Origin of the sequence: Rhizobium sp. AB2/73 (genome assembly GCF_020871915.1) — a bacterium.
GTDB lineage: Bacteria > Pseudomonadota > Alphaproteobacteria > Rhizobiales > Rhizobiaceae > Rhizobium > Rhizobium dioscoreae.
In genome coordinates, this window is the sequence record NZ_CP067072.1 from 113,970 (window position 1) to 171,640 (window position 57,671).

The 57,671-nt window shown below is 59.2% G+C and carries 47 protein-coding genes (2 of these 47 cut by a window edge); 30 read left to right on the forward strand and 17 right to left on the reverse strand.

Going from position 1 to position 57,671, the window contains the following annotated elements; translation table 11 throughout:
• The 4 genes from I8E17_RS20230 to I8E17_RS20245 form a co-directional block, all read left to right on the forward strand.
• Window positions 1–389 carry the final stretch of a hydantoinase B/oxoprolinase family protein gene (locus I8E17_RS20230; protein WP_219511667.1) on the forward strand. 3,238 nt of this gene lie to the left of the window's left edge, so the window shows 389 of its 3,627 coding nt (coding positions 3,239–3,627); the start codon falls outside the window, past its left edge; the stop codon is at window positions 387–389.
• A gap of 83 nt (window positions 390–472) precedes the next feature.
• On the forward strand, window positions 473–1,000 hold the full coding sequence (locus I8E17_RS20235) for a winged helix DNA-binding protein (RefSeq protein ID WP_069610284.1): 528 nt from the start codon (window positions 473–475) through the stop codon (window positions 998–1,000).
• A 303-nt stretch (window positions 1,001–1,303) separates the two neighbouring features.
• On the forward strand, window positions 1,304–2,134 hold the full coding sequence (locus tag I8E17_RS20240; RefSeq protein ID WP_069610285.1) for an MBL fold metallo-hydrolase: 831 nt from the start codon (window positions 1,304–1,306) through the stop codon (window positions 2,132–2,134).
• A gap of 79 nt (window positions 2,135–2,213) precedes the next feature.
• Complete coding sequence (locus I8E17_RS20245; RefSeq protein ID WP_069610286.1) at window positions 2,214–2,654, forward strand: VOC family protein; 441 nt, start codon at window positions 2,214–2,216, stop codon at window positions 2,652–2,654.
• An 8-nt stretch (window positions 2,655–2,662) separates the two neighbouring features.
• On the opposite strand, the gene I8E17_RS20250 is transcribed toward I8E17_RS20245, so the two are convergent.
• Both I8E17_RS20250 and I8E17_RS20255 read right to left on the reverse strand, forming a co-directional pair.
• Complete coding sequence (locus tag I8E17_RS20250; RefSeq protein WP_069610287.1) at window positions 2,663–3,409, reverse strand: polysaccharide deacetylase family protein; 747 nt, start codon at window positions 3,407–3,409, stop codon at window positions 2,663–2,665.
• Window positions 3,399–4,496, reverse strand: a complete 1,098-nt coding sequence (locus tag I8E17_RS20255; protein ID WP_069610288.1) for a glycosyltransferase family 4 protein — start codon at window positions 4,494–4,496, stop codon at window positions 3,399–3,401. The genes I8E17_RS20250 and I8E17_RS20255 overlap by 11 nt, the downstream gene beginning before the upstream one ends.
• 302 nt (window positions 4,497–4,798) lie before the next feature.
• Between I8E17_RS20255 and I8E17_RS20260 the strand changes: the two genes are divergently transcribed.
• Together I8E17_RS20260 and I8E17_RS20265 are read left to right on the forward strand one after the other, a co-directional pair.
• The gene (locus tag I8E17_RS20260; RefSeq protein WP_069610289.1) at window positions 4,799–6,523 is read left to right on the forward strand and encodes an adenylate/guanylate cyclase domain-containing protein; all 1,725 of its coding nucleotides are present in this window, start codon (window positions 4,799–4,801) and stop codon (window positions 6,521–6,523) included.
• A 72-nt stretch (window positions 6,524–6,595) separates the two neighbouring features.
• Window positions 6,596–7,474 carry an FkbM family methyltransferase gene (locus I8E17_RS20265; protein ID WP_069610290.1) on the forward strand — a complete coding sequence of 293 codons (879 nt, stop codon included), beginning with the start codon at window positions 6,596–6,598 and terminating at the stop codon, window positions 7,472–7,474.
• A 2-nt stretch (window positions 7,475–7,476) separates the two neighbouring features.
• Here the strand turns inward: I8E17_RS20265 and I8E17_RS20270 are convergent, their stop codons facing one another.
• Window positions 7,477–7,956, reverse strand: coding sequence for a class I SAM-dependent methyltransferase (locus I8E17_RS20270; protein WP_069610291.1), 480 nt, complete (start codon window positions 7,954–7,956; stop codon window positions 7,477–7,479).
• Between the two features lie 143 nt (window positions 7,957–8,099).
• On the opposite strand from I8E17_RS20270, the gene I8E17_RS20275 reads away from it, so the two are divergent.
• The 11 genes from I8E17_RS20275 to I8E17_RS20325 all read left to right on the forward strand — a co-directional run bounded on the left by I8E17_RS20275 (window position 8,100) and on the right by I8E17_RS20325 (window position 24,335).
• Complete coding sequence (locus I8E17_RS20275) at window positions 8,100–9,275, forward strand: DUF3095 domain-containing protein (RefSeq protein ID WP_069610292.1); 1,176 nt, start codon at window positions 8,100–8,102, stop codon at window positions 9,273–9,275.
• A 361-nt stretch (window positions 9,276–9,636) separates the two neighbouring features.
• A complete protein-coding gene (locus tag I8E17_RS20280; RefSeq protein WP_069610293.1) occupies window positions 9,637–10,974 on the forward strand; it encodes an adenylate/guanylate cyclase domain-containing protein in 1,338 nt (445 codons plus the stop codon).
• 160 nt (window positions 10,975–11,134) lie between these two features.
• On the forward strand, window positions 11,135–13,042 hold the full coding sequence (locus tag I8E17_RS20285; RefSeq protein WP_069610294.1) for an ABC transporter ATP-binding protein: 1,908 nt from the start codon (window positions 11,135–11,137) through the stop codon (window positions 13,040–13,042).
• Window positions 13,039–14,955, forward strand: a complete 1,917-nt coding sequence (locus I8E17_RS20290; RefSeq protein ID WP_069610295.1) for an ABC transporter substrate-binding protein — start codon at window positions 13,039–13,041, stop codon at window positions 14,953–14,955. The genes I8E17_RS20285 and I8E17_RS20290 overlap by 4 nt, the downstream gene beginning before the upstream one ends.
• Window positions 14,948–15,946, forward strand: a complete 999-nt coding sequence (locus I8E17_RS20295) for an ABC transporter permease (protein ID WP_069610296.1) — start codon at window positions 14,948–14,950, stop codon at window positions 15,944–15,946. Before I8E17_RS20290 ends, I8E17_RS20295 begins: the two co-directional genes overlap by 8 nt.
• A complete protein-coding gene (locus tag I8E17_RS20300) occupies window positions 15,943–17,118 on the forward strand; it encodes an ABC transporter permease (RefSeq protein ID WP_069610297.1) in 1,176 nt (391 codons plus the stop codon). The genes I8E17_RS20295 and I8E17_RS20300 overlap by 4 nt, the downstream gene beginning before the upstream one ends.
• A gap of 101 nt (window positions 17,119–17,219) precedes the next feature.
• Window positions 17,220–18,434: a glycosyltransferase family protein gene (locus I8E17_RS20305; protein WP_069610298.1), complete on the forward strand. Its 1,215-nt coding sequence runs from the start codon at window positions 17,220–17,222 to the stop codon at window positions 18,432–18,434.
• An 11-nt stretch (window positions 18,435–18,445) separates the two neighbouring features.
• A complete protein-coding gene (locus tag I8E17_RS20310; protein WP_176727954.1) occupies window positions 18,446–19,711 on the forward strand; it encodes a glycosyltransferase family 4 protein in 1,266 nt (421 codons plus the stop codon).
• On the forward strand, window positions 19,708–20,853 hold the full coding sequence (locus tag I8E17_RS20315; protein ID WP_069610465.1) for a glycosyltransferase: 1,146 nt from the start codon (window positions 19,708–19,710) through the stop codon (window positions 20,851–20,853). The genes I8E17_RS20310 and I8E17_RS20315 overlap by 4 nt, the downstream gene beginning before the upstream one ends.
• A 237-nt stretch (window positions 20,854–21,090) precedes the next feature.
• On the forward strand, window positions 21,091–23,805 hold the full coding sequence (locus tag I8E17_RS20320; RefSeq protein WP_069610300.1) for an ABC transporter ATP-binding protein: 2,715 nt from the start codon (window positions 21,091–21,093) through the stop codon (window positions 23,803–23,805).
• A gap of 53 nt (window positions 23,806–23,858) precedes the next feature.
• Window positions 23,859–24,335 carry a Crp/Fnr family transcriptional regulator gene (locus I8E17_RS20325; protein ID WP_069610301.1) on the forward strand — a complete coding sequence of 159 codons (477 nt, stop codon included), beginning with the start codon at window positions 23,859–23,861 and terminating at the stop codon, window positions 24,333–24,335.
• A 195-nt stretch (window positions 24,336–24,530) separates the two neighbouring features.
• Here the strand turns inward: I8E17_RS20325 and I8E17_RS20330 are convergent, their stop codons facing one another.
• The 7 genes from I8E17_RS20330 to I8E17_RS20360 form a co-directional block, all read right to left on the reverse strand.
• Window positions 24,531–25,673: a fumarylacetoacetate hydrolase family protein gene (locus tag I8E17_RS20330; protein ID WP_069610302.1), complete on the reverse strand. Its 1,143-nt coding sequence runs from the start codon at window positions 25,671–25,673 to the stop codon at window positions 24,531–24,533.
• 178 nt (window positions 25,674–25,851) lie between these two features.
• Window positions 25,852–27,222, reverse strand: a complete 1,371-nt coding sequence (locus I8E17_RS20335; RefSeq protein ID WP_069610303.1) for an alpha-glucosidase/alpha-galactosidase — start codon at window positions 27,220–27,222, stop codon at window positions 25,852–25,854.
• A gap of 19 nt (window positions 27,223–27,241) precedes the next feature.
• Window positions 27,242–28,912 (reverse strand): ABC transporter ATP-binding protein, encoded by a 1,671-nt coding sequence (locus I8E17_RS20340; protein ID WP_069610304.1) that lies wholly within the window; start codon window positions 28,910–28,912, stop codon window positions 27,242–27,244.
• Between the two features lie 13 nt (window positions 28,913–28,925).
• On the reverse strand, window positions 28,926–30,053 hold the full coding sequence (locus I8E17_RS20345; protein WP_069610305.1) for an ABC transporter permease: 1,128 nt from the start codon (window positions 30,051–30,053) through the stop codon (window positions 28,926–28,928).
• Window positions 30,053–31,063 carry an ABC transporter permease gene (locus tag I8E17_RS20350; protein WP_069610306.1) on the reverse strand — a complete coding sequence of 337 codons (1,011 nt, stop codon included), beginning with the start codon at window positions 31,061–31,063 and terminating at the stop codon, window positions 30,053–30,055. The genes I8E17_RS20345 and I8E17_RS20350 overlap by 1 nt, the downstream gene beginning before the upstream one ends.
• A gap of 157 nt (window positions 31,064–31,220) precedes the next feature.
• Window positions 31,221–33,308 carry an ABC transporter substrate-binding protein gene (locus I8E17_RS20355; RefSeq protein ID WP_069610307.1) on the reverse strand — a complete coding sequence of 696 codons (2,088 nt, stop codon included), beginning with the start codon at window positions 33,306–33,308 and terminating at the stop codon, window positions 31,221–31,223.
• Window positions 33,309–33,441: 133 nt separating this feature from the next.
• The gene (locus I8E17_RS20360) at window positions 33,442–34,908 is read right to left on the reverse strand and encodes an alpha-glucosidase/alpha-galactosidase (RefSeq protein WP_069610466.1); all 1,467 of its coding nucleotides are present in this window, start codon (window positions 34,906–34,908) and stop codon (window positions 33,442–33,444) included.
• Between I8E17_RS20360 and I8E17_RS20365 the strand changes: the two genes are divergently transcribed.
• The 3 genes from I8E17_RS20365 (at window position 34,898) to I8E17_RS20375 (ending at window position 38,461) form a co-directional block, all read left to right on the forward strand.
• On the forward strand, window positions 34,898–35,107 hold the full coding sequence (locus I8E17_RS20365; protein ID WP_162750879.1) for a hypothetical protein: 210 nt from the start codon (window positions 34,898–34,900) through the stop codon (window positions 35,105–35,107). The genes I8E17_RS20360 and I8E17_RS20365 overlap by 11 nt on opposite strands.
• A 43-nt stretch (window positions 35,108–35,150) precedes the next feature.
• On the forward strand, window positions 35,151–36,020 hold the full coding sequence (locus tag I8E17_RS20370) for an AraC family transcriptional regulator (protein ID WP_307777820.1): 870 nt from the start codon (window positions 35,151–35,153) through the stop codon (window positions 36,018–36,020).
• A 197-nt stretch (window positions 36,021–36,217) separates the two neighbouring features.
• Window positions 36,218–38,461 (forward strand): glycoside hydrolase family 2 TIM barrel-domain containing protein, encoded by a 2,244-nt coding sequence (locus I8E17_RS20375; RefSeq protein ID WP_069610309.1) that lies wholly within the window; start codon window positions 36,218–36,220, stop codon window positions 38,459–38,461.
• Window positions 38,462–38,482: 21 nt separating this feature from the next.
• Here I8E17_RS20375 and I8E17_RS20380 read toward each other — a convergent pair whose 3' ends face one another.
• A complete protein-coding gene (locus I8E17_RS20380) occupies window positions 38,483–39,394 on the reverse strand; it encodes a GntR family transcriptional regulator (RefSeq protein WP_069610310.1) in 912 nt (303 codons plus the stop codon).
• A 318-nt stretch (window positions 39,395–39,712) separates the two neighbouring features.
• Between I8E17_RS20380 and I8E17_RS20385 the strand changes: the two genes are divergently transcribed.
• From I8E17_RS20385 to I8E17_RS20400, 4 genes are all read left to right on the forward strand, one after another.
• Entirely contained in the window at window positions 39,713–40,732 is a 1,020-nt protein-coding gene (locus tag I8E17_RS20385; RefSeq protein WP_069610311.1) for an aldo/keto reductase, read from the forward strand.
• Between the two features lie 178 nt (window positions 40,733–40,910).
• Window positions 40,911–41,900 carry an ABC transporter substrate-binding protein gene (locus I8E17_RS20390; protein ID WP_069610312.1) on the forward strand — a complete coding sequence of 330 codons (990 nt, stop codon included), beginning with the start codon at window positions 40,911–40,913 and terminating at the stop codon, window positions 41,898–41,900.
• A 95-nt stretch (window positions 41,901–41,995) separates the two neighbouring features.
• Window positions 41,996–43,546: a sugar ABC transporter ATP-binding protein gene (locus tag I8E17_RS20395; RefSeq protein ID WP_069610313.1), complete on the forward strand. Its 1,551-nt coding sequence runs from the start codon at window positions 41,996–41,998 to the stop codon at window positions 43,544–43,546.
• 32 nt (window positions 43,547–43,578) lie between these two features.
• Complete coding sequence (locus tag I8E17_RS20400; RefSeq protein WP_069610314.1) at window positions 43,579–44,550, forward strand: ABC transporter permease; 972 nt, start codon at window positions 43,579–43,581, stop codon at window positions 44,548–44,550.
• Between the two features lie 378 nt (window positions 44,551–44,928).
• On the opposite strand, the gene I8E17_RS20405 is transcribed toward I8E17_RS20400, so the two are convergent.
• The 4 genes from I8E17_RS20405 to I8E17_RS20420 form a co-directional block, all read right to left on the reverse strand.
• Window positions 44,929–45,936, reverse strand: coding sequence for an acyltransferase (locus tag I8E17_RS20405; RefSeq protein WP_069610315.1), 1,008 nt, complete (start codon window positions 45,934–45,936; stop codon window positions 44,929–44,931).
• Window positions 45,933–47,225, reverse strand: a complete 1,293-nt coding sequence (locus I8E17_RS20410) for an O-antigen ligase (protein WP_113366214.1) — start codon at window positions 47,223–47,225, stop codon at window positions 45,933–45,935. Before I8E17_RS20410 ends, I8E17_RS20405 begins: the two co-directional genes overlap by 4 nt.
• A gap of 8 nt (window positions 47,226–47,233) precedes the next feature.
• Complete coding sequence (locus tag I8E17_RS20415; RefSeq protein WP_069610317.1) at window positions 47,234–48,508, reverse strand: polysaccharide biosynthesis/export family protein; 1,275 nt, start codon at window positions 48,506–48,508, stop codon at window positions 47,234–47,236.
• A gap of 84 nt (window positions 48,509–48,592) precedes the next feature.
• The gene (locus tag I8E17_RS20420) at window positions 48,593–49,273 is read right to left on the reverse strand and encodes a sugar transferase (protein WP_069610318.1); all 681 of its coding nucleotides are present in this window, start codon (window positions 49,271–49,273) and stop codon (window positions 48,593–48,595) included.
• Window positions 49,274–50,003: 730 nt separating this feature from the next.
• On the opposite strand from I8E17_RS20420, the gene I8E17_RS20425 reads away from it, so the two are divergent.
• Window positions 50,004–50,294: an exopolysaccharide production repressor protein gene (locus tag I8E17_RS20425; RefSeq protein WP_069610319.1), complete on the forward strand. Its 291-nt coding sequence runs from the start codon at window positions 50,004–50,006 to the stop codon at window positions 50,292–50,294.
• A gap of 90 nt (window positions 50,295–50,384) precedes the next feature.
• Window positions 50,385–51,395, forward strand: coding sequence for a glycosyltransferase family 2 protein (locus tag I8E17_RS20430; RefSeq protein ID WP_219511638.1), 1,011 nt, complete (start codon window positions 50,385–50,387; stop codon window positions 51,393–51,395).
• A gap of 12 nt (window positions 51,396–51,407) precedes the next feature.
• Here I8E17_RS20430 and I8E17_RS20435 read toward each other — a convergent pair whose 3' ends face one another.
• Together I8E17_RS20435 and I8E17_RS20440 are read right to left on the reverse strand one after the other, a co-directional pair.
• A complete protein-coding gene (locus tag I8E17_RS20435) occupies window positions 51,408–52,352 on the reverse strand; it encodes a polysaccharide pyruvyl transferase family protein (RefSeq protein ID WP_069610321.1) in 945 nt (314 codons plus the stop codon).
• An 86-nt stretch (window positions 52,353–52,438) separates the two neighbouring features.
• Window positions 52,439–53,398 carry a glycosyltransferase family 2 protein gene (locus I8E17_RS20440; protein ID WP_069610322.1) on the reverse strand — a complete coding sequence of 320 codons (960 nt, stop codon included), beginning with the start codon at window positions 53,396–53,398 and terminating at the stop codon, window positions 52,439–52,441.
• Between the two features lie 740 nt (window positions 53,399–54,138).
• Here I8E17_RS20440 and I8E17_RS20445 point away from each other — a divergent pair.
• The 4 genes from I8E17_RS20445 to I8E17_RS20460 all read left to right on the forward strand — a co-directional run.
• Window positions 54,139–55,224, forward strand: coding sequence for an acyltransferase (locus tag I8E17_RS20445; RefSeq protein ID WP_069610323.1), 1,086 nt, complete (start codon window positions 54,139–54,141; stop codon window positions 55,222–55,224).
• Between the two features lie 4 nt (window positions 55,225–55,228).
• Complete coding sequence (locus I8E17_RS20450) at window positions 55,229–56,035, forward strand: glycoside hydrolase family 16 protein (protein WP_069610324.1); 807 nt, start codon at window positions 55,229–55,231, stop codon at window positions 56,033–56,035.
• Between the two features lie 105 nt (window positions 56,036–56,140).
• Window positions 56,141–57,349 (forward strand): glycosyl transferase family 1, encoded by a 1,209-nt coding sequence (locus I8E17_RS20455; RefSeq protein ID WP_069610325.1) that lies wholly within the window; start codon window positions 56,141–56,143, stop codon window positions 57,347–57,349.
• On the forward strand, window positions 57,346–57,671 hold the start of the coding sequence (locus I8E17_RS20460; RefSeq protein WP_069610326.1) for a glycosyltransferase family 2 protein. It continues 673 nt past the right edge of the window; 326 of the gene's 999 nt are visible here — the first part of the coding sequence; it begins with the start codon at window positions 57,346–57,348; its stop codon lies off the right edge, out of view. Before I8E17_RS20455 ends, I8E17_RS20460 begins: the two co-directional genes overlap by 4 nt.

A 57,671-nucleotide genomic window follows, 5' to 3' on the forward strand; every position in this document is an offset into this window, starting at 1 on the left:
TCAACGGCGCCGATGCTGTGCATACGCATATGACCAACTCGCGCCTCACCGATCCCGAAATCCTTGAGACGCGTTTCCCCGTCGTGCTGGAGGATTTCCACATTCGTCCGAGTTCGGGCGGGCGCGGCAAATGGAACTCCGGCAACGGCACGCAGCGCACCATCCGCACACGTGAGAAGCTGGAATTCGCGATCCTGTCGGGCCACAGGCGCGTGGCCCCCTTCGGTGTGAAGGGCGGCGAAGCGGGCCAGACCGGCCGCAATTATGTCCGCCGCAACGATGGCAGGATTGAAGAGCTGATCGGGTCGGCCCATACCGTCCTCGAAGCTGGCGAAGCCTTTACGGTCGTCACACCTACCGGCGGCGGCTACGGAAAACGGGACGAATAGCAATGTAATGCCGGGTCGAGCGGCCTTGATCGCTCGGCCCGTCGAATCTGCTGGGCCTTGATCCGGTTCGAAGGAGTTTTCAGGTGACGTCCGAGGAAAAGAGCAAACGACGCGAATTGATCGTATCATCGGCCCATCTTGCCGGCGGCAGCTCGCCGGCCTTGTCGGAGCTGGAATACGGGTCGATCCTCTTTTCCCATGCCTTCAATCGTTGGCTGGTGCGCTGTATGGCGGCGGCGGGCGTGCCTGGCCTTTCGCCGATCGAGATCCTGATCATCCATTCCGTGCGGCATCGCGATCGGCCGAAGACGCTTGCCGATCTCTGCCTCGTGCTCGACATCGAGGACACGCATGTCGCCAATTATGCCATCAAGAAGCTCGAGGCGGCAGGCCTCGTCAAGAGCGGTAAGGCCGGCAAGGAAAAGACCATCCGGGTGACCGACAAGGGCCTGGACGCGCTGAAGCGCTATACCGAAATTCGCGAGCGGCTATTGGTTGAGGCAACGAAAGTATCGGGTCTCTCGCAAGACGATCTCTCCGATATCGCTTCGCACCTCAGGGCGTTGTCCGGTTATTACGAACAGGCGGCACGGTCGGCCGCCACGCTGTAAGATAAAAGGCGTGCAAGTTTCTCCCAAATCTTCTTGGCTCTTCCCAAGATTCGCATTTCATTGCGTGCTACTTTGATTTGGATCGTCGGCATCACACGCAAATTCCCCCCTCTTATCTATTCTGCCATTTCATACCTATATTAGGTCTGTGCGATCCGTTGGCGACAATCTGCCTAACGATCTGTGTCGGCCGACCGATGAGATCCAGTTTTTACCACTGCACGACTTTTAGAAATTGCTGGCTTCGCACGATAGCAAAAGTGTGCTTTTTTTGACCGAAAGGGGAATGGTGTAAAAACTTCCATGAACAACGATAGTTTTGAGCTGAAATTTTGGGGCGTGCGGGGGAGCATCCCTGTATCGGGACCGGAATTTGAGCGGTACGGCGGTAACACGTCGTGCATTGAGTTACGGCATGACGGCAGGCATATCTTGTTCGACGCAGGGACCGGTTTGCGCGAAGCGGCCGCATCCCTTGCCAAGGAGGAGGTCCGCAACATCGATCTCTTCTTCACCCACTCCCACTACGATCACATCATCGGCCTGCCTTTCTTCAACGCGATATACGATCCGCGCGTCAGCGTCGATCTCTGGTCGGGCCATCTGGCCGGCAAGACGACGACGCGGCAGCTGATCGGCCAGTTCATGCGGCCGCCATGGTTTCCCGTCGAACCGGACATCTGTCGGGCGACGATGAATTTCCGCGATTTCGCCGCCGGCGATACGTTGAAGCCGCATCCGGGTATCGTCATCCATACGACAAGGCTGAACCATCCTGGCGGCTGTATCGGTTATCGCATCGAATGGGCGGGCCGGGTAATCGCCATGGTCTATGATACAGAGCATATGGCAGGCAAACTCGATGAGGCCGCGCTCGAGCTGATGGCCGATGCCGACCTTGCCATCTACGATGCGACCTATCTCGAAACGGAGATGCAGAAATATCTGGGCTTTGGCCATTCCACATGGCAGGAAGGCATCAAGCTCGCCAAGAAGGCCGGCGCCAAGCGGCTTGCCATGTTCCATCATGCGCCCGGCCGCACGGACCGGGAACTGGATGACATGCAGCGCGATGCCCAGAAGAGCTTCCCCGAAGCGTTCTTCGCCTTTGACGGGCAGTCGCTGCAGCTCTGAGAGGTGGTTTGGCTGGAGTTTCCGTTGCTATACGGAGTAGCACCGCTGTGACTGTAACGGCTTTCGGGAGGTAGAAGATATGGCCGTCAAGCGAATGGACAATGTTGGAATCGTCGTCGAAGACCTAGCAGGGGCGATTGATTTTTTTCGCGAACTCGGCCTCGAGCTCGAAGGGCAGACCACGATTGAAGGAGAGTGGGCCGGGCGTATCACCGGCCTGGGCCACCAGCGCGTCGAAATTGCCATGATGCGCACGCCGGACGGTCACAGCCGGCTCGAGCTCTCCCGTTTCCTTGCTCCGGCCGTCGTCGCGGATCACCGAAATGACCCGGTCAACGCCTTCGGCTACCTCCGGGTCATGTTCGCCGTCGACGACATCGATGACACGCTTGAAAGGCTTCGCGCGCGGGGCGCGCAGCTCGTCGGCGAAGTTGTCCAGTATGGCGACGTGTATCGCCTCTGCTATATCCGCGGACCTGAAGGACTTCTAATCGGACTCGCCCAGGAACTCGGCGCGTAGCAGAACGACTAATGCACGAAGTCGCCGACCGGCCGCCATTCGATGGCGGCATGGTCGGCCGTCTCCTCAAACAGCGCCTCGACGAAATTCCAGGCGAGATCGTCATGGGCGAGATGGTGCGTCATTACCCCGATCGGTTCGTCGTGGCCGTCGAAACGGATCCGGAGTTCTTCCACGAGACGTCCGATCACTTCGGCATGTGGTAAACCGCCACGTACGCCATGCCATCTCATGATGTCGATATGCGTGTTGATCAAGCCGATGGGGGCCTGTTTTGCCAATCCGAAAACGGAGACGGCGCGATAGCCGAAGGGGGCGAGATGTGGCAACAGCGCTTCATCGATCCGGTTCCACGGCGGGACCAACAGCGGCACGAACTGTTGTGGGTAAAGGGTCTTCAGCTTATCGAAGCCGCGGTGCAGCTCCTCGAGCACGATCGACTGCGGCCGATGCAGACCGAGCTCCTGCTTTTTGGTTTCGTCAGGAGCATAGTTTTGATGCGTCCAGCCGTGCACCGTGGCGGTGATGTGGCTTTCCCGCGTCAGACGTTCGGCGAGTGCCTCGCCCGTCGGTCCCGGAATGATCGCCAGAGCCATCGGCACGTCGAAACGATTGGCAAGCGACAGAAGCCTGTCGAGGGCAGGGGTCGGCTCGATGGCGTCGTCGTCGCGGAACCAGAATTTTACCTTCCGTCCCGTCTCACTCCATCGCCGCAGCTCGTCACGCAGCGGCTGCCAATCGGCTCTATCGCTCATAATAGGTGTCTCCCAAATGGTTTCGAAGAATGGTTTCCAACCGCTGCGCTGCGGCGGTCAGCGAGCGCTCCTGATGCACGAAGTCATAGGCTGCGTCTGCCATGGTCTGCCGCAGGTTCTGATCGTTCAAAAGTCGAGCGATGGCACTGGCATAGGCCTCGATATCGCCCTCTGGTGTTAGAAGTCCTGTCTTGTCCGCCATCACCACCTCCGGCACGCCGGCCGTTGCCTGCGCGACGACGGGCAGGCCCGCCGCCTGCGCCTCCAGATAGGCGAGGCCATAGGCTTCGTTGCAGCCGGGCCAGACATAAAGCCCGGCGGCCGCCAGTTCTTGCGCGATTTCTGGGGTGGAGCGCTCTCCGCGCCAGATGATGCGGCTTTCGCCGAATGTGGAAAACAACGACCTTGCCTCGGCCCGCATCGGTCCGTCACCAATGATGGTCAGGATCCAATCCTGATCGCGGATAAGATCGAGCGCACCCGCCAGCATGGCGTAGCTGTCAAACTTTTCGCCCTTCCGCAGCATTGCCACTGTAATCAGCCGTCGCGGATCGGAGGACGAGCGGGCGAAGGGTGCGGTATCGATGAAAGGCAGGAAGCGCTCGTAGCGGCCATCGGGGATCGCATCGAGCAAACCAAGCCGGTCCCGCTCGGTAAAGCACAGATTGACGGCGGCAAACCTTACCGCATCGGCGATAAGGCGCTGGTTCTCGCTCCAGCCGGTCTCGTCATGACGGCGGGAGTAGGAGGCCTCGGCCGTCACATAGGGAATGCCCAGCGTCCTGGCGACGGGTGGACCGATAAGATCGGGTGTCTTGTAGTAGGGATGATAGGTGAACCACAGATCGGGCGGCGGCGTATCGCGCCATTGCTCCAGCAGTCGCTCTGTCTCATTTTTTGCCTGCCGGGCGATCTCCGCGCGTGGGTCGGCTTCCGGAGTGGGCGTGAAGCTGCGCAGTTCGGACGCGACTTCGACCTGATGTCCCGCCATATTCAATGCTGCGATGATCTGGCGCGCCATCAGCCGGTCGCCGGATGGGACCGGATGGGCGGGAGCCTTCAAGGGAGCATAAAAGGCGATCTTCATGATGTCGTCGCACAGTTGACGATTAAGTGATGGCAGGAACCCGAATCGTGAGAGGATTGCCCGAATTCCGACCGGTTGCGTGACAATAAGGTCCCTGCTTCAAAAAGCCGCATCCTCGACAGTATGCGGTGTTGCGGCTACTGCATAATTCCTTAAATCAGAATCGATTTGAGGATAATTATGCAGCAGATTAAAAGTGTTACAGCGACCTTTGCGCGTCATATATGACGCGCGCCGCTGTAGATGAATAGGCGATAGCCGTTTTCGGATCTGTTGTGAACGGGCAATATACATTGAGTTTGATGACCATCGAGGCAAGAAAGCCATTCATGACCGATCGCCTCGTGCGAAAGCTGCGTCTCGGCTCAGGTCTGATCGTTTTCGTTTTCGTCATCATGCATCTGGCCAACCATTCCCTCGGCCTGATCTCGCTCGGCATGGCCGAACATGCGCAGCATTGGTTCATGGCGATTTGGCGTAATCCGGTCGGAACCGTGCTGCTCTATGGGGCACTGATCCTGCATATCCTGCTTGTGATGCGAATGCTCTACAAGCGCAGGACGCTCGTCATGCCCGCGGGCGAGGCTTTTCAGATCGTTACCGGTCTATTGGTCCCCCTCCTGCTGATCGACCATATAGTTGCGACGCGCATCGTTCATGAGGTCTACGGCTATCACGATACCTACAAGGCGATCGTGCGCACCCTGTGGGTGACGTCGCCGTTCAATGGGATGCGCCAGTCGTTCGTCCTCCTGATCGTTTGGCTTCATGGGTGCATCGGCGTTCACTTCTGGCTGCGCTACCGCTCTTGGTACATGGCGATCGCCCCCGTTATGCTGTCGCTCGCCATCGTTCTGCCGATCCTCGCTTTGCTTGGCTTTGCCGCAATGGGCAAGACGGTGGCGCATGAGGTCGCCCAGGAGGATGAGCGCGGCTATCCCGGCGGCTACTATAGTGATGTGCGAAGCTTCGGCGAGTCAGGCTCGGCGCCTGGCAGTAAAATGGCGGAAGACTTATGGCTGTACCGCGCCGGATTCTATGGCGCCTTCAGCCTGTCGATCGCCGTTCTTTTCGCCTTCCGCGCGCATCGCAGGCTAAAAGAGCGGCAATATCAGGTCGCCATTCGTTACGCGGGCGGGGAAGTCGTGCACGCACCGCGTGGCTTCAGCGTGCTCGAGGCAAGCCGTCTCGGCGGTATCCCCCATTATTCGGTCTGCGGCGGCAAGGGGCAATGTTCCACCTGCCGCGTGCAAATCATCGAGGGGGTGGAAAACCTGCCGCCGCCCGAGCCGTTGGAGCAGAAGACCCTGAACCGTATCGGCGCCACGCCGGATGTCAGGCTTGCCTGTCAACTGCGTCCGACCGGAAACGTCAGCGTTGTGCCGCTGCTGACGCCGATGGCTGAGGCGACGATTCCGGTCTATACCCAAGCGGCAAGTCCCGGTCGCGAGCGCGAGATCGTCGTCTTCTTCTGCGATCTGCGCCATTTCACGTCGCTGACGGAATCGCGGCTGCCTTTCGACATCGTCTTCCTGCTCAACCGCTATTTCGCCATCGTCGGCCGCATCGTCGAGGAAAATGGTGGCCGGATGGACAAGTTCATCGGCGATGGCGCCATGGCACTCTTTGGCCTTCGCACGACCCCGAAGGAGGCCAATCGCCAGGCATTGAAGGCCGCAGCGGCGATCATCCGCGAGATCGACAAGCTCAGTGCGGAACTCGCTGATGAACTGGCTGCCCCACTCGAAATCGCCATTGGCATCCATACCGGCCTCGCTGTGGTGGGCTCGATGGGGTATGGCACCGTCAAGAACGTGACGGCGATCGGCGATACGGTCAACGTCGCCAGCCGCCTTGAAAGCGTCGCCAAGGAGTTCAATACCGCGCTCGTCTTTTCGGAGCCGGTGGCGCAGCTTTCGGAAGCAGATATTGCCGGCACCGAAAGCCGGGAGATTGCCGTCAGAGGCCGGGGTGAGCCCTTGCGGGTCTATATCGTCTCGAAGGAGGCGAGCGCCCACTTTGCCTGATTTTCAGAGCATGGCGGCACCGTCGACCTTGTCCGTTTGCAATGCAATGGCGCCGGTGTAGAGATGGCCCTCATGTTCGACCGTAGGATTCTCACAAAAAAATACTGGAGACGGGCTTTTCGCCGCAAGCGCGATGCGATCGCCACGCGCTTCTTCGACACCAGGCTGGGCCGGGATATCCTCGTCAGTGCAATTGGGCCCCGCGTCAAGATGATGACGGTCGATTGCGGGGATCACGTCCTCAGTTTCTCGCCGGCGGACTACATCGGCCGCAAGGTTTTTCGCAAAGGGCATTTCGAACGCGACCATGTCGATCGCCTGCTGAGCGTATTGCGCGAGCACGGTCTGTTGCGCAAAGGATCGGCGCTCCTGGAACTCGGCGGCAATATCGGCACGCAGACCTGCTATTTTGCCTTGAGCGGCGCCTATGACCGTATCGTCAGCGTTGAGCCGGACCCACGCAATTTCCGCCTGCTGACGGTCAATATTGCCGATAATGGCCTGCAGGAGATGGTGACGGCGGTCAATTGCGCCGCCGGCGATCGCGAGGGGCAGCTCGATTTCTATCTCAACCACAAGAATCACGGCAAAAGCAGCGCGTTGCGGCAGAGCCCGACCGACGAGAAGATCTCGGTGCCTGTTCAGCCGGTCGGCGATATTCTCCTGCAGGCAGGCGTCGATTCCGCCGATATCGGGCTGATCTGGATGGACATCGAGGGCTATGAGCCGGTTGCCTGTCGTTCGATGGGGGCGCTGATGGCCCGCAAAGTGCCGCTTTATATGGAATTCACCCCGGCCTTCTACGGCAAGGATCAGACCAGGGACTTCATCGCCGATCTCGCCGGACACTATAGCGAATGTCTTGCGTTCTTCGAAGACGGCGAGCAGGTCATGAAAGTGGCTGAACTGCCGGTCGAAGGCGAACAGTTCGACGTTCTGTTTCTGCGCTGAGTCTATTTGCGGCGATAGATGAAATAGCGGCCGTCCTTGACGCTCGAGGGCAGGGGCAGCGCCTCGAGATCTGTATGATCGAGAGGAAGGCCGCTGACCGCAAGCCCGCCCGATGCCAGCACCCCAGCCATGATCTCGGGCAGCCAGCTCAATGTTATCGCATCCTTGTCCTCGTAGCCGGTGCCGATATCGGCATGGGCGAGCGCGGCCTCGGCGCCAATGAAGGTTCTCGCCGTGTCCTTGATCTCGCCGAGCACAAGATCGTTGGCCGACGGCATCGAAGGACCGTAGGCATTGACCGTCCGGTCGAAGGCAATAATGCGGCGATCGGGAAAAAGTTCGCGCAGGTGATCGAAGGTGCGGCCGTTGCCGAGGCCAAGCTCCAGCACCGGGCCGGGAAGCGTTTTCACCTCATCGGCAACGGCGTTGAGAATGTCGCGCTGTGCGCTGAGGCGGCGAATGAAACTATCCAGGCGGCTCATCGTATTTGAAGTATCCTTGGCGTCTTGTGCCTCTCCCGCGGTGGGCGTAGCACGGCGGGCATTGCGGCGTCGACCACCCGCTAGATTTTCGACGCATTTGCTGTAGGGATAGATTGTCGCCGCGCTCAATGAAGGGAGATATCATGGCCGAGCCATCCAATGATGATTTCTTCCATAAGCTTGCGGGTTTCACGCGTTTCGAAGGCGTGACGGACAGCGCCAATTACCAGCCCCTCCCTGATGACTGGCTGATTGCGATCGCCGACATCGTCAGCTCCACGAAGGCGATTGCCGCCGGACATTACAAATCGGTCAACATGGCAGGCGCCAGCGTGATTTCCGCCGTACTCAACGCTTTGGACCGAGGCGACTATCCCTTCGCCTTCGGCGGGGATGGTGCACTGGTCGCCGTCCCGCCTTCCGGCGCGGGGCGGGCGCGACGGGCGCTTATGGCAGTACGGGGCTGGGTGATGGAGGAGCTGCAACTCGATCTGCGCACGGCTTTGGTGCCGATGAGTGCAATCCGCGGGGAGGGGTTCGACGTGCAGGTCGCGCGGTTCAACCCGAGCGACCATGTTTCCTACGCCATGTTTTCCGGCGGCGGCACGAGCTGGGCGGAACGACAAATGAAGGCAGGACGCTTCATCGTCGAAGCGCCGCCGGAGAAGGAGGAGCCAGATCTCACGGGCCTTTCCTGTCGTTGGAACCCGATCAAGGCGCGAAATGGCGAGATCGTCTCCATCATCGCCATTCCCGGCGAGGGTGGAAATGGTCGGCAATTTCAGCAATTGGTCGCCGATATCATCGCGATTTCCGCAGAGCAGAGCCGCGACGGCCACCCTGTCCCGGTTGAAGGTCCGACGCCGGCATTGAGTTTCGGTGGCGCCGATATTGAAGCGCGGGCTTCGGCCACCCCGGCCAATCGCTGGTGGCGCAAGCTTGCAATTGACGCGCAGGTCATTCTGTTGTGGGTTCTCTCTAAGTTCGGAGCGAGGGCTGGAAGCTTTGATGCCAAGATCTACCGGCGTGATCTCGCGGCGAATTCCGATTTTCGCAAGTTCGACGATGGCCTGAAAATGACGATCGATGTCGACGCCACGCATCTTGAGCGTATCGAGGCGCGCTTGCGTCAGGCCGAGGCGGAGGGTGTCTGCCGTTTTGGTCTGCATCGCCAGGATAGCGCGTTGATGACCTGTTTCGTGCCGACCCCCCTGATGCGCGACCACATGCATTTCATCGACGGAGCGAGCGGGGGTTATGCGATGGCGGCCATGGCGCTGCGGGAAAAGAGGCCGCCCGAGCTTGCCGCGAGCGAATGATCTTCGATTGCCACGCACAGCTGGCCATGGGTTTCAGTCGTGATTTTTATCGACCCATTTCGGTTTAGCCCATTGTTTCGGCTGAATATGCGCCTTATCTGAAAGAGAACAAAACGAGAGTCGGCGATTGCGACGGCTGTCGTTTTGCTGCATTTCTGGTGCGGGGGCGTGAGAGATGCAGTCGATTTTTCTGGTGCCCGCGCGATCCAGGGGTAGGAAGGGAACGCGCTGGTACCGTTGAATGATTGTTTCATCCAGCCTTGAACGATAGGCCGGAAATTCCGGAAGTGGACGTCGGCGAAAAAGCCGGTGCTCCATGGCCGGCGAGACATGGGGCATTGCAAGATAGGCCGCGGGGACAATGACTATCCATTCGAGTGTTTCTGATCTTCTTCTCGATAAAGTAGCGGAATGGCTGACACAGGCGGCACTCACGGGCGAAAACCTGGAGACCATCGTTCGCGGCTTCTGCGAACGTATGGCTGCGACGGGGATGCCGCTCAAGCGCGTGCATTTGACCTTTTCCATGCTTCATCCGCTCTATGATGCGCTCGGCTTTACCTGGCGTCGCGCCGGCGGTCTAATGATCGAGGGCTATCGGCATGGGAACGAGAAACCGGAACGCTTCGTGCAGAGCCCCTACTATTACCTCCTGTCCAACAATCTTCAGCACCTGCGTCGCCGGATCGATGTCGACGGCGCGGTCGAATTTCCGATTTTCGAGGATCTGCGCAAGGAGAGGGTCACCGATTATATGGCCTTCGTGCAGACTTTCGGCGCGGGCTCGGTGCAAGGGATGATGGGTTCTTGGTCAACCGACAGCATCGGCGGTTTTAGCGAAGAGATGATCGGCGCGCTGATGCGCATGCAAAACCATCTGGCCATGGCCGCCAAGATGGCGGTCCTCGGCAAGCTCGCCAACAATATGCTGACCACCTATCTTGGCGGCGATGCCGGAAAGCGCGTGCTGAACGGCCAAATTCGCCGCGGCGACGGCGAGACGATCCGTGCGGCCCTCGTCATGGGCGACATGCGGCAATCCACGGTTTATGCCGAAAAGGAAGGGCGCCAGGCCTATATTGATACTCTCAACGAGTTCTTCGACGCGATTGCAGCGCCGTTCAATCGCAATGGCGGCGAAATCCTGAGTTTCCTTGGCGACGGATTTCTCGCCGTCTACCCATGCGGGCGGCACAAGGACCCGTCAAAGGTGGCTTGCGAAGCTGCACTTTCGGCTGTTTTCGAGGCGCAACGCCGTGTCAAGGCACTCAACAGCGATCGCCAGTCGCGCAATTTGAGCGAAGTGCGTTATGGGATCGGCCTGCATGTCGGCAACGTCATGTTCGGCAATGTCGGCTTGAGGGACCGCTTGACGTTTTCGGCATTCGGCGCGGCGGTCAATGAGGTCGAGCGCCTACAGTCGCTGACCAAGAAATATGGGACCGAAGTCGTCGCGAGCCAGGCTTTCTCAAGCTACACCGATTGCGAATGGGGGACGTTGGGAGAGGAAAAGCTGCGCGGTGTGCGCCAGCGCTTCACCGTCGTCTCCCCGAAAGCCGCGACGCCGTCCAATGGCGCGCTCGAGATCTTTCAGGAGACGGCACCAGACAGCCTCTCCGAGGCCGAACAGGTCATTCTCTTGCATAGGGACGCCAAGAAGTTCGAGAGCCGTCTTCAAGTCGAAAACCTGACTCCGTGACTGCGCATGCCTCGCGCTTCAGCATAAGCCGATATATCACTGGAAAGGCGACAGTTTTTTTACAGTCTCCGCATTGCTTTGACCAGCTAGACACCCGTTATGGCCTACGTTAGTGTGCCGTCCAAGGCCACAAAGGTCATGTGAGCGGGAAGTAATATGTATGGCGTCAGGGACTGATCTACTGCGTATCGAGAACCTCGACGTCTCGTTTTCCCTTTACGGAGATAGTCTGCGCGTCGTCAAGAACGCCGGCTTGAGAGTGCTTCCAGGCAAGGTTACGGCGCTTGTCGGCGAATCCGGCTCCGGCAAGTCGATCATCAGCCAATCGATCATGGGCATCCTCCCAACGGCGGCAAAGGCGACGGGCCGGATTCTCTTCACCGATCCGCTCAACGGTCAGACGACCGATATTCTCCAGCTGCCGCGCGACGGCGCCGCGATCCGCGGGCTGCGTGGCGCGCGCATGGCAAAGATTTTCCAGGAGCCGATGACCTCGCTGTCGCCGCTGCATACGGTCGGCAACCAGATCAGTGAAGCGCTTCGCATTCACAGCGCGGGCACCAGTCGAGCAGAGCAGCGCGAAAAGACGGAAGAGATGCTGAACCTCGTCGGCTTTCAGGATCCGGTTCGCACTTTCGACATGTATCCCTTCGAGCTTTCCGGAGGCATGCGCCAGCGCGCGATGATCGCCATGGCGCTGATCTGCAATCCGGCGCTGCTGATCGCCGACGAGCCAACGACGGCATTGGATGTCACCATCCAGGCGCAGATCCTCGGCCTGCTGCGCAATCTCCAGCAGACGTTCAACATGGCTATGCTGTTGATCACCCATGATCTCGGCGTGGTTGCGAACATGGCCGACGAGGTCGTGGTCATCTATCACGGCGAGATCATGGAAGCAGGTCCCGTCGATACGATCTTTCGCCAGCCCCAGCATCGTTATCTGAAGGCGCTGATGTCGGCGGTGCCGCATTTCGACATGAAGCCGGGAGAGCGATTGAAATCCTTGCGGGATGTCCCGGTCAATCTCGGCACTTTCTCGGGGAAGAAGAAGCTTATCGGCAACGGTGTGCCGGCTGCGGGCACCGCACCCGATGTCCTGCTCAGCGTGCGCAATCTGACCAAGACCTACACCTCGAAGGCCGGCGGGCTGTTCGGGCGGCGGGATGGCACGAAGTTCCGTGCGGTCGATGATGTCAGTTTCGATATTCGCCGCGGCGAATGTCTCGGCCTGGTCGGGGAAAGCGGTTGCGGCAAGACGACCGTAAGCAAGATCCTGATGCGCGGTGTCACCGCAGATAGCGGTTCCGTCACCTTCGATGACGGCAGCGGCAAGATCGATGTGCTGGCCGTCAAGGGCGATGAATTGATGGATCTGCGCACGAAGATCCAAATGGTTTTCCAGGACCCGGTCTCTTCGCTTTCTCCGCGCATGACCATCCGCAACATCCTGAGCGAACCCCTGGAAATCCATGGGCGGGGGGATAGCGACGAGCGCAAGGAGAAGGTCAAGGCGCTGATGCAGGCGATCGGGCTCGACAAGCACTATTTGAGCCGCTATCCGCACAGCTTCTCCGGCGGTCAGCGCCAGCGCATCGGAATTGCGCGCGCTCTGGCGCTGGGCCCGAAGCTTCTGATCCTCGACGAGCCCGTCTCGGCTCTCGACGTGTCCGTCCAGGCGCAGATCCTCAACCTCCTCAAGGACCTGCAGAAAGAACTCGGCCTGACCTATCTGTTCATTTCGCACAATCTGGCGGTGGTCGACTATATGGCTGATCGGATTGCCGTCATGGCGCGTGGACGCATCGTCGAAATCGCGCCGCGCGAGATCATCCTGCGCGATCCCGTTCATCCCTACACGCGCTCGCTGCTTGCGGCGGTGCCATTTCCCGATCTGGACCGGCCGCTGGATTTCTCCGCCCTGGGCAGCGAAGGCGCCGCAGCCAAGCAGAAATGGGGGCCGCAATTCTCCGAGGGAGCGGACGGAGATCTGGCCTATGCCGATTTGGGCGGGGGACATTTCGTGCGCGCCCGCCGAGGGCTCGGTGCCCGGGAGCTGCGCAAATGATCAATCGGCGCACTTTTCTTGGCCTTTTGGCCTCTACCGTTCTGCCTCAGCCCGTTCTCGCAGCCGACGTCGACAACGAGCCGGAATATTTCGCTGATTGGCTGAGGGCGGGCCAGATGCCGCACCTTGCCAAGCGTTTGCCGAAATTCCCGCGCATCGTCAACGTCGCGGCCATGGGCCGTACGCCGGGTCGATATGGCGGCTCCGTGCGCACCATTGTCGGCAGCCAGAACGATATCCGCTTCATGACGATATATGGCTATGCCCGTCTCGTCGGCTATGACCGTACCCTGTCGTTGCAACCTGATATTCTGGAGTCATTCACCTCCGTCAACGACATGGTTTTCACCTTCAAGCTGCGCGACGGACATAAATGGTCGGATGGGCATCCTTTCACGGCCTATGATTTCCGCTATTGGTGGGAAGACGTCATCCTCAACAAGGAACTGACACCGGGCGGCGGCGCCTTGGAGTTGCGCCCGCACGGCAGCCTGCCGCGCTTCGAGCTGCTCGACGAACTGACGGTGCGTTATTCCTGGGATGATCCTAATCCCGATTTCCTGCCGATCCTGGCCGCGCCGCAGCCGCTCGTCATTGCCGGCCCTGCGCATTATCTGAAGCAGTTTCACAAGAAATATCAGGACAGCATTCGCCTTTCCTCGCTGATGAAGGAAAACCGCGCCAAGAAATGGCAGGACCTTCATATCAAGATGGCCCGTTCCTACCGGCCTGAAAATCCCAACCTGCCGGTACTCGATCCCTGGCGCAACACGACCGCCCCACCGGCCGAGCAGTTCGTCTTCGAGCGCAATCCCTATTTCCATCGCGTCGACGAAAACGGCCGCCAGTTGCCATATATAGACCGGATGATCCTGAACATCAGCTCTTCCGCGATCATCGCTGCCAAGACCGGCGCGGGAGAAAGCGATCTGCAGGCAAACGGCATAGATTTCAACGACTACACCTTCCTCAAGGAAGCGGAGAGGCTGCACCCGATCAAGGTCAATCTCTGGAAGGCGGCGCGTGGGTCGCGGGTCGCACTGTTTCCCAATCTGAACAGCGCGGATACCGTATGGCGAGACGTTTTGCGCGATGTCCGGGTGCGGCGGGCCCTGTCGCTGGCGATCAATCGCCATGAGATCAACATGGCCGTCTTCTACGGTCTCGGCACCGAAAGCGCCAACACGGTTCTGCCAGACAGCCCTCTCTTCAAGCCCGAATATGCGGCGGCCTGGATTGCGTACGATCCGGATCGGGCCAATGTGCTGCTGGACGCCGCCGGTCTTGCCAAACGCGATGAAGACGGCGTTCGCCTGTTGCCTGACGGGCGGCGCATGGAGATCACGGTTGAAACACCGGGCGAAAGTCCGCTGGATGCGGACGTCCTCGAACTCGTCACCGATCACTGGCGCAAGGTCGGCATTGCGCTGTTCACGCGTGTATCGCAACGCGACATTTTCCGCAGCCGCGCCATGGGCGGGCGTATCCTGATGTCCTTGTGGTATGGCCTGGACAATGGCGTGCCGACAGCGGACATGAACCCGGCGGAACTGGCGCCGACAACCGACGACCAGATGCAGTGGCCGCTCTGGGGCATGTACTATCTTTCGCGCGAGACGCAGGGTGTCGCGCCCGATGTTCCGGAGGCGGCCAAACTCGTCAAGCTGCTCCGCGAATGGGAGGCGGCCGCCTCTTCCTTCGAGCGCGCCGAGATCTGGCACGAAATGCTGTCGATCTATACGGACCAGGTTTTTTCCATCGGTCTCATCAACGCCACGCTGCAGCCGATCGTGCATTCGGCGCGCATGCAGAACGTGCCGGAGAAGGCGCTTTACGGTTTCGATCCAACCTGTTTTCTCGGTGTCTACATGCCGGATACCTTCTGGATGAAGGAGGATCGCCGGAATGCTTAGATATGTCCTTTGGCGCATCGCGGTGATGGTACCGACCCTGATCGTCATTTCGATGCTGGTCTTCACGATCATCCAGCTTCCGCCTGGCGATTTCTTCGAAAGCCAGATCGCCGAGCTGCGCGCCCAGGGCGAGACGGCGAACCTTCAGGAGATCGAGAATCTTCGTCACGAATACGGCCTCGATCAGCCTATGCCGCTTCAATATGTCCATTGGGTTGCCGGAATGCTGCATGGCGATTTCGGTTATTCCTTCGAATATCAGCTGCCGGTTTCGGATGTCGTCGGCGACCGCTTGTGGCTGACCATTCTCGTATCGATGACGACGATTCTCGTGACTTGGCTGATCGCCTTCCCGATCGGCATCTATTCCGCCACCCATCAATATAGCTGGGGCGATTACGGCCTGACCTTCCTCGGCCTGCTCGGCATTGCCATCCCGAATTTCATGCTGGCGCTGATCCTGATGTATTTCGCCAATGTATGGTTCGGCGTGTCGATCGGCCATCTGATGGATCAGCAATATCTCTCACAGCCGATGAGCTGGGAAAAGGCGCGCTCGATCCTGTCGCATCTGTGGATTCCGGTCATCATCGTCGGCACGGCAGGAACGGCGGGCATGATCCGCCGCCTTCGCGCCAATCTGCTCGACGAGATGCAGAAGCAATATGTCATCACCGCACGCGCCAAGGGGTTACACCCCCTGAAGGCGCTGGTGAAATATCCGCTGCGCATGGCGCTGAACTTTTTCGTCGCCGATATCGGCTCCATCCTGCCGTCGATCATTTCGGGCGCTGAGATCACCGCCATCGTGCTGTCGCTGGAGACGACCGGCCCGATGCTGATCCGGGCCCTGCAAAGCCAGGACATGTATCTTGCCGGTTCATTTCTGATGTTTCTCGCCTTTCTCAATGTTATCGGCGTGCTGATCTCGGATATCGCGCTCGGCTTTCTCGATCCCCGCATCCGCTTGCAAGGCAGGAGTACAAAGTGAGCGTATCTCTGCCAAAACCCGGTGCTCCCCTGGAGCATTACGTCTCGAACGCGGATTTCGATCCGGATCAGTTCGAAGCCATGTCCGCCGGCCAGCAGCGCTATTACATGGCTTCGCAGAAGAAGCTGATGTGGTGGAAGTTCAGGAAGCACAAGCTTGCGCTCGCCTCCGGCATCTTCCTGCTGCTTGCCTACGGCATGATCCTGATTGCGGAGTTCCTGGCTCCCTACGGACTGCACAGCCGCAATGTCGATTACATTCATTCGCCGCCGCAGATGGTTCATTTCTTCGACAAGGGCGAGTTCATCGGGCCGTTCGTCTATGGCCGGAAAATGACGCTCGATATCGATACGCTGCGCCGGGTCTATACCGACAATCGTTCGGACGTGCAGCCGATCCGTTTCTTTTGCCGCGGCGATGCCTATCGTTTCTGGGGTTTGGTGGATTCGAACCTTCATCTGGTCTGCCCTTCCGTCGGCGGGCAAATGTATCTGCTTGGAACCGATCGACTGGGTCGGGACGTGCTGTCGCGCATCATTTACGGCGCGCGCATATCCCTGACGATCGGGCTGATCGGCATAGCGATCAGCTTCGTTCTCGGCGTCGTCATCGGCGGTCTGGCGGGCTATCACGGCGGTCTTTTCGATCTCCTCGTTCAGCGCGTGATCGAGGTGCTGCAATCGCTGCCGAGCCTGCCCTTGTGGATGGCGCTGGCGGCGATCATGCCCGTGAGCTGGAGTCCGATCATCGTCTATTTCGGCATTACCATCATTCTCGGCATTCTCGACTGGACCGGCCTTGCACGCGCCGTGCGCTCGAAGCTTCTGTCCCTGCGGGAGGAGGACTACGTGCTCGCCGCGCAACTGATGGGCGCAAGCACGCGCCGCATCATCGGCCGCCATCTCGTTCCCGGCTTCATGTCGCATCTCATCGCCACGGCGACGATCTCTGTTCCCAGCATGATTCTCGGCGAAACCGCCCTCAGCTTCCTCGGATTGGGGCTTCGCCCGCCAATCACCAGCTGGGGTATTTTGCTGACCGAGGCAAGAAGCGTCAGCGTCATCGCCTTCTATCCCTGGCTCCTTTTCCCTATGATCCCGGTGATTTTGGTCATTCTGGCGTTCAACTTTTTAGGAGACGGCTTGCGCGATGCCGCCGATCCCTACAAATAGCAGGATGAACGGCGAAGACAGGATTGCAATTCGAGAAGCGGCCCGCGGATGTCGTTTGCCGACATACCGCGTATAACTTTCACCCCCAGAGGTTTTTGCCTATGAAGCGGCGCTTAGAAGATGCTCGAATCCTCATGTATAGCCATGACACGTTCGGTCTCGGCCATCTGAGGCGGTGCAGAACGATTGCCCATGCGCTTGTCGAGGACTATCGCGGCCTGAATGTGCTGATCATATCCGGCGCGACAATCGCCGGCGCATTCGATTATCGCGCCCGTGTCGATTTCGTCAAAGTGCCGAGCGTCATCAAGCTGCGCGACGGCGAATACACGTCTATGGCGAGCCATGTCGCGCTGCAGGAAACGCTGAAGATGCGGCAATCGATCATTCGCCACACAGCCGAAACCTTCCAGCCCGATGTTTTCATCGTGGACAAGGAGCCGATGGGGCTGAAAGGTGAGGTCGAAGAGACGCTGACCTATCTCAAGGCGCGCGGCACGACGCTCGTTCTTGGCATGCGTGACGTCATGGATGCGCCGCATCTCCTGGAAGCCGAATGGAAGAAGAACAACGTCCTGCAGAAGATCGATCAGTTCTACGATCGCGTCTGGGTCTATGGCCCGCCGGACTTTCACGATCCGCTCGTCGGCCTCGACGTTCCCCCCGGCGTGCGCCGGAAGATGGAGTTCGTCGGCTTCCTGCAGCGCAGTGTTTCCACCCTGGGTACGAAGTCGGAACATGTGCCTGACGAGGATTATATCCTGGTGACGACTGGCGGCGGCGGCGACGGCGCCGATCTCGTCAGCGATGTCATTGCCGCTTTCGAAGGGGATAGCTCTCTCACGCAGAAGACGCTGATCGTGCTCGGTCCCTATATGCCCGCCAAGGAACGCGGTCAGCTTTTGGAACGAGCCAGCAAGATCGACTGTCTGCAAGCCATCGAGTTCGACAACAAGATGGAAGAGCTGATCGCCGGCGCCAAAGCCGTTGTCGCCATGGGCGGCTATAATACCTATTGCGAAATCCTGTCCTTCGACAAGCCGGCGCTGATCATTCCGCGTACGCGGCCGCGCGAGGAGCAGCTCATCCGCGCGCAGCGGGCAAGCGAACTCGGCCTCGTCGACATGCTGCTGCCGGAAGAATCGGCCGATCCGAAGCAGCTTGCCGCTGCCCTGAAGCGCCTGCCGAACAGGGCGCCACCTTCGGCGAGCAACAGCAACATGCGCCTGGAAGGGCTTGTGCATATTTCGCGCACCGTCGGCGAATGGTTCGATGACCGCGAGCGCTATACGCCGCTATCGATCGTTGCCGAGTAGATCACCGGAACCTGTCGATGCGGAAGAAAATACTGGTGGTCCTGAAAGGCTATCCCCGCCTGTCGGAAACCTTCATCGCGCAGGAGCTGCTCGGCCTGGAAAAGGCCGGCTTCGACCTGACGCTGATTTCGATGCGCAAGCCTACGGACAAGAAGCGCCATCCCGTCCATGACGAGATCAAGGCGCGCGTGGTCTACTTGCCCGAATATCTGCACAACGAACCGTTGAGGGTGCTTCGCGCCTTCTTTGCCGGTATCGGCAAGCCCGGGTTCAAGCTGCTCCTGAAGCAGTTCTGGACCGATCTCAAGCGGGATATTACGCCTAACCGCGTGCGGCGCTTCGGTCAGGCCCTGGTGCTGGCGCATGAATGGCCCGATGGCGGCGAATGGCTGCATGCGCATTTCATCCATACGCCGGCCTCGGTGACATCCTATGCCAGCATCATGACGGGCATTCCCTGGACGTGTTCGGCCCATGCCAAGGATATTTGGACGTCACCGGACTGGGAGCTTTCGGAAAAGCTCGGCCGCGCCCGCTGGACCGTGACCTGCACGCGCACCGGTTTCGAGCACATGCGCGATCTGGTCGGAGCGGGCGACAAGGTCCATCTGAGCTATCACGGGCTGGATCTGGATCGCTTCGGCTCCTTCACCGGCGAACATTCCAGCCGCGATGGCAAGGACGCTTCCGATCCCGCTTTTATCCTCAGCGTTGGACGTGCGGTGGAGAAGAAGGGATACGACGTGCTGTTGAAGGCGCTGGCATTGCTTCCCGGCGATCTCAACTGGCGCTTTACCCACATTGGCGGCGGCGATGGCCTGACGAAACTCAAGGCGTTGGCTGATACGCTTGGCATCGCCGACCGCGTCACCTGGAAGGGTGCGCTGGCACAGGAAGACGTGCTTGCCCAATATCGCCAGGCCGATATCTTCGCGCTCGCCTGCCGGGTGGCGGCCGACGGTGATCGCGACGGGCTGCCGAACGTGCTCGTCGAGGCATCGAGCCAGCGTCTTGTCTGCGTCTCCACCGATGTCTCCGGCGTTCCCGAACTCCTCGAAGATGGTGCGAACGGTCTTGTCGTTCCTCCGGAGGATCCGCAGGCGCTCGCCGGCGCGCTGGAATCCGCCATTCGCAACCCGGCACTGCGCCACAGATTGGGTGATGCGGCTGAAAGGCGGGTGCGCGAGCATTTCGACTATCACGCCAGCATCCGGCAGCTGACCGGGCTGTTCGAGGAGCAATGGCAGAAAGAAGATCAATGGCGGAAGTCCGCATGACGGCCTCGCATACTTCACCCTTGCGGGTCTTTTTCTACGTTCAGCATCTGCTCGGTATCGGCCATCTGGCGCGGGCGAGCCGCATTGCCAGCGCGCTGGCGAAAGACGGCTGTCAGGTGGCGGTGGTCACCGGCGGCGTGCCGGTCAGCGGATTTCCCGGCGCGGATGTCACCTCGGTGACATTGCCGGCCGTGGTTGCGAGCAGCGCCGGCTTCTCTGGTCTTGCCGATCAGTCCGGCGATCCGGTGGGCGAAGAGTTTCTATCCCGCCGACGCGATTTGCTGCTGGAGGCGTTCCGGCAGGCTGCACCCGATGTCGTCATCATCGAGGCATTTCCCTTCGGTCGCAGGCAGATGCGTTTCGAGCTTCTGCCGCTGCTCGATGCCATTTCTGAAGCCGATCCGAAGCCGAGGCTCTACACCTCGGTGCGGGACATTCTGCAGCAGCAGAAGAAACCGGGGCGCGACGAAGAGACGGTCGGCCTGCTTCGCGATTATTTTGATGGTGTGCTCGTCCATGGCGATCCGCATTTCGTCCGGCTGGAAGAGACCTTTCCCCTGACCGAGGCGATCGCGGACAAGATTGTCTACACGGGTCTTGTCGCACCCGCTTTGCCACCGGAACCAGTCGAAACCTTCGACATCGTCGTTTCAGCCGGCGGCGGCGCTGTCGGGCGCGACCTTATCCGCGCCTCGCTGGAAGCGGCAAGCCGCGTGGCAAGCGATCGCCGCTGGCTGTTGATCGCCGGGCCGAACCTCCCCGAGCGGGATTATGCTGAGCTCGCCAGCGACGCGCCCGGTAATGTCGAACTGGTTCGCTTCCGCAAGGATTTTCCCTCTCTTCTGCGCTGCGCCGAGCTTTCGATTTCGCAGGCCGGCTATAATACGGTCGGCGATCTTCTCGTGGCCGGCTGCCGCGCCATTCTGGTTCCTTTCACCGCCGGCGGCGAGACGGAGCAATCCGTCCGAGCCGAGCGGCTGGAGAGATTGGGATTGGCATTGGCCTTGCCGGAAGCGGGATTGACGACGGACATGCTGGTCGAGGCCGTGAAGACGGCGCTGTCCCGACCCAAGCCAGGCAAGCCGGATATCGATCTCGGCGGCGCCGCCAGAACTTCCGCCATTCTGCGTGAGGTCATGTAGCGACGTGTGCGGCTGATATCGGAGACATCCTGTCGTTTTATCCTCCTGGATTCCCGCAATCTTGTGATATAAATCGAAAAATCGATGAATCGGGAGGAGCGTGGACGAAAGACCGGGCGGAGTCCCCTTTCACATATGGGGCCACGTATCCGTAACGAAACCTTCCCGCATCTCTGCAACATCGGTGCCGGCATCGCGCTGGCGCTGGGCGTTGAATTTGAAAGCCTGCAGTAAGCAATGGAAAAAAGCCTAGCGCGTTACATTTGGTCGAATACCCGGCTGGAGCAGGTCTGGATACTGCTCGTCGTCGCGGCCTCGATGATCCCGTACTTCCTGGCCTTCGACTTGCCGAAGCAGATCGTCAACGGGCCTATCCAGGGCAAAGGTTTCGAACATCCCGGCGATACGCAGACCTTCATGCACATTGCTTTCAATGTGCCGCTCATCGGCCATGTCGAGATTTTTCAAGGCGTGCAGCTGACGCGCATGTCGATGCTCGTCGCGCTAAGCATGGTGTTTCTGGCGCTTGTCGTGCTCAATGGCCTCTTCAAACTCTATATCAATACCTACAAGGGACGGCTTGGCGAGCGCATGCTCCGCCGCATCCGATTCGAGCTGATCGACCGCGTATTGCGGTTTCCGCCGTCGCACTTCAAGCGGGTCAAGCCCGCCGAAATCGCCACCATGATCAAGGACGAGGTGGAGCCGATGGGCGGCTTTACCGGCGATGCCTTCGTGCAGCCCGCCCTTCTCGGCGGCCAGGCGGTAACGGCGCTCGTCTTCATCATCATGCAGAATTTCTGGCTCGGCATGATTGCCGCGGCCATCGTTGCGGTGCAGGCCATCGTCATTCCACGTATGCGCAAGCGGCTCCTGGAACTCGGGCGCCAGCGGCAGCTGACGGCGCGCGAACTTTCCGGCCGCGTCGGTGAGATCGTTGATGGTATCGGCACTATCCACGCCAACGATACCACGAACCTGGAGCGCGCCGATATTGCGCACCGGCTCGGATTGATCTTCTCGATCCGCTATGATCTCTACCAGTGGAAGTTCCTTGTCAAATTCATCAATAACTTCCTCGCTCAGGTAACGCCGTTCCTGTTCTATCTGATCGGCGGCTTCCTGGCGCTGCAGGGTCGCCTGGACATCGGTCAGCTCGTCGCCGTCATCAATGCCTACAAGGATCTGCCCGGGCCGCTGAAGGAGCTGATCGACTGGGATCAGTCGCGTCAGGACGTTCAGGTAAAATACAATCAGGTGGTCGAACAGTTCAGCGTCGATCATCTGATCGATCCGAAAATCCAGGCGGTTTCGCCCGCGCCCGCGGCCCGTATCACCCATTCTCTCGTCGCGACCAATCTGACCATCGTCGATGACAGCGGCGCGCGCGTGCTGGACCACGTTTCGGTTGAAATTCATCCCGGCGAAAGGGTGGCGATCGTCGGCGATAGCGGTGCCGGCGGCGAATATCTTGCAGAGGCGTTCGGACGCCTGATCTGGCCGGATAGCGGCCGCATCTCGATCGACGGCCACGATATTCTGGAATTGCCGGAATCGCTCATCGGGCGACGCATCGCCTATGCCTCGTCCGAAACGTTCTTCTTTCACGGCACTTTGCGCAGCAATCTCCTCTATGGGCTCAAGCATGCGCCGCTCGTTGCCCCTGTCTACAGCGAAGATGAGGCGGCAAAGGTCAAGTGGAGCATGGCCGAGGCACGGCGTGCAGCCAATCCGGAATTCGATCTCAATAGCGATTGGGTGGACTATGCCGCCGCCGGGGCGACGGGACCGGATGATATCTATTCCGCCATCCGTCCGGTTCTCGATGCCGTCGCCATGTCGCAGGATATTTTCGACATGGCCTTGCGCTCGAATGTCGATGCCACGGCACATCAGGATCTGATATCGCGCATCGTCGAGTTGCGGCAGGCATTGCGGTCGCGGCTTGAGGAGGAAAAACTCGCGGATCTCGTGGTTCCCTTCGAGTTCGATGCTTATAATCCGCAAGCGACCGTTGGTGAAAATCTGCTGTTCGGTACGCTGAAGCGGCCGCAGATGACCAATCGCAAACTGGCGGCTCATCCCTATTTCCGGCAGATTTTCGCCGAGACCGGTCTGGTATCCGATTTGTACGATATGGGCCTGGAGATCGCCGAAAACGCAGTCGAACTCTTCACGGACCTGCCGCCGGACCATCCGTTCTTCCAGCAGTTGACCTTCATGACGGCGGAAGACATCCCGGCCTATGAGGCGCTGCTGCAGAAGCTCAACGGCAAGGGCTATGAGGCGGCTACCGACGATGAGCGTGCGGCCATCATCCGGCTGAGCTTCTCCTATATCGAACCGCGTCACCGCTTCGGCCTTCTGACGCAGGTGCTCATGGAAAAGATCGTGAAGGCGCGCGCGAAGTTCTACGAGAATATTCCCGCCGATCTCGCCAAGGTCATCGAGCGCTACGATCCGGAGCGCTTCACTGCGTCTGCCACCTTGATGGACAACGTGCTGTTCGGGCGCATCGCGCATCAGCAGGCGAATGCGCCGGAGCGTATCCATCAGATCATGTATGATGTGTTCGGGCGTCTCGGCATGCATGATGCAGTTCTGTCGATCGGGCTGGATTTCGACGTCGGCTCGGGCGGCAAGCGCCTGACCAACGTGCAGCGCCAGAAACTCAATCTCGGTCGCGCCCTTTTGAAACGAGCCGATTACATCATCTGCAATCGCCCGCTGCCGGCACTCGACCACCGCGTCCAGGATCAGATCGCGAGAGCCATTCTGGGCGAACTCCATAGCGGCGATTATGCGCCGGCGATCATCTGGGTTCTCTCCAACCCCAGTTTTGCCGAATTGTTCGACCGTGTCATGGTTTTCGATCACGGCAGCCTTGTCGAAAATGGCTCCACCACCGATCTTTTAGAGAAAAACGGTATGTTCAAAGAACTGTTATCGTAATATCCTATCTCGACAGTGGCGTCTGGGGCCGAACACTGGGGGTACCGAAGCTCATGCTTCTGAAGGACGAAGTTGAAATGCTGAAGCGGGTGCCGATTTTTTCGCGCATTGCACCCGCAAAATTGAAACTCTTGGCGTTTACGTCCGATCGGGTCAGCTACAATGCTGGCCAAACCCTGTTTCATCAGGGCGATCAAGGTGATGCGGCCTATGTTGTTCTTTCAGGAACTGCTGATATTCTCGTCGATAGCCCAGCCGGCGAGATCAAGGTTGCCGAAGTCGACCTCAATTCCATCGTCGGCGAAATTGCCATCCTCTGCGATGTCTCCCGTACAGCCACGGTGAAAGCGACTTCCAGGCTGGAAGCCTTGAAGATCAGCAAGGAGCATTTCCTGAAGCTGCTCAGCGATTTCCCGGAGATGGCCGTCGAGATCATGCGCGTGCTCGCAGATCGCCTCAACCACACGACTTCGGAACTGACCGCTGTGCGCAGCCGCCTCGACCAGCCGCAATCGATGTCCACTCATTGAGATTGAGGGAGCCGGTGCTCGTGCTTTTGAGAGGCGGGCGCCCCATTTCAATATGGCGAACTCAATTCCGAAATATGCGCGGCCCGATATGAACGCCGATTTCTTCTCAGCGATAGCGGCAATCTTGCATCCATCAAAACCGTCGAGTTGAACGCGAAACTGGCTTTCCCAGTTTCGCGCCCGATAATTGGTGTTTCAAATCAATCCCCGCCGGGCCAGATTGCGCATCAGATGCGAGGCTCCGAAGGTCCAGGGTGGGCATTCGGTCGACAGCAGCACGCGGTTGCGCAGCGCTCCAAGCTTGTCGTTGGAGATGGTGACGATGTCGCCGACCTTGTGAGTGAAGCCTTGGCCGGGCGTGTCGCGATCCTCGACGGGGGCAAATAGCGTTCCCATGAACAGCACGAAGCCGTCCGGATATTGATGATGGCGGCCGATGGTCTGGGAGACGAGATCGAGCGGATCGCGGCTGATTTCCTTCATCGACGAGCGCCCATGCAGCACATAGCCGTCCTCGCCTTCGACCTTCAGATCGAGATCGGCATTGCGCACGTCATCAAGATTATAGGTCTCGTCGAACAGACGGATGAACGGCCCGATCGAGCAGGAGGCGTTGTTGTCCTTGGCCTTGCCGAGAAGCAGGGCGGATCGGCCTTCCACGTCGCGCAGGTTGACGTCGTTGCCGAGGGTCGCGCCTTTGACCCGGCCCTGGCTGTCGACCGCCAGCACGATTTCCGGCTCGGGATTGTTCCACTTGGAGATCGGATGCAGGCCGACATCGGCGCCTTGTCCTACAGACGACATTATCTGCGATTTGGAAAAGACTTCCGCGTCCGGTCCGATGCCCACTTCGAGATATTGCGACCAGACACCTTCCTCGATCAGCGCCGCCTTGACCTTGGCCGCTTCCGCTGAACCGGCCTTCAAGTTGCGCAGGCTGTCGCCGATCAGTGCGGTCACCTTGCCGCGGATCGCTTCGGCTAGATCCGGATTGCCGGCCGCGCGCTCCTCGATGACGCGCTCCAGCATCGAGCGGGCAAAGGTGACGCCACAGGCCTTGATCGCCTGCAGGTCGATGGGGGCGAGAAGGTGGGCGGATGTGGCATCAGGCTTTGCAACCAACAAATCGTCGAGATTTGCGATGGCCTCGCCTTTCTGCGCGCGGACGAAGGCGACGGGATCGTCTTTTTCCAGAAGGTCGCGAATGGTCGGCGTTTCCTTCGAGGTGATGTCATAGAGCGTGCCGTCGCGAAGCGTGACGAGAGCGGGGCCTTGCGCATCCGGGCGCCAGATGCGGCCGACGAATGTGCCGGTGGTGAATGTGTTCGAGCTGGCCATGTCGTTCGTCTCCTCCAAACTGCGAGCGTTTCTAGCGCAGTCGATCCCGCTTTGCCATCTGTTATGACGGCATCATTCGCTGCATTTTGGATTTTCATCTTTTCCTGGAAGCTAAAAATGTAAGGCCCCGCGGCGCCGCCGCGAGGCCCTTTGGGCCGCAAGCCGGGAGAGAGTGGCTTTACGCGGCCTGAACCTTGCGATTGCCGCGCGCCCATTCCGGCAGCCAGTCGCCATGGGCAGCCAGCAGCTCATCGACCAGCGACCAGATTTGGTCGAGATCGAGTTCGGCTGCCGTGTGCGGATCCATCATGGCGGCATGGTAGATGTGCTCGCGATTTTCGGTCATGAGAGCTTTCACCGTCAGCTCCTGCACGTTGATGTTCGTGCGGATGAGCGCCGTCAGCTGCGGCGGCAGGTCGCCGACATAGGTCGGCTGGATGCCGGAGGCATCGACCAGGCAGGCGACTTCGGCCGCGCAATTATAAGGTAGCGAGGTGATGCAGCCATTGTTGCGGACATTGCCGTAGATGACGGAGGGTTCGCCGGTCCAGACCGAATTGATGATCGAGGAAGCATATTCCTTCGACTGCTTGACCTCGATTTTTTCCGCCGTGCGATATTCCTCGGCCTGGTTCTTCCAGCGCGCCACCTGCTCGATGCAGCGTTTCGGATATTCGTCGAGCGGAATGCCGAACTTCTCGATCAGGTCCTCGCGGCCCTCCTTGATGAAGTAGGGGGTGTATTCGGCGAAATGCTCGGAGCTTTCGGTGACGAAATAGCCGAGCCGGGTCAGCATTTCATAGCGCACCTTGTTTGGGCAGCGCGGGTTCCAGCCGGGCTTCGGCGCGCGTCCTTCGCGATAGGCGCGGACGAGATCCGGATAGAGATTACGATAGGAACCATCCGGCTGACGATGCTCGAATTCGAGATAGAAGGCCATGTGGTTGATGCCGGCCGAGCGGTAGCGGATCTCGTCGTAGGGAATGTCGAGATCGTGCGCCAGTTCCATGGCCGTGCCCTGCACCGAATGGCAAAGACCGACCTGCTTGATATCAGGGTACTTCTCCCCGATCGCCCAGGTATTGATGGCCATCGGGTTCACATATTGCAGCATGATCGCGTTCGGGCAGACGGCGAGCATGTCTTCGCAAATCTTCCAGAGGTGCGGAACCGTGCGCAGGCCGCGCATGATGCCGCCGACGCCGAGCGTGTCGGCGATCGTCTGGCGCAGGCCATATTTCTTCGGCACTTCGAAATCGGTGACGGTGCAGGGCTCGTAGCCGCCGATCTGGAAAGCGACGACGACAAAATGCGCGCCGTCGAGCGCCTTGCGCTGATCGGTAAAGGTTTCGACCGTCGCGGAGGTGCCCAGCGTCGAAGCCAGCTTGCGGGCAACGATGGCGCTTTCGTCCAGCCGCTGCGGATTGATGTCCATCAACGCGATCCTGGCGTCGGCAAGGGCGGGCCGCTGCAAGACGTCGCCGATGATATTCTTCATGAAGACGGTCGAGCCGGCGCCGATGAAGGTGATCTTGGGAGTACCTGTCATGTCAAAATCTCCTGGGATGCTACGAAGCTACTTCGAACGCTGCTCTGACAAGGCGTTCGGTGTAAGCGGTCTTGGGATGCGATAGAACCTCTTCGACCGGCCCTTCCTCCATGATCTTGCCGTGCTGCATGACGATGACGCGGTGGCAAAGGGCGCGGACGACCTTGAGGTCGTGGGAAATGAAAAGGTAGCTCAGGCCTTTTTCATCCTGCAGCTTGCGCAGGAGGTCGATGATCTGGGCCTGAACGGAAAGATCGAGCGCGGAGGTCGGCTCGTCGAGCAGAATGAATTCCGGCTCGAGCGCGATGGCGCGGGCAATGGCGATACGCTGGCGCTGGCCGCCGGAAAATTCATGCGGGAAGCGCGAGAGAATGTTGGCCGGCATGCCGGCACTGACCAGTGCCTCCTTGACGCGCTCCAGGCGCTCCGCCTTGTTGGAACCGAGATTGTTGACAATCAGCCCCTCGCAAATGATCTGGCCGATGGTCATGCGTGGATTGAGCGACGAGAATGGGTCCTGAAAGACGATCTGCATGCGCGAGCGCAATGGCCGCATTTCGGCGCGCGAGCGGCCATGGATTGCCTGCCCGTCAAAATAGATCTCGCCGCTATCGGCATCGATCAGCCGCAACAGCGCCTGGCCGAAGGTGGTCTTGCCGGAGCCGGATTCACCCACCAAGCCAAGGGTTTCGTGCCGGCGTAGCTCGAGACTGAGACTGTCGACGGCGACGAGTTCACGCATGTCGGGCTTGAAGAAGCCGCCGTGGCGCAGCATGAAGGCGACCTTGACGGATTTGCCTTCGAGGACGGTACCGCAATCTGGCGGCAGTGGCTTCGCGCGGCCGCGCGGCTCCGATGATAGCAGGTGCTGCGTATAGGGATGCTGCGGGCGCGCAAAGAGCGCCTCCGTCGTATTGTGCTCGCGCATCTCTCCATGCTGCATCACATAGACGTAATCGGAGAACTGTCGTACGACCGTCAGGTCATGGGTGATCAGGATCACGGCCATGCCGAGCTTCTTCTGCAGGTTGCGGATGAGGTTCAGGATCTGCGCCTGCACGGTGACGTCGAGCGCCGTCGTCGGTTCGTCGGCAATCAGTACGTCCGGGTCGTTGGCGAGCGCCATGGCGATCATCACGCGCTGGCGCTGGCCACCGGAGAGCTGGTGGGGATATTGCTTCAGCCGCGCTTCCGGATCGGGAATCTGAACCTGCTTCAGGAGATCGAGCGCCCGCTTCTCCGCGTCGCGGCGGCTGACCTTGCGATGGACCCGTATCGCTTCGACGATCTGGCTGCCTATCGTGTAGATCGGATTGAGCGAGCTCATCGGCTCCTGGAAGATCATCGAGATACGGTCGCCGCGCAGCTGCCGGCGCGCCCGCTCCGAGAATTTCAGCACGTTCTTGCCGTCGTAATGAACGGCGGACTTGTCGGAGACGACGGCGCGTTTGGTCAGCAGGCCCATCACCGTGCGGGCGGTCACCGATTTTCCCGAGCCGGATTCGCCGACGATGGCGATGGTTTCGCCGCGGTAAAGCTGGAAGGTGATGTCCTTGACGGCATCGACCATGCCGTCCTCGACCTTGAACTTGACGGCAATATTGCGGGCGTCGATGACAGGTGCGGCTGTCTTGTTCGCGGCATCGAGCCGCCTGTCGGGAGCGAAGGAATTGACGAGTGCAAGAGCCATATCCGTTCTCCTCTCAATAGGGATCGATCGCGTCGCGCAGGCCGTCGCCAAGGGCGTTGAAGGCGAAGACGGTGACGAGAACGAAAGCGACGGGCGTAAGGATCCAGGGATAGGAGCCGATGACCGAATAGGTCGACGTATCCTGCAGCATCAGACCCCAGGAGATCAGCGGCGGTTTGACGGCAAAGCCGAGGAAGCCGAGGAAGGATTCCAGCAGCACGACGCTCGGGATCGCGAGCGTCACCGTCACAATGACGTGGCTCATGACGTTCGGGAAAATATGCTGCAGGATGATGCGCCGGTCGGTCGCGCCGACCGCCATGGCCGCCCGGACATAATCGATCCGCGCCAGAGCCAGCGTCTTGCCGCGTACCTCGCGCGACATCTGCGCCCAGCCGAGCGCCGACATGACGACGATGACGAAGGCGAGGAAGACGTTGGTCGGAGCCGTCACGGGGATCAGCGAGGTCAGTGCCAGGTAGAGCGGCAGTTGCGGGAAAGCCAGTACCACTTCGACGAAACGCTGGATCCAGGCATCGAGCGTGCCGCCGAAATAGCCAGATATCATGCCGACGGCGGTGCCGACGACGGTGACGATGGCGACCACCGTCAAGGCGATCATCAAGGAAATGCGCGAACCGTAAATGGCGCGCGACAGCACATCCCGGCCGAATTTGTCCGTGCCGAGGAAATGAACGGGGCTGCCGTCGGTGGCGCCGAAGAGATGCCGGTTACCGGGGATCAGGCCAAAGAGATGATAGGGGTCACCCTTGACGAAGAGACCAAGCAGGCGAGGGTGATCGTAATCCGGTCCGACGATCGGTTGGAACGTGACCGGATCGAGATCGCTGGTCTCGGCAAGCGCGTAGACCCGGGGCCGGAGGACGAAATTGCCGTCCTTGTCGTGAAAGCTGATGACCTGCGGCGGCGCGAAGCCCGTATCGGTCGCCTTGGGGTCGAGCGGTGCGATGAATTCGGCGAAGATCGCCATCAGCAGTAGCAGGACGACGAGAGTAAGGCCGCCCATGCCGGTCCAGGAGCGCTTCAGGCGACGCCAGACCAGGGCGAGGTAGCTCTCATTGCCGCTCTTCTGCTTGATTTTCTCTTCGGGCGGCGGCGGGGAGTTGCTGAAGGCGAGCATCAGTGGATTCCTCCCTGTTGACGCACACGTGGATCGAGCAGGGCAAGCAACACGTCGGCGATAATATTGCCGAGGATGAGGGTTGCCGAAAGCACCATCATGAAGGTTGCGGTCACGTAGACGTCGCCGACGGCCATCGAGCCGACGATCGCCGGCCCGACGGTCGGCAGCGTGAAGATGATCGCGGTTTCGATTTCGCCGGTCAGCATATAGGGCAGAACCACGCCCTGATACATGATCAGAGGATGCAGCGCATTTGGCACCGCATGGCGCATAACGACGGCTCCGCCGGAAAGGCCCTTGGCTCGCGCCGTTTCCACATATTGGGCATTCAGCGTATCGAGCAGGTTGCCGCGCATGATGCGCATGTTATAGGCGAGACCGCCGAAGGTGGCGATCGCGACGACCGGCCAGACATGCTTGACGAGATCGACGAATTTGGCCCAGGACCATGGCGCGCCGCCATATTGCGGCGAGAAGAAGCTGCCGATCTCCGAGACGTTGAGCTGGAAGACGAGGAGATAGACGATGATAAGCGCCATCAGAAAGCGCGGCACCGTCATGCCGAGGAAGGAGATGCCGGCAAGCAGATTGTCGATCCAGCTATATTGCCGCGTTGCGGCCCAGATGCCGAAACCGATGCCGAGAATGGACGCCAGGATGTGGCACACGAGCGCCAAGGCCAGCGTTCGCGGCAGGCGCTCGCCGACGACATCGGCCACCGGCTTGTTGTAGACCATGCTGTAGCCAAAATCGCCCTGGGTGACGATGCCACCGATCCAGTTGAAATACTGGACGATCATCGGTTTGTCCAAGCCATGTTCCTTGCGATAGGCCTGTGCTTGCGCGTCGGCCTGTTCGAAGGACGCGCCGCCCTGGTTCATCAGTTGCGAGCGGATATAATCGGCATAATCGCCCGGCGGAGCCTGGATGATGGCAAACGTCACCACGCTCAAGATCAGGAGCACGGGAATGGCGGAGGCTATGCGAACGAGCAGGAATCGTAACATCGGACGGTTCGCTTCTCTTGATGCTGTCGACTGTCCCATTCTCCAGGAACGGTATCGCCAGCGCTTCATTTAACCCGGCGATAGCTGATCGCTGGATGTTTCAGGTCCCTTGGCAGCGGGCATCATGACGGCTGCCAAGGGATTGCGTCATGCGACCTTACTTGATCGGGCCGGCACTGCCGGGGGCACCCGGCAGTTCCTCTGGGAACAGCTCGTATTTGCCCTGTTTGTCTGCCGCCACCCAAAGCCGCTCGCGGATGATAGAATCTTCGGCCCAGTTGAACAGGAAGATCGGCGTGCCTGGAGGAACATTCGAGAAGCGTTTGTTGATGATGAGCGCTCCCGGATATTCCGTCAGGCCGATATTGTAGAGATGGCCGGTCGAGATCTTCTGGAACTGCTTCATCAGGGCCACGCGCTCGTCGTTATCCTTCGACGTGGTGAATTTGTTGACGATATCAACCATATCCTTTTCAAAGGGCATCAGGTCCAGCTGGCCGCTTTCCGGGGCGCGGTGGTTCCAGCTGGTGCGAGGCCCGACCGGTGCAAGCTGTTCGGTATTTTGCACGACCGAGGCAAGCTCGGTGCTGTTGCGGCGGACCATCCAGTCGAAACGGCCGCTGTAGTTGGCATCGTCGCGTTTCGGACCAACGAGCGAGTTTATGATCACGCGAAGTCCGAGCTTTTCCATCTGGCTGACGACACCCTCGGCAAGGCTCTTGTCGGTGGTGTAGTCGCTGCTGACCAGAAGCGTGATCTCGACATCCTTGCCGCCATTGACGCCGGCCGGGAAGTTGACGATGCCGTCGCCGTCCGTGTCCTTCAGGCCGGCTTTTGCAAGCTCGGCCTTTGCCGCCGCGAGATCGAACGGGTAATAAACCGTGGAATTGCGATCATAGAAGCTGCTGCCGGAGGATAGGCCGCCCGGATAGATCGCCGTGAACGGTCCCTTGACCAGCGACTCCCCGAGCGCCTTGCGATCGAGCGCCATGGTAACGGCCTTGCGGAAATCCTCATTGCGGTTCAACTCGCGCACCGCTTGCGCCCGCTCGTCCGGACTGCCCCAGCCATTGGCGGAGAAATTCATCTGCAAATTATAGCCGATGAGGCGGGGACCGAAGGCGAGACGGGCAGGAGCATCGGGCTGTGCGGCGCGCTTCAGCGAAGCGACGAAATTTTCCGGCTGCTCCAGGTTCGAAAAGTCACCGGAACCGGCAACAGCCTGCACGTCGCGATCCGCCCAGGTCGAGAGCTTATAATGCAGCTCGTTGAGGTAAGGCAGCTGATTGCCCTTTTCGTCGACCTTCCAGTAGTAGGGATTGCGACGCAGGACGATGATATCGTCGGACCGGTATTCGACCGGCACCCAAGCCCCCATGACCGGAATGTTCATGTACTCCGGCGGGAAAGCGTTCTTGAACTGATCGTAGGTGTTCTTGGAATATTTCGGGTGCTGTGGTTTCAGGATATGCGACGGCCCTGGGCAGAAATTCGGATAGGCCATCGTGTAGAGATACTGCTTCGGGAAAGCGTCCTTGAAGGTCCATTCGACGGTATAATCGTCGATCTTCTTCAGGGTCGTTCCCTCGCCGAAAGCTTCGGGCGATGCGCCGCCGCCGAGCGGCGAAACGTTCGGGTCGATAACCTCGTCTTCCCAGTAGAACATGATGTCATCGGCATTGAAGGGCACGCCGTCGGACCATTTGGCGCCTTCGATCAGATGCATGGTGAGCTTATGGCCGTCCGGCGACCATTCCCAGCTCTTGGCGAGGTTCGGAAGCGGTTCGGTATCCTTTGCTTCCACCTGAAACAGGGGAGCCGTGCGCGTCAGGCATTCCGAAAGGGCAATATCGATGCCGCCCCAGCCCTGCGTCTGGCCGGCGCCGTAGTTCCAGCCTTCCGGCCGGCCGCCGATGACATGGCGCATGGTATCGCCGTAGACGCCGATACCATCAGGCATGTTGCCGGTTTTGAAAACCAGCGGCTCTTTCGGCAGGCGGTCCTTGACGGGCGGCAGCTTGCCGGTCTTGACGAACTTGTCCGTGACCCAGGCGGGTTCGTGGTATTCCGGCAAAGCCTTGAACTCCAGGATGGAGTTGCGCTCGACATATTTGATCTTGCCTTCAGCCGGAAAAACCGGCGGAACGGGTGGCACTGTCGGCTCGGCTGCATAGGCGCTGATCGCGATCGCGGATGTGGCAATCGTCAATGCGGCGAGAAGGCCGATCGGTCGAAAATGTCTCATCTTGTTCTCTCTCCCAATATCGCGAGCTTTCCGTTCGAGGCGTCGCGTTCCTCCCGTAAAACGGAAGACGGCCGGCTGCGGCGGGATATCACCCCTCTGCCGCCGCAGCCATTGTCTTCCGATCTGCTGTTCGTCAGCCGGCCTGCTTCAGCGCGGCCTTCTCTGCCCGCAACTCCTCGATCGAGCGTACGCTGCGGCTTGCCGCACCTTTCCAATCGCGCGTCTTGACCTTGCCCCGCGACAGGCGCTCCTTTGCGCCGTCAACCGCATAGGCATATTGCGGCAGCCAGCGCGCCTCGGCGACGACCATTTCATCGACCATCTGCCAGACCTCCTCCGGCGTGGCGACGGCACCGACCAGCGGGTCATGCAGGACGGCGAGCTTCAAGAGATCGATATCGCCGCTGATGGCGGCATGAACCGACATACGCTGAACGTTGATCGAGGATATGCAGGTGGCTGCACATGCCTCCGGCAGAGTAATTCCCGCCACCATGTTGATGCCGAAGCGATCGACGAAGCCGGGCGATTCGATAATGGCATCGGCGGGCAGATTGGTGATGACGCCATTGTTCTTGACGTTGAAATGGCCGCGATAGACGCGGTTGGTTTCCAACGCTTCGAGAATATGGCTGGCATGTTCGTTGGAGCGGCGCGCGGGGTCGATCGGCTGCGAGGCGCTGTCGAGGATCTGTGCGAATTCCGTCTCGAACCAGTTGCGTGTCTCGGTGGAGTGACGCAGATAGCCGCCGGTCTCGCCGTGGATCCAGTCCGACATGTCGATCCATTTGTTGATTTCGTCGGGGCGCTTGCGGTACCAGGGCAGGTATTCCGACAGGTGTCCGTTGCTCTCGGTCGAATAGACGCCGAAACGCTTGAGGACGTCGATGCGCAGCTTTTCCTGTTGCGAATAGACCGGATGCGCCTCGAAGGCTGCGATCAGCTCATCCTTACCGATCTTGCGGCCGTTGAAGCGCAGATCGACGAACCAGGTCTGGTGGTTGATGCCCGAGCAGATATAGTCGAGTTCGCGCTTGTCCTTGGCGCCGAGCACCTCGGCGATCTGTTCGGCGCCATGCTGGACGCCGTGGCAAAGGCCGATCGTATCGACCTTGCCATATTCGATCGCTGCCCAGGTGTTCATCGCCATCGGGTTGGCATAGTTCAGGAATTTGGCGCCCGTCTCTGCGACTTCCCGGATATCCTTGCAGAAATCCAGAATGACCGGAATGTTGCGCTGGCCGTAGAGAATGCCGCCGGCACAGATCGTGTCGCCGACGCACTGGTCGATGCCGTATTTCAGCGGAATGCGGATATCTTCGGCGTAAGCCTCCAGGCCGCCGACGCGCACGCAGCTGATGACGTAGCGCGCACCTTCCAGCGCCTTGCGGCGATCCGTGGTGGCGGTAACGCGTGTCGGAAGCTTGTTGGCTTCGACGATCCGGTCGAGGATCGCCTTGATCATCGTCAGATTGTGCTCACTCACGTCGGTCAGCGCGAATTCGATGTCGCGGAATTCCGGCACGCAGAGTATGTCGGTGAACAGCTTTTTCGTGAAGCCGACGCTGCCGGCGCCGATGATAGCGATTTTGAAACTCATGATCCTCACCTTCAAGTCGATCGAACAAGCAGCGGCAGGGAAATCGACAGCATTTTCGCCCATTGTCGCATCGATTGCGGAGCGGGCCGAATACCGATTTTTCCTCCGATCGCCGTTCCTCGCCGGCGAGCATGCGCTGTTTTCTGGCGGGATTATGCCTATAATCGCCGAAGCGAACAGAGAACTATTATGCTTTTAAGGGTAATTTTGTGCTGCAAGAATTGATCGACAACGGACAGGTCATGCGGACGGTTTCGCTGCCGCGTGGACGCCACCGATTGCACGCCATGCCGACCAGTGCGGGATATGAAGTGCGCTATGACGAACCCTATGATTGGGATGGACGGCGGCGCGGTCTGACACCCTTCACCGTGCTGCAGCACACGATCAGTGGCACCGGGCGCCTGCGTTATGAAAGCCGCAATCATCGCGTCAATGCCGGCGACACGCTCCTCGTTCTTGTGCCGCATAATCACCGCTATTGGCTGGAGAAGGGGGAGCGCTGGGAGTATTTCTGGATTTCCATGAACGGCGAGGAAGCACTGCGCATCCATCGCCTGATACTCGCCGCAGCCGGTCCTGTGTTGAAGCTACAGCAGGCGACCATCGATCATCTTGCCGATTGCAGTCTTCGGCTCGTCAAGGGCGCCACGACGCCGGCTTCGGCTTCGGCCATCGCCTATGAGGCGGCAATGGCGCTCTATGACGACGTCTTCGGCTCGCATGCCTTTGCCGCCGACCGATCCGTCATGCAGATCGTCATCGACTACATCAATGCCAATCTCGACAAGCCGCTGCCGGTCGAAGAGCTTGCGAAGGTGGGCGGCCTCAGCCGCGCGCATTTTTCGCGCGTCTTTGCCGAGAGCGAAGGCGTGCCGCCCGCGGAATTCGTTTTACAGCAGCGCATGCAGCGCGCGGCGAAGCTGCTGACGAAGGCTGCCTTCATTCCGGTCAAGGAAGTGGCGATCATGTCGGGCTTCGACGATGCCAATTATTTCTCCAAGGTGTTTCGCCGCATCTACGGCATCAATCCGACGGAGTTCCGCACGACGGGCATGTATGCCGCGGTGCGCAGCCCGGTCGAGGAGACGAAGAATGCACGGAGCCGATAGATCCGTGATAGGTCGGCATTCTTGCTATCGCTTGCCTGTCTTGAAAATGGAAATCCGCCAACCGGTCGCATTGCGCAACGGCGGCGAGCCTGTATAGATATCGCCCCGCGGCGTCCCGCCTGCCTCGCCGCGCGCCTGGCTTCCCAGCAACATCTGTTCGTCATCCGATGCGACGGGCTTAATCGATAGGATTGAATATGCGTTCTGTTGTCGCCTTCAATGAATCCTGGACGTTTCATGAAGGGTTTTCGCCCGGAGATGCCGGCCGCCCGCAGGATGGACAGCAGGTCACTCTGCCGCATACGGCTGCCGAACTGCCTTTCAATTATTTCGACGAGAAATCCTATCAGCGCGCCTTCACCTATCAGAAAATCGTCAGCTGGGATGAGGCTTTCGCCGGCCGTGAGGTATCGCTGATCTTCGATGCAGCCATGGCCGATGCCGTCGTCTATCTGAACGGAGAGGAGATCGTTGCTCATAAGGATGGCTACACGCCCTTCGAGGCGCACTTGACCGGCCGTCTGCAGAAGGGTGAGAACCTGATCACGGTCAAGATCGATGGCAGCGAGAATCCCGAGATCCCGCCTTTCGGTGGGCGGATCGACTATCTCACCTATGCCGGACTCTATCGCGATGTCTGGCTGAAGGTCGCTGCGCCCGTCTCGCTCGCCAACATCAAGATCGAGACGACAGATGTCCTTTCCGACCACAAATCCGCGACGGTGCGTTGCGACATCTCCAATCCGCAAAATCTCGCTTTCAAGGGGAGAGTGACGGTTACTTTGCGCTCTGCCGACGGAGCAGCCATCGCTTCCGGCCAGGCTGACACGTTGGGTGAAAGCGTGAAGCTCAGCTTTAGCGGCCTTTCTGGCCTTTCCCTTTGGGAACTCGACAACCCCGTCCTTTACTCGGCCGAGGTGGAGCTTGCGAGCGAGCACGGCGCGGATCGTCTTGCTGCGACTTTTGGCTTCCGTACCGCGAGCTTCACCGCGGAAGGCTTCCTGCTGAACGGCAAGAAGCTGAAGCTGCGCGGTCTCAACCGCCATCAGGCCTTCCCCTATGTCGGCTATGCGATGGGCCGTTCCGCCCAAGAGCGTGATGCCGAAATCATGAAGCGCACGCTGAAATGCAACATCGTACGTACTTCGCATTATCCGCAATCGAAATGGTTCCTCGATCATTGCGACCGTATCGGCCTCTTGGTCTTCGAGGAAATCCCCGGTTGGCAGCATATCGGCGATAAGGAATGGCAGCAGGAATCGATCCGCAACGTGCGTCGGATGATCGAACGCGACTGGAACCATCCCTCGATCGTCATCTGGGGAGTGCGCATCAACGAGTCCCAGGATTCTCACGATTTCTACGCCGAGACGAACCGCCTGGCGCGCGAGCTCGATCCGACGCGCCAGACGGGCGGGGTGCGCTACATCACCGAGAGCGAAATGCTTGAGGACGTTTACACGATGAATGATTTCATTCTCGGTAACGAGGAGCTGCCGGGCGCCAATCGCCCGCGCACGCCGCTGAGGCCGCAGCAGGAAAACACCGGCCTTTCCAAGGACGTGCCCTATCTGATCACCGAATTCGGCGGCCATATGTATCCGACGAAAATCTATGACCAGGAGCAGCGCCAGGCCGAGCATGTCCGCCGGCATCTGGAAGTGCTGAATGCCGCCTATGGTGATCCGTCGATCTCAGGCGCGATCGGCTGGTGCATGTTCGACTACAACACCCATAGCGATTTCGGCTCGGGCGACCGCATCTGCTATCACGGCGTGATGGACATGTTCCGCGAGCCGAAATTCGCCGCTTATGTCTATGCTAGCCAGTGCGAGCCCGCCGAAGAGATCGTCATGAAGCCGGTCACGATCTGGGCGCGCGGCGAGCGCAACATCGGCGGCGCGCTGCCGCTGATCGTGCTGACGAACTGCGACGAGGTCGAACTGCGCTACGGCTCTCTGACCAAGCGCCTCGGTCCGGACCGGGAAACTTTCCCACATCTGCCGCATCCTCCCGTCGTTTTCGATCATCGATCCTTCACACCGGACGAACTCGGCGTATGGGGGATGGAGTGGGAGGACGTGCATTTCACCGGTTACATCAATGGCAAGCCGGTAGCGCAGCAACATATGGTCGCCAATCCGCTGCCGACCTCGCTGCAGGTGGAAGCCGATGCCGATACTCTGCGCGCGGGTGAGCGTGACACGGTGCGTGTCATCGTGCGTGCCCTCGATCAGGCCGGCTCGCGTCTGGCTTTTCTCAATGAAGCCATCACGGTCAAGATCGATGGCCCGGGCAAGGTCCTCGGACCGCAAACGGTGGCATTCCAGGGTGGAACCACGGGCTTCTGGTTGCAGGCGACAGGCAAGTCTGGGACGATCAACCTCGAAGTCTCGTCCCCGCGCTTTGCCAGCCAAAGCTTGAGCTTCACTGCAAGGTGAGCGAGCAGCCGGCTCTTGCCGTCAGGCGACCGAGCCGGCAATTTCGCCCCCACCCTGGGGGATCGACTGTAGCAGCGTCTGCCGCGCCGAGGCGAGATGCCTGCGGCAGGCGGCGTCGATCCTTCGCTGGTCGCGCGATTGCAGGGCCTCGATATAGTCGAGATGTTCGGTCACGGCGCGGGCATTGCGCTCGCGGGCGAACGTCTTGTTCCACTGGTAGTGATAGTGAAAGATGATGGCGATGACGTCGTAGAAATCGGCGATGAATCGGTTCTTTGAGGCGCGATGGATGAGAAGGTGAAACTTTTCATCGAGACGCGAGAAATCGCGGTAATGCGCGTCGAAATCCTCGAGCAGGGCGTGATGCTCCTGCTCGATCGCTTTGAGATCCTCCCAGGCGCGGTGATTGGCGGGCAGGCGGCCGAATTCGGCGGCGGAATGCAGCTCGAACATTTCGCGCACATCGGCAAGTTCGAGGGCAAATTCGCTGGTGAAGCCCTTGAGGATCCAATGGCTGTTCGGCCGTTTTTCAATCAGGCCAAAACGGCTGAAGCGAATGAGGAACTCGCGCACGACGGACGTGCCGGTTCCGATCTCTCTCGCCAGCTCGAGCTCGTTGATCTGCATGCCTGGCTGCGCCTCATCCGACAGGATGCGCATCATGAAGCTGCGTTCGACGATGTCGTGCAATGAATCGGTCTCTTCCTTCGGAAAGAAATCATCCTCCGTCGGTGGACGCAGTACCGTCTTTTGCCGCTTGTTCCAGAGAATGATGCCGGCGTCACTTAGCCGCATGAGAATCGCGCGCGCCGTACTGCGGCTTACGCCGAGTTCGGCAGCGATTTCCGGCTCGCTCGGCAGCTCGGTATCGGGCTTCAGGCGCGCCGCATAGCGATTGTACGCCTCCTTGAAGAGCGTGTTTTGCCTTGCCATTTCCCCCTCGCGTATCGTCGCCGCTCTTTACCGGCGGCGCTGTCTGAACCATGATTGAATGGCAGTCAATTGCAGGAGTGTTGACGGAGCGCGCTGGCCACCTTCCTCCAAGGCGTCAGGCGATTTGCTCGTTGACACCAAAATGTTTATTGTAGATAAAAAACAAAATCAATTGGTGGATGGACTATCGGGAGCTGACCGCCACCAATGACGAAGGAGGAATGGGAGCGGCCCGCTTGGATCGTTCCGACAGGGATACAAGAGCGCCGGAAATGCGCTCATGGGAAATTGCGTGACAGCCATCACAAGGGAGAGGTGATGCAAACAAGAACAATCGGCAGGACGGACCTCAAGGTCACGGAGATCAGCTTCGGCGCTGCGGCGCTGGGCGGCCTCTATCGTGCCTGTCCGCGCGACCAGGCAATGGCGACACTTCAGGCCGCCTGGGACAGCGGTATCCGCTATTTCGACGCTGCGCCCTGGTATGGCTTTGGCCTTGGCGAACGCCGCGTCGGCGATTTTCTGCGAGACCAGCCCGAGGACAGTTACGTGCTGTCGACCAAGGTCGGCCGTCTCATGCGCCCGGTGCCGACCGACAAGGTGCCGAATTACGGCTATGTCGATCCTTTGCCCTTCGATGCCGATTACGACTACTCCTACGATGGCATCATGCGCTCGGTCGAGTTCAGCTATGCACGTCTCGGGCTCAATCGCATCGATATTCTCTATGTCCACGATATCGGCGGCTATACGCACGGCAAAGCCCTGAACGAGCGTTACCTTGGGCAGCTTCTGGGGTCGGGATTGAAAGCTCTGGAGGAGCTGAAGTCGTCCGGTGCGATCAAGGCCTATGGTCTCGGCGTCAACGAAGTTCCGGTCTGCCTGGATGTGATGAACGCGGCTGATATTGACTGCATTCTGCTTGCAGGCCGCTATACCCTGCTGGATCGCTCCGCGGTTGCCGAGCTGCTGCCGCTTTGCGAGAAGAAGGGAACGTCGCTCATCGTGGGCGGGGTCTTTAACTCCGGTATTCTGGCGACTGGCCCCGTGCCTGGCGCGCATTTCGACTACCTGCCGGCGACGCCGGATATTCTGGCCAAGGTGGGGGCGATGGAGGAGATCGCCCGCAAGCACGGTGTACCGCTTGCCCAACCGGCGCTTCAGTTCCCGCTGCGCAGCCCTTGCGTCGCGTCGGTACTGATCGGTACGGCGAGGCCGGAAAGTCTTGTCCGCAACATGCAGCTCGTGGAGCCAAGGCTTCCCGATAGTCTCTATGCGGAGTTCGAAGATTTGACTGTGGTCGCGCCTCCATTGGGAGACGAGGCGGTCAGAGTCTAGCAGATTGGGAGCTATCGAGCCGTCGGGAGAGACGGCCTCGAAGAGGAGGAAAGCCTGTTTTGGCGTCGGTGGCCTTTCCGCCGCGCGATGCGTGATGCCGCAAGGCGTTGCGATACCGAGCCGTAAGCGTTCAGCGGCGGGTGTGCAGGAGAACAGAGCGCGTTGAGAGGAGAAGCAGATGAAAATTGCCAAGTCACTTCTATCCCGCCGCAGCTTTACCGGCCTTGCCGGCGCTGCCATCATAGCGATGGCGATGCCCGTGCAGTCCTTCGCGGCCGACGTGACCATTCCGATCATTGTCAAGGATACGACATCCTTCTACTGGCAGATCGTTCTTGCCGGCGCTCGTCAGGCGGGCAAGGATCTCGGTGTGAAGGTGCCGGAACTCGGCGCACAGTCGGAATCCGACATCAACGGCCAGATCAGCATTCTCGAAAACGCCGTTGCCGGTAAGCCGGCCGCTGTCGTCATTTCGCCGACCGAGTTCAAGGCGCTCGGCAAGCCCGTGGATGAAGCAGCCAAGTCCGTGCCGGTCGTCGGTATCGACTCCGCTGCCGATTCCAAGTCCTTCGTCTCGTTCCTGACGACTGACAACGTCCAGGGCGGCCGTATCGCTGCAGACGGTCTTGCGGCCGCAATCAAGGGCATGACCGGCAAGGAAGAGGGTGAGATTGCCATCATCACCAGCCTGCCGGGCGTCGGTTCTCTCGACCAGCGCCGTCAAGGCTTCCTGGAAGAGGTCAAGAACAAGTATCCGGGCCTGAAGGTCGTTGCCGACAAATATGCGGACGGTCAGGCCACGACCGGTCTCAACATCATGACCGACCTGATCACGGCCAATCCGAAGCTGGTCGGCGTCTTCGCCTCCAACCTGATCATGGCGCAGGGTGTGGGCCAAGCGATTGCGGAAAACAAGCTCGGCGACAAGATCAAGGTCATCGGCTTCGACAATGACGACAAGACGGTCGGCTTCCTGAAGTCGGGCGTTCTTGCCGGCCTCGTGGTGCAGGACCCCTACCGCATGGGTTATGACGGCATCAAAACGGCGCTCGCTGCTTCCAAGAAGGAAAAGGTCGAGGCCAATGTCGACACCGGCGCCAACCTCGTCACCAAGGCGAACATGAGCGATCCGAAGATCGACGCGCTGTTGAACCCGAAGGTCAAGTAAGGCTTGAAGCCGCGCCTGCACAAAGCGGGCGCGGCCTTTTTGTCTGGCCGCTTCTCCGAGGCGGTCGCGCGGCGGTGCGAGAGGGAGGAGACCTCATGACGAGCCTTGAAGAAATCAGCCATCGGCACGACGACATCGTCAAGACGGAAGCGAACCGCATTCCGCCAGGCTCGCCCATTCTGGAACTCAAGGGCTTGCAGAAACGCTATGGCTTCGTCGAGGCGCTGAAGCCGGCGACCGTCACGTTTCTGGCTGGAGAGATTCATGCGATCGTCGGGGAAAATGGCGCCGGCAAGTCGACCCTCATCAAGCTCCTGACCGGCGTCATCACCAGGACGGCGGGCGAAATTTTCTGGTGCGGGCATCCTGTGGCGCTCGCAACGCCGAATGAGGCGATCGCCCGCGGTATCAATGCGGTGCATCAGGAGGTGGTGCTCTGCCCGCATCTGACGGTCGCTGCCAATCTTTTCCTTGGCGATGAAGTCAATCGTTTCGGCCTGATGCGCAAAAAGCAGATGGTCGCGATGGCGCAAACCGTGCTCGATGATCTCGGCTTCGGATTGCCGGCCGGCGAACTCCTGAGCTCGCTCACCATCGGACAGCAGCAGCTCGTGGCAACGGCAAGAGCCGCGATGCGCGGCACCCAATTCCTGATTTTCGACGAGCCGACCGCCTATCTCACCCGCCAGGAATCGGCGCAATTGTTCAAGCTGATCCGTCGTCTGCAGGGCGAAGGCGTAACGATCGTCTATATCAGCCATCGCATGGAAGAGGTCTTCGAGCTGGCCGATCGCGTCTCGGTCTTGCGCGACGGCACGCATGTCGGCACCCGCACGATCGCCGAAACCAACGAGGACGAGCTGATCAAGCTGATGATCAATCGTTCCATCGAGCAGATCTACCACAAGGAGGAGATCCCGATCGGCGATACCATCCTCGATGCCCGCGGCCTTTCCGGCCCCGGCTTCGAGAATGTTTCGCTCAGCGTCCGCGCCGGCGAGATCGTCGGTCTTTACGGGCTGATCGGTGCCGGCCGCAGCGAATTCGCGCTGGGTCTTTATGGCCGCCAGCCGCTTTCCGCGGGGGAAATCTACTGGCAGGGGCGCAAGGTCGACATCCGCAACGAGCGTGACGCGATGGAACTCGGTATTGCGCTGGCACCGGAGAGCCGGCGCGATCAAGGGCTCTGCCTCAACCTGCCGATCGGGCTCAACATCAATCTGCCCGTGTTCCGGCGGCTGAGCAGCGGCCCGATCATCAATAACAAGAGCGAGGCGGCCAATGCCGACAAGCAGATCCGCGATCTCAGCATCAAGACACCGAGCCGGCGGGTTCTGGTTTCAGCCATGTCCGGCGGCAATCAGCAGAAAGTGGTCATCGGCAAATGGTTGAGCCACGGCGCCAAGCTCTTCATCTTCGATGAGCCGACCGTCGGCGTCGATGTCGGGACGAAGGCGGAGATCTATCGGCTATTTGCCAAGCTGCTTCGTGACGGCGCCGGCATCATCGTCATTTCGTCCTATCTGCCCGAGGTTTACGAGCTTGCGGATCGTCTGCACGTCTTCCGCCACGGCCAGCTGGTCGCCAGCCATGATTTCCATGCCGCGACGCATGAGGAAGTCCTCGGCGAGGCGATCGGCGTCTGAACAATAAACAAGTCTAAAGAGGGAGAACAAAAATGGCCGCGAATACGACAGAAGGCCCGACCGTTGCGCCGCGACGCAAGATGAACATCCTCTTCAGCCTGACGCTGATCCTGCTGTTGCTGGCACTGTGGGTCGTGCTCGGACTCTGGACCGACAAGTTCTGGACGCCGCTCAACATCACCAATCTGATGCGTCAGGGCTCGATGACGGCCATTCTTGCGCTTGGGCAAACCTTCGTCATCATCACTGCGGGCATCGACCTTTCCGTCGGCGCGATCGTCGGCTTCTGCACCGTCATCATCGCCTGGCTGCTGCAGGCCGGGTTTCCGGTCTGGGCGGCCATCCTGATCACATTGCTGTTCGGGGTTCTGATCGGGGCGTTCCATGGTTTCGGCATCGTGCGCATGGGCCTGCCACCCTTCATCATCACGCTCGCGACTTTGACATCGCTTCGCGGTATCGGCCTGCTGATTACCAACGGTTCGACGATCAACATCGTCAATGATGATTTCACCAATTTCGCCGTCTCGGATTTCTTGGGGATACCGAGCCTGTTCTGGATGGTGATCCTGGTGGCGATCCCGGCCGTGATCTTCCTGCATCTGAGCCGGTGGGGGCGCTATCTCTTCGCCGTCGGCTCAAACCGCGAGGCTGCGCGTCTGTCCGGCGTCAACGTCAACTGGATGATCTATCTCGCCTATATCCTTTCAGGGACGTGTGCGGCGTTCGTCGGCATTCTTCTTGCCTCGCGTATCGCCATCGGCAATGCCACGCAGGCCGATGGCTGGGAGTTGCAGGCGATCGCCTCTTCGGTGATCGGTGGAACCAGCCTGTTCGGCGCCGTCGGAACGGTCTATGGCCCGCTGATCGGCGCCTTCATCCTGGCGACCATCAACAACGGCGCCAACCTGCTGAACCTGAATTCCTTCTGGCAGCGCATCATCACCGGCGTCCTGATCATCGTCATCGTTTATTTCGACCAGCTGCGGCGCCGCCGGGCCTAAAGCACATCGCGATCTTTCAGATTCGCTTCGTGTGCTTTAGGTCCTTGATTTTGCGCATGTCGGTCTCGCAAAACCGCCACACACTTTTGCGCGACGCGCTTTAGGGCAGGGACAGGGCGAGGCATGGGGCGACAATCGAGCGGGACGCCATCCGTTCGATTGTCGCATGCTTGTCGTCAGGGAAGGTCACTTTGGAGCGCCGTGGGCACCAGACTTATCCGGGCAGGCTCCGGTTTGGACGCTTGTAGGCAGAAGCAGGCATCAGTCTGCCGCACAAGCTGCGCCGGAACCGACGAAATGTCCTTTAGGAGAGGTCCACCGAGGCGTCCTCAAGCGTATGCGCGCGGTATTTGCGCAACGGGTGTGTGCAGCGCGGGCTCAGGCCGGCGAAGGGCGTGATCTTCGCCAGCTCAGGCTTCTCAGCAGATTGCGCAGCGGCTTTTCGACAGCTTCGTAGGCGCAGATGCCGAGAACGGTGCCGCTGATGACGGCGACGAAGGTAATGGCGTCGGAGGGTATCTGCATCCGCGACATCAGCTTGACGACCACCGAAATGGCCAATGTGTGCCAGAGGTAGATCGAATAGGAGCTGTTGCCGAGATAGGTAAGGAGCGGGATGGAAGGCAACTTGCCGCTGCGTTCCACCGACACCATGCCGAGTACGAGGGTAACAGCCAGGGGGCCGCAGGTGACCTCGTTGAAGTCCAGGCCGAGAATCTGGATGGCGGCAAAGCCCGACAATGCGGCGGCGATCAGGGCGAGACCGAGGCCTGCCCCCGGCACGTGTCCGGATAGCCAGAGGCGTCCGAGGATTGCGCCGGCGACGAATTCCAGGATGATCGGCCGCGTATAGGTCAAAAGCAGCGGGGACTGGGGGGCGATGATGCCGCCGACGATGACGAAGGCGAGGAAGATCGCCGTCATGCTGGCAAGCCGCAGCCGTTGCGGCAGGAACAGGCAGGCCGCGAAGATGACGTAGAAGAACATCTCGAAATTCAGCGTCCATCCCTGCACCAGAACCGGCCAGATCTCGCCACCGCCCGCGCTTGGCGAGCGGACGGGAATGAACAGCAGCGAACCGAGGATATGACTTGCCGTCAGCTTCATGTTCGGAAACAGGCCGATGGCGGCGCCGGCGATCATGATGGCGGTCACGATCCAGTAGGATGGCGCGATGCGCTGCAGCCGGTCGAGCGCAAAGCGCAGCGGCGTCACCGGCCGACGCTCGCTCATGGTCCACATGATGAATCCGCTGATGACGAAGAAGACGTCGACGCCAGCGGCGCCGATGCGGAAATGGCCGCCGCTGCGCTCGGCTGCGTGAAAGAACACGACGGCGAGCGCGGCGAAGGCACGGAGATATTGAATGCCGTAGAGTGTCTTCATTGGCCCGTTCGCGGCTCCCAGTTGACAGGCGGCGCGAATGGTATCTGCTCATCCGTTCGCAATGGCATGTTCGCCGGCATACGCGCTCGCATGGAAAGCTTTCCTGCTGTGAAGTAAAACAGGAAGGACCCGACATGGTACGGATTGAGAATATCGATCTCGACGAAAGAGCGGATCAGCAACAGGGTCGCGACACCCAGAAGGATGTAGGATTCATCGTTTCTGATGTCGCTCAGAAAGCGGCTGATATGGCCGATGAAAGCCGTCAGCAGGATCGAGGCGAGCAGGAAGACGCCGATGAGTCCGGTTTCGACCGTAGTTTCGATATAGGTATTATGGAAATGGAAGCCAGCGCGGGAGGCGATAAAGAACTCATCCCACAGTCGCTCGGGCTCGGAGAAACCTTGGACCCAATAAGCTTGATAGCCGACGCCGAAGAAAGGATTCTGCTGTGCGGCCGCGATGCCCTGCTGCCAAAGATAGGTACGCCCGGTAAGCGTGGAATCCTTGCCAAAGGCACCGAGAACAAGATCGACCGCACCGAGATAGACGCCGGCAACCGCAAGGATGACGCTGGAGACGGCCGCTGTTACAAACAGCCTTTTACGCTGCTTGGGCGACAGATACAGGATGACGCGCAGGCTTGCGCATAACACTACGACCAGTCCCGTCGTCAGCACCGATGTTGCCGATGCCGAAGCATGGAGGCAATAGGCGGACAGCAGGCCGGCAAATCCTGCACCCAGCATCCAGATCCGACGTTCGCCAAGGACGAAGACGGCTGCGAAGGCGAAATAGATGCCGAGCGAGGCATAAAAGCCGAGCTGGTTCTTGGAATCGAAGGCGCCGACGAAGCTGTAGCTTCCGTCGATCGGATCATAGGCGTAATAGCCGAACAATATCGAATAGATGAGCACGATGGCGGTGCCCGCGATCGCGCCGCGCGTCAGCGTGCGGATATCGAGCGTGCGCATGGCGATCAAGGCGCAGAAGATATGCGTCATGTACTGGATCGCCGCGCGCGCCGTCACGGAGGGCACGACCGACCAGAAAATCGAAAGGCAGGTGAAAACGCCGAATGCGAAGAGCCAGAGCTGCCTATTATAACTGCCGAGCACGTTCCGGTAATCGATCATGACGAGCGGAAACCAGAGGGCATAGTACAGCAGAATCGAGGGCTGGCCGAAGCGGGAGGAATAGGCAAATACGAAGAAGGAAAGAGCAATCGCCACCGCTCCGTAGGTGGCGTTGCTGCCTGGACGCACAAAGATCGATTTGGCTATCCGCATCGACTTTCCTATCGGATGGCAAGGCCGGTAGTGACCTTGATCAGGTCGCCCGGCAGTACCTGCGTGTTTTCCTGAGCCTGGATTTCCTTCGACTGGCCGTTTTCGTCACGAATGATGGTGTAGGAGATGCTGACACCCGGCCCGCTTGGATCGAGGTTGCTGGCGTCGGCGGATTGAGCCACGGCTTCCTGCATTAGCGATTGGCTGGTCGACAGCTTCAGCTGCAGCGTTTCCAGCTGCGTGTCCGTATCTTGCATGTCCTGGGCCAACGAGCTCTGCCAGTCGTTGTGCAGAGTGATCTCGTCCTGGTTGGCCTTGTTGATATCCTGTTTGGCTTTCAGAGACGCGGTTTCCGTATCGAGAAGCGTCGCTTCCAGGTCGGAGGCGCGCTGTTCAGCGGAGATCCTGCGGGAGGCAAGCTCCAGGCCGCGTTCCGTCAGGCTTTCGACTTTGTCGCGATCGGCCTTGGCCAGATCGAGCTGACGGCTCTGCGTGTCGTTCTTTTTCGAAAGCGCCTCGACTTCGTTCTGCAGGAGCGCCTTCAGATCTTCCAGTGATTTTAGCTGCGTCGTCATGCGCTTGGCGCGCGTGTCCATCAGCGCTTTCTCGCTTGCGAGCAGACTTGCCGTTTGGGGCAATTGCTTGAGCTCTGGCGGCACATCGATGTCATCCTTGCCAGCCAATTCGGCCATCAGCCGCGCCTTGCGCATCAGCAGGCGACTGCGCTCCGCCATGTAGACGACGGCGTCGCCCTTGGCATTGATGAAATCGCGCGCAAAGCGCTGTCCGGCATCGGCGCGGCGCATGCCGCCGCCGAGGCTTACGGCTTTCAGCACGGTCAGGTTGGGTACGAACGGATATTCACCCGGATTCTGCACTTCCCCTGAGAGGTAGATCGGTCGGAACTGCGACATTTCGACTGACGCCGATGGGCGATCACGCAAGCCGAACTGCTTCTGCAGCCCGAGGCCGATGGCTTCGGCGATCTGATCCGTGGTCTTGCCGACCGCGGGCATATCTCCGATGAAAGGAATGGATATCGAGCCGGAAGGGCCGACCGTATAATCGCCCGAAATGGTGGACCAGTCGCGAACCGTGCCTTCGGCGGTCTGCCATTCGGCGACGCGCACATGCAGCTTGTCCATGACGCCCAGATGATATCCGGGAAGGTTTTCGGCCGAGGCCGAGACGGAAGCTACGCAAAGGCTGAGAGCAACGATAGTTGCGCAGCGTAGCGATGTATTGACGCGTACAAGCCTCTTGGAAGGCCGAAATTCAATCATGCAGGATCTTCCCTGTTATTGGTAGGCAACCCGCAAGACGCGGGAGAACCGCAGGAAACCTCCCGCGGTATCTGTCAGTCATCATCAATAGCTGCCGCGCGAGAGGCAGACTGCAGGAATGGTTTTGGCGATGATCACCATGTCGCTGCTGAGCGACCAGTTCTTCACATAATGCGTGTCGAAGGCGACACGGCTTTCATAGGAGACGTCGTTGCGGCCGCTGACCTGCCACAGACCGGTCAGGCCCGGACGGGACTGCAAATAGTAGATTGCCGCGGTCTCGTAGCGTTCGAGCTCGTCTTCCACGACCGGGCGTGGTCCGACGACGCTCATTTCGCCGCGGATGATGTTGATGAGCTGCGGCAGCTCGTCGAGGCTGAGCTTGCGCAGGACGGCCCCGACGGTGGTGACACGGGGGTCGTTCTGCAGTTTGCGCGTTGCGCGCCACTCTTCCATTGCCTTCGGATTGGCCTGCAGGTAGGCGTGCAGCACCTTGTCGCCATCGACGACCATGGTGCGGAACTTCAGGCAACGGAAGGTCTTGCCGTTATGGCCGATACGGCGATGACCGTAGAAAGCGGGGCCGCGGTCTGTAAGCTTTACCAGCAGCATCAGCATCAGAAAGAGCGGGCTGATGAGAACCAAAGCGAGCATAGCGGCAGAGACGTCGAAAACGCGCTTCAGTACTCCACCAGTGGGCGGAAAGACGTCGCTTTCCGCGGCGCTGAAAAAAGCCGATGTGGCCGATCTCGTCGCAGACTTCATAGAGAAAACTCCATTCATGTTGACGATTGGTCGGAAATTCTCGGACGCGTAATTAGAGCCGGGATGATCGGAGTGTAGGTTCCGATTTGGACTTTTTAAGCCAAACTTTTGTAGCGATATGGTATGGCGGTATATAATTACCGCATCGGTGGTGAATTGGTTTAATTCAGTGATCAACTATAGGTGGGTTGTACTGTATCGTGTTGCGTATAATGTCGCGGTTGACAGCTCTGCCGCGTCATAGTCGACGATTTCTAAGGATGTTATAGGCATCGAACGGTAAGTTGTTCATTATCATTGGCTTCGATAGCCTGGGTTCGGTTTCCCTTCAGCTATATGCCATCCCGATTTGTTCATGGGATATATTGCGCTGCAGCAATATTTTGCAGCGCACATACTGAGATCGGATTTCTCAGGACTTTGTAATAAAAGTTGATTGGATTGGCGATGAACCGATGGAGGCGCGGCTGACCTCATGTTTCGCAAAAATTGCATTATTTCATTATATCTCCATATAATTGCAAAGAGAAAGATGAACAAATTCAATTGTAATTATAATCGAGGTGTAGTTTTAACAGGCCCGGCGTTAGCGTCGTCTCAAATCGCAACGGATCTGGGTAACTTGGTTGAATCTCAATGAATCATAAAATATATTTAAGACTTAGGTCTGATAAGGGAGGAAAGACCTTGATCGTTTTTCATTTGATGGTCGAGCGGGCGGGGTAAGATTATGTATGCGCCCCGCGTTTTCATCAGCATGCTGGGCACGCTGATCGTATTTGCCATCGCAACATATTTCCTGACGAACTCGCTTTCGACCACCCTGATCGAAACGGTCATCTGTGCCGTCCTTCTGCAGGTCGGTTATTTCCTGGGCGTCCTCTACCTTGTCTGGAAAGAGCGCAAGGCGCATGAGGCCCTGTCGAGCGAAGATAAGGTGCCGGCATCGGCCCAGGAGGACAGCAAGGTCGCCGGTCTGTCCGCCTCCAGCTTAAAGCGTTCGGAACCATTCAACCCCTGAAGCGGCTAGACGATTAGATCTTTTGATGATCCGGCAGTTGCCGGATCGGCGCCATGTCCTAAGTCTCCGCCTGAACCATTGGAGGCTGACGTGATCGACAGTGCAGAAAAAAGTGTCTGCGTAATCATTGCCGCGAAGAATGCCAGCGACACCATCGGGCTGGCCGTTGCCTCGGCCCTTCGCGAGCCCGAAGTGGCGGAAGTCGTCGTCATCGACGACGGTTCGACGGATGGGACCGCCGCCGCGGCGGCCAAGGCGGATGACGGCAGCGGCAGACTGACGATCCAGGAATTCGAGAAGAACCGTGGTCCCGCCGCAGCACGAAATCACGCGATCGACATATCCAAGGCTCCGCTGATCGGCATTCTCGATGCCGACGATTTCTTCTTTCCAGGGCGTTTTGCTGCGCTGCTTGCCGCTGACGATTGGGATTTCGTCGCCGACAACATCGCCTTCGTCAGTGCCGACACCGTTCCTGACGCACATGCGCGGCTCGATCATTTCGATGCGAAGCCACGGTTTCTTGATCTTGCTGCTTTCGTCGAGGGCAATATTTCCAAGCGAGGCGTGCGCCGCGGTGAGATCGGCTTCCTGAAGCCCTTGATGCGGCGTTCCTTTCTGGATGCGCATGGCCTGCGCTACAATGAGGCGCTGCGCCTCGGTGAGGACTATGACCTTTACGTCCGCGCGCTGGCGAAGCGCGCACGTTACAAGGTCATTCATAGCTGCGGTTACGGCGCCGTGGTGCGCAGCGATTCCCTGAGCGGCCGGCACAGGACGGAGGATTTGCGCCGTCTCTATGAGGCTGACCGGACCATTCTTGCGAAGGGCGGGCTTTCTTCGGAAGATGCTGCGGTAATCCGCCGTCATGAGCAGCATATCCGCGATCGCTACGAGCTCAGGCATTTCCTCGACATCAAGTCGCAATCGGGGCTCTTGTCTGCCGCGATCTATGCGCTTTGGAATCCCTTCGCCGTCCCGGCGATTGCCGGCGGCATTCTAGCTGATAAGACCGAGCGCTTCCGCAAGCGGAGCGGTGCGCCTATCGCCCATGCCGGTGCGAACGGCCTGCGCTATCTTCTGCAGGCCGCTCCGAAATAGCGGTATCGCTGCTTACAGATAATCGCGGCGAACGCCTTCGACCACATTGAGGAGGCGCTCCTTGCAGGCGGCAAGCGCGCTATCCTTGCTCAGCTGCGGCCTCGCCTTGCTTGCCTGCCACAGAGCCAGGGCGGAAGGCATGGCAAGTGCCTGCTTTGCCATGATGCGCAGCGTGGTCTGCTCGGGATCGGCAAGCATCACGTTTTCCCCGTAGCGCTGTTTTCCGAGCTCGTCTGCTGCCAGCTTGCTGCGTTCGAAGCCGACTCCCCAGAACTTCGCGCCCTTGGCGATCGCCTCGGCGCGGGTCGAAACCGGGATGTGCTTTGGCTGGTAGGTGACGCCAAGCGAGCGCGCCCAGTCGTTCCATTTGAAGCTGTTGATGGAGCGCGAGGAGCTGACTGCAATCCATGGAACGCGGAAAGCATCGGCAAGGATAGCACCGTGCATGGACTCCGCAACGATCATTTCTGAGGCGGCAATTTCGCGGATCACGGCCTTTGCCTCGCCGCGGGGGTCGAGATAGGAAAGGCCCACGGTCTTGCAGATTTCAGGCCAGAGACCAGCTGCAGCCGATTCCCAATGCGGAATGAAGGTGCGCTTGCCGTTTTTCGAAATGTTCTGGAATTCGGGCATTTCCGTCACCAGGACGGCGGGGTCGACAATGCCCATTGTGGCAGGCAGGCCAGCCTTTTCCGCCGTCAGCGGGCCGCGTACGCTGCGAATGTCCCATTGCGATGTGTCGCGCATGTCAGGAAGGGAGCCATAGCCGAAGCCGCTGCCGATGACGAGCTTGCGTCCCTCATGGGGCAGGATCTCCGTGTTGAGGACGGTTCCGACGCCGACCAGCAGTGTTTCCTGGTGAACATCGCGAAGGCCGGGAAGTAGGAAATCCCAGAGCCAGAGATTGAGATCATCACCGAAATTGCCATGGGTGGATTCCCAGTGGAACGGCTTCATACAGGACTCCTTGCTGATCCAAACGATAGCGGGGCACGCCGTGGCTCTTCGATGCGGCATGCGCAGCTCATGCTGCGCTGCAAAATCTAGGGCGCGAGTTTGCCGACGGCAAGCTGCATGACGCTTTGTAAAATCGCCGGGTCGCGCAAGGCCCATTTTGCCAGCAGTCCAAATTGCGGCAGACGCCGCTGCCGCACCTGCCGCGCCTGGCTCCAGAGCGCCTGCCGCCGGGCGCGATTTTTATAGAGGCGGATGGACTCGACATCCTGAGGCCGCCGCGAAAATCTCTGTTCCAGCGTGTTGAGCGCCGTCCACGTGTTGAATTGCTGACGCAGGAATTCCGGGGAATCGTTATCGATGCTGTGGAAGATGTTCACGCCTTCGCCACGCAGTGCACCGGCATTTTCACATAGCAATACCCGCTTGGCTGCGAGAACGCAGTCGCAGAAGAACAGGACGTCCTCTGCCGCCAGCCGCAATGACGGCTCGAAACGGATCTTTTCGAAGAGCGGCCGCCCGATCACCATGCAGGACATATGCAAGAAGCTCCAATCCTGCAGCATGACGCTGGCTATGTTCGGAATTTCGACGACGGCGGGTCTGTCCGACAATCGTATCGTACCGGCCGACTTTCCGAGTTCGGCGATGCTGAAATGATAATAGAACTCCTTGCCGCCATCGATGGAGTCCCAGTAGCAATCTGCATTGTAATGGGTCAGCGTTCCGAAAGCGTTGCTGAGATGTTCCGGTGCCCATTCGTCATCGGAATCCAGGAAGGCCACGAACCGGCTCTCGGCCGGCACGCTGTTAAGGCCGGTATTGCGGGCCCCCCCGGGACCCGCGTTGGTCTGACGGATCACGCGGATGCGTTTTCTTTCTTCGTTGCTCAGCGACTGCAGTTCGTCTTCCGCCGGAAGCGGCGATGCGTCGTCGACGATCAGGATATCGAAATCCTGAAATGTCTGCCGGGATATTGATTTCAACGCGCGCAGCAGAACGCCGGTTTGCTTCTGATAGAACGGAATAACAATTGTGATAGACGCCATTTTCCCGCCTTTACGGTTTTGATTCAGGGGCTTGCGGTCTCATCCCCGAGGGCATGATCATTGGCTTTCCAACGGCATCCGCGGCAATTTTCCGGCCGATTGACCCATAACGGAGGTCGTTGTGACGCCAACAGGTAGCGTCCAATCGGTGTCGAGCAATGTTGAGAAACGAGATTTTCTGAAACTTTATCCCCAGCACGACAGCATCCAGACCATCCCGCCGAGGATACGAGACCATCCCGCGAGGGATCATTGTGACACATTGCACGCCATGATCTTACATTTATGCACCCATGAGAGGAGCGATGTAAGCCGCATTTCTCATATGGATTGAAATGCTGTCGCATTTTGGTCATGGTTCGCCTACCAAACTCTGCTGCGCTGCAAAAAATCTTCACCTTCCAGTAAAAAAACAAGACGGGTCGAACTCTTCCTCGGAAACCGGTATCGAAAGTTCGCGCGGGCGTCTAAGTGCCTTTCGCAGCAGAGCTTTTCTCCAATTCAAATCGATTATTCCATGCTTAAAAGCGTGCAAACCGGTGTTTTCAGCACTGGTCCGCATATGATTTTTTACTCATTTTTGCTGCGGTGCCATATTCCCTTTCCAAAGAGCGCCCTAGGTTAAGTCTGCGAGCTCTGCTGTGCTCTGTTTGAAATGGCTGCAAGGGGGGATGCAGCACGAAGAAGGGGTGACAGACATCGTGAATGTGACTGCCAACGTGTCTTCGCGGATAAACCTCATGCGTATCGTGCTCATCTCGGGCATCATCTTTGTCCATATACCCTTCGATCCGCATAGCAGCCCATTCAACGGCGCATATGGCTTTTTCGATTGGCTGCGGGTGTTCCTGCGTGACAGCTTGTTCCGTGTAGGTGTTCCCTGCCTTAGCGTAATCTCCGGGTATTTGCTCTTTCGAAATGGAAAGGCACCGCAGAGCTATACAGGCACCATTAGCCGGAAGACAAAGACAGTTATTCTGCCGTTCCTGTTGTGGAATAGCGCATTCTTCCTCTTCGTACTTCTTCTTCAGTATTACGGTATCGGTGATGGGTATCTGCCGGATCTGTCGGAGGCTAATCCGCACACGATATCGAATCTCCTGCTAGCCATCGATGGCGAGCCGATAAATCTGCCGCTCTATTTCCTGCGCGATCTTTTTGTTTGCATTTTGCTGTCGCCGGTGCTGGATTTTCTTATTCGTCGTGCTCCGTTACCGACATTGATCTTTTTGCTTTTGCTGGCGGCATGGCCAATATCTATCGGGATAGTGTTGCGAAACTCGATTCTCTTCAGTTTCAGCTTCGGAATCTACCTGAGCCTCCATCGTATCGACCTGACGCTCATAGATCGCTATGCCGCCCTGATCGCGCCCGCCTTCATTGCGCTTGCCGCGCTTCTGGCCACGGCTGCTTACATGACAGGGCCTGGATTGCCGTTGTGGCTCGAGGTTTGTCGCAATCTGATGGTGTTGGTAGGCATTCCCGGGTTCTGGGCAGTATCGGCAATCTTCATCCGCAGCCGGATCGGGAGGAGCCTGGCGGGAACGGGCAGCCTCAGCTTCTGGATTTTTTGCGCCCATTATCCGTTGCTCTTCTGTCTCTGGGTTCTTTGGAACCGCGGCGGCAGCGAACTCTATCCGATTTTCTATCTTTTGGCGGCAGCGCTTGCCTTACTGCTGCTGCCCTTGACCAACGGCATGGCGCGCTACGCCCTGCCAAGCTTCCATAACCTGCTGACTGGCAGCCGGGTACGCCCTCAAGCTGAAATCCGTGCTGTCCAGAACGGCGCCGCCGAAGGTCGGCAAGTGCGTTCGAAGCAAAGGTGATGCCATGACGACATCGAAAAGAAGTTACATGCAAAGACTTGGTCTTGTCTCAATCGCTCTCATGAGCGCGTGCCTCCTGCCGCAGGCCGTGTCCGCCCAGGATGATCAGGCAACCGGCCAGTCATTCGTCGACAATTTCGAACGTCTGGATACCGGCCGCTGGTATATTTCCGATGGCTGGAACAACGGAGCGTATCAGAATTGCACCTGGTCGCGGAAACAGGTGAGCGTCAAGGACGGAACGCTGCAACTGCAGTTTACCCAGTCCAAGACCGGCGATCGCAATTATGCTTGCGGCGAAATCCAGACGATGAAACGCTATGGCTACGGCACCTACGAGGCGCGTTATCGCACAGCCAAGGGGTCTGGTCTCAACTCTGCCTTCTTCACCTATATCGGCCCGACCGACAAGAAGCCGCATGACGAGATCGATTTCGAAGTGCTCGGCAAGAATCCCGGCCAAGTTCAGGTCAACCAATATATTTCCGCCAAGGGCGGCAATGAAAAGCTGGTGCCGGTTGCAGGTGGCGCCGACCAGGACTTCAACGATTATGCATTCGTCTGGGAAAAGGATCGTCTGCGCTACTACGTGAACGGCAAGCTCGTTCAGGAAGTCACCGATCCTTCGAAGATACCGACGAACGCGCAGAAGATCTTCTTCAGCCTCTGGGGCACCGATACGCTCAGCGGCTGGATGGGCAAGTTCGCCTATAGCGGCGAGCCGGCAACCATGGAGATCAAGCGCGTCGCCTTCACCGCGCCGGGAGAGAAGTGCCTGTTCCCGGAATCGATCACCTGCAAGCTCGATTGAACATGGCCGGCCGCGCGGCATCTCGCGCGGCCGGTTGCAATGCCACCATGCAACACCAACCACACCAGGCGCTCGGTCATGCCGGGCGCAAAAGCGGAAATTTTGATGCTGCATATACTGTATTTCGTCCATGATCTCGCCGACCCGGCTGTGCGCAGGCGGGTGCTGATGCTGCAGGCCGGCGGGGCACTCGTGACGCTCGCTGGGTTCCGGCGCGATGACAATGCGCTGGCTGCCATCCATGGTGTCGAGCCGATCGAGCTCGGCAAGACGCGGGATGCCCAGTTTGCGCAGCGCATCACGGCGGTGGCTAAATCGGCGGCGAAACTGCGTGGTGCGCTGCGCTCGGTCGCAAGGCCGGACCTCATCATCGGCCGCAATCTCGAAATGCTGGCGCTGGCCCATCGCGCCAAGTCCATTTTTGGCGGCGATATGCCTGTTGTCTATGAATGCCTCGATATCCATCGGCTATTGCTGCGCGACGATGTCGTGGGCAGCGCGCTTCGCAGTGCGGAACGCCATTTCGGTTCGCAGGCGGCATTGCTGGTGACCAGTTCGCCGGCCTTCATCGAGCGTTATTTCCGCCCGCGCTCCGGGCTACATGTGCCGGTCATGCTGCTCGAAAACAAGGTGCTGGCGCTTGAGCCCGCGGCGCGCGCCATCGCATCGACAGCAAGACCGCCGGCTGCGGGCAAGCCCTGGAAGATAGGCTGGTTCGGCGCTCTTCGCTGCCGCAAGTCCTTGGCCATACTCGATCAATTCTCGCGGCGGATGGAGGGCCGTTTCGAGATCATCCTGCGGGGCCGCCCGGCCTATTCCGAGTTCGACGACTTCGATCGCACCGTCCGCGATGCACCCTTCATGCATTTTGTCGGCGCCTACAAGAACCCCGAGGATCTCTCGGCGATCTATGGCGAAGTCCAGTTCTCCTGGGCGATCGATTTTTTCGAAGAAGGCTTGAACTCCAACTGGCTGCTGCCGAACCGCCTCTATGAAGGCGGTCTTTATGGCGCTGTGCCGATTGCGATCAAGGATACGGAGACGGCAAGGTTTCTTGCCAGCCGAAAGATCGGGCTTACGCTCGACCAGGCCGATGCCGAACATCTGACGGCGCTTTTGGATGAGATGGACACGAAGCGTTATCTCGACGCCTTCGAGGCAGTGGCTTCCCAGGATCGCAAGCAATGGATGATGGATCGCGCCGACTGTCAGGGGCTGGTGCAGCGACTGGCGTCGCTGACGCACGCCAATGAGCAGATTGCCGAAGTACAGGCCCTCCCACAACTGCATCGCAATAGAGGTGGATTGCAATGACGACCGAAAGCTCTGGGGACATGCGCTGCATAATCGTTATTCCTTGCCTCAACGAGGAAAAGCATATCGAGCCGCTGATCGCCAAACTCGGGCAGGCTCTGGACGAACTCGACGCCAGGATCGTGGTGGCTGATGGCGGCAGCACCGATCGTACGCGCGAGATCGTCCGGGATATGGCCGTAAGAGATCCCCGCGTTCTGTTGCTCGACAATCCGAAGCGGCTGCAGAGCGCAGCGATCAATCTCGCCATCGAGACGTTCGGCGACGATCATGAGTATTTCATCCGCATAGACGCCCATGGCGATTATCCCGACGATTACTG

What these genes read in the sequence shown, in the direction of transcription:
- I8E17_RS20350 (WP_069610306.1), bottom strand. Translation starts at nt 31,063, where the DNA reads ATGTTACGATTCCTGCTCGTTCGCATAGCCTCCGCCATTCCCGTGCTC.
- I8E17_RS20265 (WP_069610290.1), top strand. Translation starts at nt 6,596, where the DNA reads ATGTTCGACCGTAGGATTCTCACAAAAAAATACTGGAGACGGGCTTTT.
- I8E17_RS20420 (WP_069610318.1), bottom strand. Translation starts at nt 49,273, where the DNA reads ATGAAGTCTGCGACGAGATCGGCCACATCGGCTTTTTTCAGCGCCGCG.
- I8E17_RS20320 (WP_069610300.1), top strand. Translation starts at nt 21,091, where the DNA reads ATGGAAAAAAGCCTAGCGCGTTACATTTGGTCGAATACCCGGCTGGAG.
- I8E17_RS20355 (WP_069610307.1), bottom strand. Translation starts at nt 33,308, where the DNA reads ATGAGACATTTTCGACCGATCGGCCTTCTCGCCGCATTGACGATTGCC.
- I8E17_RS20245 (WP_069610286.1), top strand. Translation starts at nt 2,214, where the DNA reads ATGGCCGTCAAGCGAATGGACAATGTTGGAATCGTCGTCGAAGACCTA.
- I8E17_RS20375 (WP_069610309.1), top strand. Translation starts at nt 36,218, where the DNA reads ATGCGTTCTGTTGTCGCCTTCAATGAATCCTGGACGTTTCATGAAGGG.
- I8E17_RS20290 (WP_069610295.1), top strand. Translation starts at nt 13,039, where the DNA reads ATGATCAATCGGCGCACTTTTCTTGGCCTTTTGGCCTCTACCGTTCTG.
- I8E17_RS20315 (WP_069610465.1), top strand. Translation starts at nt 19,708, where the DNA reads ATGACGGCCTCGCATACTTCACCCTTGCGGGTCTTTTTCTACGTTCAG.
- I8E17_RS20250 (WP_069610287.1), bottom strand. Translation starts at nt 3,409, where the DNA reads ATGAGCGATAGAGCCGATTGGCAGCCGCTGCGTGACGAGCTGCGGCGA.
- I8E17_RS20275 (WP_069610292.1), top strand. Translation starts at nt 8,100, where the DNA reads ATGGCCGAGCCATCCAATGATGATTTCTTCCATAAGCTTGCGGGTTTC.
- I8E17_RS20240 (WP_069610285.1), top strand. Translation starts at nt 1,304, where the DNA reads ATGAACAACGATAGTTTTGAGCTGAAATTTTGGGGCGTGCGGGGGAGC.
- I8E17_RS20280 (WP_069610293.1), top strand. Translation starts at nt 9,637, where the DNA reads ATGACTATCCATTCGAGTGTTTCTGATCTTCTTCTCGATAAAGTAGCG.
- I8E17_RS20425 (WP_069610319.1), top strand. Translation starts at nt 50,004, where the DNA reads ATGTATGCGCCCCGCGTTTTCATCAGCATGCTGGGCACGCTGATCGTA.
- I8E17_RS20415 (WP_069610317.1), bottom strand. Translation starts at nt 48,508, where the DNA reads ATGATTGAATTTCGGCCTTCCAAGAGGCTTGTACGCGTCAATACATCG.
- I8E17_RS20325 (WP_069610301.1), top strand. Translation starts at nt 23,859, where the DNA reads ATGCTTCTGAAGGACGAAGTTGAAATGCTGAAGCGGGTGCCGATTTTT.
- I8E17_RS20400 (WP_069610314.1), top strand. Translation starts at nt 43,579, where the DNA reads ATGGCCGCGAATACGACAGAAGGCCCGACCGTTGCGCCGCGACGCAAG.
- I8E17_RS20330 (WP_069610302.1), bottom strand. Translation starts at nt 25,673, where the DNA reads ATGGCCAGCTCGAACACATTCACCACCGGCACATTCGTCGGCCGCATC.
- I8E17_RS20410 (WP_113366214.1), bottom strand. Translation starts at nt 47,225, where the DNA reads ATGCGGATAGCCAAATCGATCTTTGTGCGTCCAGGCAGCAACGCCACC.
- I8E17_RS20390 (WP_069610312.1), top strand. Translation starts at nt 40,911, where the DNA reads ATGAAAATTGCCAAGTCACTTCTATCCCGCCGCAGCTTTACCGGCCTT.
- I8E17_RS20370 (WP_307777820.1), top strand. Translation starts at nt 35,151, where the DNA reads ATGCGGACGGTTTCGCTGCCGCGTGGACGCCACCGATTGCACGCCATG.
- I8E17_RS20340 (WP_069610304.1), bottom strand. Translation starts at nt 28,912, where the DNA reads ATGGCTCTTGCACTCGTCAATTCCTTCGCTCCCGACAGGCGGCTCGAT.
- I8E17_RS20395 (WP_069610313.1), top strand. Translation starts at nt 41,996, where the DNA reads ATGACGAGCCTTGAAGAAATCAGCCATCGGCACGACGACATCGTCAAG.
- I8E17_RS20345 (WP_069610305.1), bottom strand. Translation starts at nt 30,053, where the DNA reads ATGCTCGCCTTCAGCAACTCCCCGCCGCCGCCCGAAGAGAAAATCAAG.
- I8E17_RS20450 (WP_069610324.1), top strand. Translation starts at nt 55,229, where the DNA reads ATGACGACATCGAAAAGAAGTTACATGCAAAGACTTGGTCTTGTCTCA.
- I8E17_RS20435 (WP_069610321.1), bottom strand. Translation starts at nt 52,352, where the DNA reads ATGAAGCCGTTCCACTGGGAATCCACCCATGGCAATTTCGGTGATGAT.
- I8E17_RS20445 (WP_069610323.1), top strand. Translation starts at nt 54,139, where the DNA reads ATGCGTATCGTGCTCATCTCGGGCATCATCTTTGTCCATATACCCTTC.
- I8E17_RS20335 (WP_069610303.1), bottom strand. Translation starts at nt 27,222, where the DNA reads ATGACAGGTACTCCCAAGATCACCTTCATCGGCGCCGGCTCGACCGTC.
- I8E17_RS20360 (WP_069610466.1), bottom strand. Translation starts at nt 34,908, where the DNA reads ATGAGTTTCAAAATCGCTATCATCGGCGCCGGCAGCGTCGGCTTCACG.
- I8E17_RS20285 (WP_069610294.1), top strand. Translation starts at nt 11,135, where the DNA reads ATGGCGTCAGGGACTGATCTACTGCGTATCGAGAACCTCGACGTCTCG.
- I8E17_RS20305 (WP_069610298.1), top strand. Translation starts at nt 17,220, where the DNA reads ATGAAGCGGCGCTTAGAAGATGCTCGAATCCTCATGTATAGCCATGAC.
- I8E17_RS20440 (WP_069610322.1), bottom strand. Translation starts at nt 53,398, where the DNA reads ATGGCGTCTATCACAATTGTTATTCCGTTCTATCAGAAGCAAACCGGC.
- I8E17_RS20385 (WP_069610311.1), top strand. Translation starts at nt 39,713, where the DNA reads ATGCAAACAAGAACAATCGGCAGGACGGACCTCAAGGTCACGGAGATC.
- I8E17_RS20455 (WP_069610325.1), top strand. Translation starts at nt 56,141, where the DNA reads ATGCTGCATATACTGTATTTCGTCCATGATCTCGCCGACCCGGCTGTG.
- I8E17_RS20295 (WP_069610296.1), top strand. Translation starts at nt 14,948, where the DNA reads ATGCTTAGATATGTCCTTTGGCGCATCGCGGTGATGGTACCGACCCTG.
- I8E17_RS20255 (WP_069610288.1), bottom strand. Translation starts at nt 4,496, where the DNA reads ATGAAGATCGCCTTTTATGCTCCCTTGAAGGCTCCCGCCCATCCGGTC.
- I8E17_RS20270 (WP_069610291.1), bottom strand. Translation starts at nt 7,956, where the DNA reads ATGAGCCGCCTGGATAGTTTCATTCGCCGCCTCAGCGCACAGCGCGAC.
- I8E17_RS20405 (WP_069610315.1), bottom strand. Translation starts at nt 45,936, where the DNA reads ATGAAGACACTCTACGGCATTCAATATCTCCGTGCCTTCGCCGCGCTC.
- I8E17_RS20260 (WP_069610289.1), top strand. Translation starts at nt 4,799, where the DNA reads ATGACCATCGAGGCAAGAAAGCCATTCATGACCGATCGCCTCGTGCGA.
- I8E17_RS20380 (WP_069610310.1), bottom strand. Translation starts at nt 39,394, where the DNA reads ATGGCAAGGCAAAACACGCTCTTCAAGGAGGCGTACAATCGCTATGCG.